Origin of the sequence: Paraburkholderia panacisoli, assembly GCF_008369935.1 — a bacterium.
GTDB classification, from domain to species: Bacteria; Pseudomonadota; Gammaproteobacteria; order Burkholderiales; family Burkholderiaceae; genus Paraburkholderia; species Paraburkholderia panacisoli.
The window spans coordinates 1-57671 of the sequence record NZ_VTUZ01000037.1; the positions used below are offsets into that span (position 1 = coordinate 1).

A 57671-nucleotide genomic window follows, 5' to 3' on the forward strand; every position below is an offset into this window, starting at 1 on the left:
CCGAAGGTGCACAGCTGAAGCCGGCGTAAGCCCCTAAAGGTTTGGCAGGAAGGAGGAACGGTCAGTCAGGCAACTACGCAAGCACAAACGGTTTGGAGTGGACACGCCCGTGGAAAGTCCTGGTTGCTTGTGCAACCGATTTTAAGATGGGGCGTGTTCCCGGACACAACTCCGGCGCAATGCGCATGCAGAATAAGGCTGGCTACCACGCCAGCGGATAGAAGGTGAGTAAGACGTTGGAGTCTTACGCGCGCGATGATCGGCTTCAGACACGAAACAGACTTGGACCATAGTAACAGTTACCAGGAGGGACCTGCCTCATGATGATCCGGAGTTATCCACCGCCGGCCGGCGTCGTGGTCTAGATGCGACCCGCCGGCCGGCCGTGGATAACTCCTGCACAGCAGTTCACGACGGCGTGACTTCTTGCTTCTCACAGGCTGTGCCTGCCCCTCAGCCAGCTGCGACTCTAGCGTATGCAGGCCCCGGGGCAGTCTTGCCAACGCCAGCCACACACGTCCTCAAAACAATTCCTTGACAATTTGATGCACATAGAAGGACTTTCCCGATCTCGTGGCATAGCGAGATGCGAGGATGGTTGGTGCTGGGCAACCCATCTGAGAAGGGGAAAGTCATGGACAAGATTACTCGTATCGGCGTGGATCTGGCCAAGAACATCATCCAGGTACACGGCGTGGCCAGCATGGAACGCGTGGTGGTCACGAAGGCAATCTCGCGGCAGAAGTTTCTCGAATGGTTTGCGAACCTCGAGCCGTGCCTGGTCGCGATGGAAGCGTGCAGCGCAGCCCACTACTGGGGGCGCAAGCTGCGCGCGCTCGGCCATGAAGTCCGGCTGATTGCGCCGCAGTTCGCCGCGTCGTATCGCAAAGGCGGCAAGCACGTGAAGAACGACAGGCTTGATGCCGAGGCCATCTGCGAGGCCGCAGGCCGACCGCATATGCGCTTCGTGGCCGTCAAAACGACGGACCAGCAAAACGTGCTGTTGCTGCACCGCATGCGGGACGGTTTCGTTGAGGAGCGTACCGCGCTCGTCAACCGGCTTCGCGGTGAGCTGGTCGAGTTCGGCGTGTTCCTGCCGCAAGGCATCGACGCATTTCGTGCCCACTTCGTCGAGGCACTGGAGGACGGGGCCACTGAACTGAACGGTGTCGCGCGCACTGCGTTGGCGCGAGGCTGGGAGCACCTGCAGGCCCTCGACCAGCAAATCGCCTGGTGCGACGCGCAAGTCGCCGCGCATGTGAAGCACGACAGCAACGCGCAGCGCGTGATGGCGGTCATCGGCATCGGGCCGCTCACCGCGTCTGCCACGGTGGCCACCGTCGGCGACGCTCGCCTGTTCAAAAACGGCCGCCAATTTGCCGCCTGGCTCGGCACGGTGCCCAAACAGGCAAGCAGCGGCGGCAAGACCCGGCTGGGACGCATCACCAAACAGGGCAACACGTATCTGCGCACGCTGCTGTTCCAGGGTGCGCGCTCGGCCGTAACGAGCGTCCATCGACGAACCGACCGACTCTCGCGCTGGATCGTTCAACTCCAGGCACGCGTGGGTTGGTATCGAACGCTGGTGGCCGTCGCCAACAAGCACGCGCGCATCCTGTGTGCGATTCTGGTCAAGGGCGAGCGCTTCGATCCCTCCTATGTCTCCACTCCCTCAACACTGGGCCGGCCACGGCAGGACAACAGCACGAACAGGTAAATTCGCTGCGTCACCTAAAAGCGTGACTTCGTAATACAGGACGCAAAGGCAAGGATAGCGACCGGTCAGACCGGCAGCGGGCGAACTCGAACAACCTGCAGGCGCTACATCGCATGTATTCGCCGTCATCCGGATGGAGTCCTGCTGCGCGGTTACTATCCAGGCCCGGGCACCCGCAACGATAGTGCTCAATAAGGCCGCTTATAGGTGTGCAGTCTGTCTCGCCGCTGAATGCCGAATGTGTCCCCCGATGACATGGGAATCGAATGGATGAATGGATAAATCAACCCCAGCTTGCAAAAAGGGAAAGTCCTTCTATGAGCAGGAAGTTGTCAAGACCTTTCGCGAACTGGGAGCGATAGCCGTTTTGTGGGACGCCATGAACTGATGTCCAGGAGTTATCCACGGCCGGTCGGCGGGTCGCCCTGTCACGACCACGACGACCGGCCGTGGATAACTCGGACTCCTTATAATTGGTTCCTCCTTGCGTTGATTGCGGCTCGCCAGCATACAAGTGCATTTGGGCCGCGTATTCCGGCGGATTTCCACCGCCCGTCATCCATTGCTGCGATCCAGTCTACGTCCCTAGTCTGAAGCCGATCATCGCGCGCGTAAGACCAACGTCTTACCCACCTTCTATCCGCTGGCGCCTGGCGCCAGCCGCATCCTGTATGCGCGTCGCGCTGGAATTTTTCCAGGAGGCATGCCCCATCTATAAAATCGGTTACGTGAGTAACCTAGGTAGTCTACGGGCATGTTCACTTCAAACGAGTCCGTACGTCGGGTCTGACGCCTTGCGTGATTACGTTGATTGCAATAACCCCTTGCCGACTCAAGCCGACTTCAGTTGCGCCCCTTCGGGGATTACGCCGTCCTTCAGATAGCGCCACAGCGCGATCGCGAGGCGCCGCGCGACTGCGACGATCGCGATACGCCGCGCCCGGCGGTTCGGTCCCGTGCTCTGCGTGCGCTGGTTGAACCACTGCGTGAGCGCACTGCCGGGCTGGTGGCGCAGCCAGCACCACGCCATCTCGATCAGCAACGCGCGCACCCGTCCGTTGCCCTGCTTACTGATCCCCTGGTCGACCTGGCTCTGGCCGCTGTCGTACGGCTGCGGCACCAGCCCGACGCAGGCACCCACCTGGCGCCGGTTGCTGAACTCCCTCCAGAACAGCTCCAGCGCGAGGCGCGACGCGCCCACTTCGCCAATCCCCTTCAGGCGCGCCAGGTCATCGCTTCGCTTGCGCGCGGGTGCCGGCAGGCTCGCCTGGCGCGTCTTCTCGAGTGCCGCGAGTTGCTGCTCCGCGAGCGCCAGCCGTTCGCACTCGCGCAGCAGCCGCTCCCGCAGCTCGGGTGGCAGCGGCGTGCCGTCGTGGCACCGCACCTCGTCACGGGCGAGCCGGCCGGCGAAGGCCTTGTGGTCGACCTCATCCCAGCAGCCGAGCGTGGCCAGCAGCTTACGCATCCGGTCGCGGTGCTGCAGCACTTCCTTCTGCAGTTCCCCGCGATCGCGCATCAGCTGGCGCGACGCCTCGTCCTGCGGTGACGGCACGTGAACCACGTGCATGCGGTCTTGCTCGCCACGCAGCCAGGCGCGCAGGTTGATCACCAGGCTGATGACATCGAGCCGATCAGTCTTCGCGCGCCGCCTGTGGCGCTCGACCGGAATGCTCGCGGGGTCGACGACGTAGCACTTAATGCCGCGCGCCTGCAGCGCGCGACAGATCCAGAACGCGTCCTGGCCGGCTTCGTAGCTCACGACGATGCGTACGCCCGCCGGTAGCAACCACTTTCCCCTGTGCGCCTCGATCAGGTCCAGCACCGCCTGCAGGCGCGCCGCGGCCTGGGGCTGCGCAACCGTGTGCACGGCCGGCTTCTCGCGCCGGCCGTCGTGCAGCGCGACCTTCCACTTCGCCGCGGCAAGCTCGAGTGACACCGCGAGCACCGGTTCTTCACCACCCGGCGTGAACGTCTGATCAGTGCGCATGATCCTCTCCTTGTAGCAAGGGTTCGACCGACTAATTTTATCGAGCAGTCCGTCGGCAGATGTCCTGCGCATAGGATCTTATAGGAGGTTGTGGCCGGCGCCGCACAGCACCGCGTGCATCGCGTCGCCCAGCGCACCTTTGAGCCAGTTCCTGTCGAGTTTCCCGTCTGTCTTCATGTGACCGATGGCTGGCTCGATTGCGCTGCGCCGCCTGATCATTGCGCGTAGTCCGCGTGTGATGCCCCGCCGCAAGCCCAGGTGGTAGATCTTCACGCCGTCGACGGCGACATCCTTGTATCCACGGTCGACGATGGCGACTTCCGGCGTGGCGTCACACAGGATTGCCGCCTGTTCCAGCGCTTCAGCCAGCGTATGACCGTCATACGGATTGCCCGTCATCGAGCGCATGCCAACTACCAGTCCTTCCTTGTGAGTCGTTGTGAATCGACACTTTCACACCGAGTTCGTATGGCTTGCGCGCCTTGCCTTTGGCCAGACACTCGACTTCCGGCGCGTGTAGCGCGTAGAGCTCGTTCTTGTCCGTCGGCTTCTGCGCCAGGATGCGCTTCGTGCGGCCAATCAGCTCCAGGAGGGCAGCGCGGCCTGAGTCTGCTACCTGTGCGACCTGTCGCTCCACATCGCGCATCACCCGTCCAACGCGTGAACGCGGCGTGCGCAGTGCTTTCCTCATGGAGCGGCCCCTTGAATCACCGGACACAGTCTCCCACCTAAAATAGCGGATCATACGACTGTGTTTTTGACCAACAACAAGCAAGAAGTGATGGAAGTATTGACGGGGCCGGAGCGCCGGCGGCGATGGTCAGCGGAAGAGAAGCTGGCGATGGTGAGCGAGAGTTTCGAGCCGGGCAAGTCGGTCTCGATGGTTGCACGCCAGCACGGCGTGAATCCGAATCAGCTGTTTCACTGGCGCAAGCTGTATCAGGACGGCAGCCTGTCGGCCGTCAGTGCCGGCGAGGGAGTCGTGCCGGCGTCGGCGCTGAGCGACGCACTCAAACAAATCAGGGTGCAGTTGACCCGGGAAAACGGACACCTATTCTTTTGATCAGAAGGCTTCAACGCTTCAACCAGGTAGAGCTTTATTATCTTGAGCTTTAACTGCTCACTGCACTTGGTCATGAAACAAGTCCCAAAGGTTGGATCGGTGTCCAACTTTTGGGGTGAAGTTCAGCCAGCGCCCATCGCCTTCCGCGCTACGACGCCCGCGTCGCCGGGCTCACGCTGCGCAGCGCCGCGGCGGTGGTCGGCTGATATTCGGGCACCCAGCGGCGCAGGTCGCGGCGCACTTCGTCGTCGGATGGCACGCGATGCTGCATCAGCCACGGCAGCAGATTGTCGATCAGGCTGTCCGGCACTTCACGTGCACGCGCGATGCGCAACTTCGGATGCGGAGTGCGGGTAGTCGTTTCATCGTCCGCCAGCAATTCTTCATAGAGCTTCTCGCCGGGACGCAGACCGGTGAACACCACGCGAATCTGCTCCTCGGTAAAGCCATACAGCCGGATCAGGTCATGCGCGAGATCGGCGATGCGCACCGGCTTGCCCATGTCGAGAATGAAGATCTCGCCGCCGTGCCCCATGCTCGACGCCTGCAACACCAGTTGCGACGCTTCCGGAATCGTCATGAAAAAACGCGTGATCTCCGGGTGCGTGACCGTGACGGGACCGCCGCGCGCAATCTGCTCCTGGAACTTCGGAATCACGCTGCCGGCGCTGCCCAGCACATTGCCGAAGCGCACCGTTTCGAACTGCGTGCGCCGCGCGCCCTGCGCCTGCAATGCCGAGCAGGCCATCTCCGCGAGACGCTTGCTCGCGCCCATCACGTTGGTCGGGTTGACGGCCTTGTCGGTGGAGATCAGCACGAAACGAGCGACGTCGTGCCGGATCGCCGCGCGCCCCACGCGATACGTGCCAAGCACGTTGTTGCGCACGGCCTGCCAAGTGTTGATTTCTTCCATCAGCGGCACGTGCTTGTAGGCGGCTGCATGAAACACGATGTGCGGACAGTAGCGCACCATCGCCTGATCGAGCAGCAGCGAATCCTTCACGTCGCCGATGATCGGCACCACCGACACTTCCGGATACTTGTCGCGCAGCTCTTCGTTCAGCCGATAGATGGAGAACTCAGAGATATCGAACGCGACCAGTTGCACCGGGCCGAAGCGCAGGATCTGTCTGCACAGCTCCGAGCCGATCGAGCCGCCCGCACCCGTCACCATCACGACGCGATTCTTCAACAACGCTTCGACGTGATCCGTGTCGATCATCACTGGGTCGCGGCCCAGCAGGTCTTCGAGATCGATCTGACGCACTCGCGACAGGAACGCCTGGCCCTGGGTCAACGGCGTGAGCGCAGGCAGCGTCATCGCCCGCACGCCCGCACGCACGCACAGCGTGGCGATGCGCCGGTGCGCTTCCACCGACGCCGACGGCACGGCGATGATCACGTGCTCGACTTTCAGTTCGGCGGAGATTTTTTGCAGATCGCTGATCGTGCCGAGCACCCGGTAGCCGTAGATTTCGCGGCCCTGTTTGACCGGATCGTCGTCGAGCAGGCCCGCGAGGCGCCATTCGCCCGAGCGCTTCAGCTCGCGCACGAGGTTCGCGCCGGCATTGCCCGCGCCGAGGACCAGCACCGGCTTACCCTGCCCGACCAGACCGCCGTAGCGATAGAACTCCTTGGCCGCGCGATAGAGCGCGCGCGAGCCGCCCATCGCGAGGAACAGCAGCATCGGCGAAACGATCAGCACGGAGCGCGGCACCACTGGCGCCGGTTGCAACAGCGCGGAGCCGATCACGATGACCAGCGCGCCGACGCCGATCGCCTTCGCGATGCGCAGGAGGTCGGGCAAGCTCGCAAATACCCACATGCCGCGATAGAGCCCGTAGCTGCGAAACATCACGGCGTAGACCAGCAGCACCCACACGAGTGCATGCAGGCCGCTCGCCCAGAACACAGCAGGCACCGGACCGTTGAATCGGATCACGTATGCCAGCATCCAGGCCAGAGCCACCGCGCACAGATCGAACGCAAACGCACTGAACGAAAGCCATCGGGCTTTGAATCTTTTCATTGCGCAGAACCTCAGGATTGCCCGGAACGGGACGCATGGCGTCGCCAGCGGCGATCTATGCACAGCCCGGCGACCGCCAGTACGGCAGACCAAACGACCACAACTAGCCATTGAATCAGGACGGCGAACTGTAGTGCCAATATAGCAAGCATTATGCCCGCCACCATGAACAAATACCAAACCCATGCCGTCGACGCGTGTCCCACGCCCGACTGCACCATCCTCTGATAGTAGTGTTCGCGGTGCGCTTGCCAAAATTTTTCGCCGCGCAGCAGGCGTTTGAGCAGCGTCACCGAGGCGTCGCCGATAAACGGCGCGAAGCACAGCGCCGGAAACCACACCGGCCACACGCCTTCGCGCCAGCCCCAATAGCCGAGCGCGCCCGCGAGGAAGCCGAGCGGGATCGAACCGGCGTCGCCGAGAAAAATCCGCGCGGGGTGGAAGTTGAACAACAGGAAGCCTGCCGCCGTCCCCGCCACGACGACCGCGGCCAGCGCGAGCGCGGGGTCCGCGTGGGCCGCATCGCCCGCCGGCAGCGACGCGGCGATCGCATAGCCGCCGAAGCCGAACAGCGCCATGCCGCCGGCGAGACCGTCCGAGCCGTCCATGAAATTGTACAAATTGACCAGCCAGACGAGCAGAACCGCCATCGCCGCCAGCGCCCACCAAGGCACCTCGGCCGGATACACGGCGACCAGCGCCCCCACCGCCGCCGCGTGGCCGCCAAAGCGCACGCGCGCCGGCAGGCCGCGGCGGTCGTCGATTTGCGAGAGCGCGGCGAGCAGCGCCGCCGCGAGCGCGGGCAGCCAGAGCGACGGCGCGATCAGCCAGATCAGCACGACGACCACCGGCACGATGCCCCAGCCGCCGACGCGCGGTGTCGGCCGGGTGTGCAGCGAGCGGTCGTTGGGGATATCGGTGGCAAGACGCCATGCAAGGCCGCTTCCGAGCAGCGCCCACAGAATCGCCGCGCACGCGGCCAACGCAGCGACACCCCACAGGAGCAGATGGAGAAGCGGATAGGCGGACAGTGAAGCGATCGACATCGGCGGCAAGTTCAATATGGGTTCGGGGCGCGTAGCGCGCCTGGTGTTTTCAATGCGTGGCGCGATACCAGGCGGCCGTCTCCAGCAAGCCATGCTCGACGGTATGCGGCGGGTACCAGCCAAGACATTCGCAGATGTGCGAACTGTCCAGACGCAACTCGCCGACCAGCCGGTCGACCTGCGCCGTTTTGCCGGTCAAGCGTCCGGCAAGGCGCAGCACGCCGACCGGAACCGGCATGAGACGCTGCGGCGCGTGCAGCTGCACTGCCAGCGCCCGCGCGAGTTCCGACACGCTCAGATCGCGGCCGTCGGTGACGTGGAACGTCTGGCCGGCCGCGCGCGGGTCGGTGGCGCAATGCACGAGCGCGTCCGCGAGGTTGTCGACGAACACGAGGCTGCGGCGCGCCGCAATCGCGCCGAGCGGCAGCGGCACGCCCTTAGCGATCGCGTTCATCAGTTGCAGGAAGTTCGCGCGCACGCCCGGACCGTAGACGAGCGGCGGCCGGACGATCACGATCTCGAGTCCCGACTCGCGGCCGTAGTCGAGCAATGCGCGCTCGGCTTCGAGCTTGGAGATGCCATAGGCATCGGACGGCGCGGGCTCGTCCGTCTCCTTGATGGGCGGGCCCACACTGCTTTGCGCCACCGCCTTGATGCTGCTCGCGAACACGAAGCGACGCGCGCCCGCGCGACGGGCGGCGGCGGCGACCCGCAACGTGCCTTCGACGTTGGTCGCGCGATACTCGGCGAGCAGATCGGTCGCCGTCTCGTGCATCATGTGGACGCGCGATGCGAGATGGATAACCGCGTCGCAACGCAGCGCCACGGGCCAGCGTTGCTCGATACCCTGGAAGTCGTCCGCGTCGAGCAGCCATTCGCGCACGCCGTCGGCGACCGTCTGCGCATGGCGCACCACGCCGACCACCCGGTCTCCGCGCTGTAGCAGCGCTCGCGACACCGCTTTGCCGACGAAGCCGTTGGCGCCCGTGAGCAACACAGAATGTGTCATCGGCAAGCTCCGGCTGACCTGCTCGTGCGGTTCATCGGTGCGTCCGTAAAGGCACGGACCGTTGTGCCGCATGCAACCCGTGCACGCATCTTATCGCCGTTGCCGGACATCGCCCGCGCGAGACACACCTCAGGCGCAGCCGCCCGGCAACACAAGCGCGCGCTGGCAGCGCGTGCCCTAGCCCGATATGGCAGGAAAGGCTGATGAGACGCAATACAATCTGGCATCGGCGACGCTTCTTCGGAAGTCTGACTGGGAACGTATTGTATGCGGGCGACTTCCGCTGCGGCCGGCTCCTCACGATGGTTAGGCGCTAAAATGTGTCGGCAGCTAACGGATTGAAGTCCCGGCCGCGATGATAAATCGGAAGGGCTGCTCCGCACGCGCAGTCCACCCACTTCGTAACATCTCAAACATATTCGGGGATGTGGAATTCGTGGTTTCGATCCGACGTGCTCGACGACAGCACAATCAGGCTCGCCCCAGAGCGACATGAGCGGCGCGAGCAGAGTGCGCGGAGCGGTGCGCGCCCCGGCGAGCCAGCGCCTGATTGCCGCGACGTCGCGCGGCACGCTCCTGCGAAGAGATTCCCGCACATGGTGGTCCAAATGCGCCCGCGTGTCTCGCGGATTGTCGTTTCACACCGTTTAGCCTCGCAGTGTCCGATACCATCGGCGTCATCGACACGCGGCGCACTGCTCTGACGAAAAGAAGACTTTCGGGCAAATAGAGTCCCACCTATGAAAGTGCTGTTCGCCACTTACCCCATGGCTTTCCACACCCCGGATGCAGAAAAATCAGCTGCTTGCGTATCACAAGTACAATGCCCTCGCATGGCGTGGATGTCTCGTTGTTCGATCCGTCGAAGCCGCGCTTCCTCGAACACGACGTGGTTCATTTCTTTTCGTGTGTCGGCAGCTCGGTCCGTCTCCGTAACTTTGTTAAACAACTTGGCTCGCCGCTGGTGGTTTCGTCTAGTCTCCGGGTCACGGAGGAAACGAAGCACCTCTGTCCGATCGGCGAGACGTGTACGGCTTGCCGAAGAGCTCGCCGGTCGACGGCGGATACCTGACCGCGCTCGATGCGCTCTTAGGCGCGATGCTAGTTTCGTGGTGAACCTCGGCACCGGGGCAGGGCTACAGCGTGATCGATGTGGTCAAGGCGTTCGAGAAGGCCGCCGGCCGGCGCCTTATGAGATTGTGGCGCGGCGGCCGGGTGACGTGGCGTCGTGTTTTGCGGATCCGGCGGCGGCTGAGAGGACCATTGGATGGCGCGCGCAGTATCATTTTGAGCGAATGTGCGCGGATCATTGGCGGTGGCAGTCGGGGAATCCGCAGGGGTTCAAGTGATTTGCATCAAGACTGAAGGTTGATCGTCCACGGCGCAATCAGGGAATCGCCGGGCACGGACTCCGCCGCCGTCGATTGGGGATTGCGATTCGTCAAGCGTGGCGTGTCGCGCAGTAAGTCCCAGATATTATGACCTGCCGACGAGCTCGCCAGCCGATCAGTCGCTTCTGCTGTCCCCGACCAGTCCGTCGCAATCGAAGCTGATCGCCGTGGAGGCGAGATTGTCAACGTAACACAGACTTCTTCGCGCCGTGACCGAGCCGATCGGCAGCGGAATACCTTTCGCGATCGCGTTCATCAGGCTCAGGAAGTTCGCGCGCACCTCCGGCCCGTAGACGAGCGGCGGGTGGGCGCATGATCACGATCTCGAGGCCCGTACGGGCGCCGAATTCCAGGAACCTGACTTCCGCTTCGGCCTTCGAGACGGCGTACGGGTCCGGCGGATTGCGGGCGTCGGTTTCCCTCAGCGGGCGGCCCGCGTCCAGTTCGCAAGCGCCTTAATGCCGCTCACGAAGACGAAGCGCGTGGCGCCTGCTTTCCGGGCGGCGTCGGCGGAGGCCAGCGCGCCGTCCACGTTCGTGGCGCGAAAAGCCGCGAGCGGGTCCCTGCTGCCCGCGAAGGTTTCGGGCGTGATGGAGTCGAGTGAGTCGATGCAGGTGGCATGCACGCCCGGCTCGCACCTTGCGTCCGGCCGGACGACACCCGTCACCTGCGTGCCTTGCGCCAACAACAGCCGGCTCGGCGCCCGGCCGACGAACCATTCGCCCCGGTCACGGCGACGCGCTCCGTCATATCCACTTCCAGCCGAAGCGGTTGAAGAACTTGACCGCCGACGTCACGAAGAGCCGGATGTGCGTCGAACCCTTGCGCGCGGCGCCGCCGCCGTGATGCAGGACGCGCACCGAGGGAACGTACGCGACACGGGCGATCTTGTGCGTGCGCAAGCTCAAGTCGTAGTCCTCGAAGTAGAGGAAATAGCGCGGGTCGAAGCCACCGAGCTTTTTTAGTACCTCGGTGCGAAACAGCATGAAGCAGCCGCTGACGATCGGCGGGTCCCAGACCACGTTCTTGTCGTCGATCACGTCGCGCATTTCGTAACGGGCAAGACGGCTCTTGAATGGGGCGCGCAGACGCGAAGGAAGGAAGCCGCGGGCGAAGAGGTCGAAGACGGTGGGGTAGCGGCGGCAGAGGAATTGTTGGTCGCCATCTTCTTCCAGGATCAGTGGCGAAAGGAGACCGACCTCCGGATGAGCTTCCATGAATGTGAGCGCGTGGCTAAGTGCGTCGCCGCCAAGTTCGATGTCGGGGTTTAAGATCAGGTGGTAACGGCTCGATGTGTGCTCGATGGCGAGATTGTGGCCACGGCCGTAGCCGACATTGCCCTGGCCTTCGATGACAGTCGTCATCAACCGGGCTTCACCAACGAGCTCGGACCAGTCCATCCGTTCATTCCTGCCGTTGTTGACAAGATATAGCGGCGCGGACACCACGTGATCTGTGATTCGCAAGCGATCCAGGGCGACATCGAGTGTACTGAGCGTACGTTCGAGAAGTTGACGGTCCGGCCGATAAACGACGACGGACACGCTTATCAATTCAGCCGAGCTTGCGTTATCGGGATGGAAGTTCAACTGCATCCTTGTATCGGGAAATCGAGACTTGCGGCGGCCGCTGACGGACGACGGGACCGACATTTTCGCCGAAATGAACTGAAAGTAGGAAGTCATTTGGGAACATCTGCTGGCAACATCGACGCCTCACCAGCAAAAACGGCCAACGAGCATCCGTTCAAGTCACGGTGAGGCGCTGCCTCGATAATCCAGAGAGATGCTATGGGAGGGCGGCGAGAGTAGGTCCCGTGGAGTAAGACGGGATTTGCAACCCCGCTTTCTTCCAAAGGAGCACGCAAAATGGACGCGCCAAACGGAACTCTCCAAGGGCAGGATACGACGGTATGTGGTCGGCTGTATGTGGCGTTTGAACTGAGCGAGAAGAGTTGGAAGCTTTCGCTGGGTGATGGCCAGCGTGCGCCGAGCCGGTGTACCGTTGCGACAGGTGACATCAAGGCGGTCCTCACCGCCATAGCAAACGCCAGGGCGCGCTGCCACCTCAGCGTCGACGCACCCGTCTACAGTTGTTACGAGGCTGGCCGCGACGGCTTCTGGCTGCACCGCTGGCTGACTGAACAGGGCATTGCCAATCTCGTGGTGGACTCCGCCAGTATTGAGGTGAACCGGCGCGCCCGTCGCGCGAAGACGGACCGGCTTGACAGCGACAAGTTGCTGTCGATGCTCATGCGCTATCACGCGGGCGAACGACGGCTGTGGGCGGTGGCGCGCGTACCCACGCCCGAGCAGGAAGACGACAGGCGCCTGCACCGCGAGCTCGAACGCCTGCGGCAGGAGCGCACCGCGCACACCAACCGAATCCGCTCCCTGCTCGTGCTACACACCCTTCGGGTTAAGTATGTCGGGGGCCGGACCTGGGCTCACTGGTGGGCCGGGCAGCGCGAGCTGTTGCTGCCGGGCCTTCGCGCCGAAATTGACCGAGAGTGTGAGCGGCTCGCGCTGGCGCGCCAACAGATCCGTCTGCTTGAAGCACAGCAGGACCAGCAGGTGCAAAGTGGCTCACACGCCGGCATGGCGCTGCTGGCACAGCTTGCGGGCATCGGAGCAGGCAGCGCGTGGACTCTGGTCAGGGAACTGTTTGGCTGGCGGCATTTCCGCAACCGCCGTGAAGTCGCCGGCTGCCTGGGCCTGACGCCCACGCCGTATGCAAGCGGTGACAGCGAAGTCGAACAGGGCATCAGCAAATGCGGCAACAAACGAGTGCGATGGCTATGGTCGAGCTCGCATGGAGCTGGCTGCGCTTCCAGTCTGACAGCCAGCTTAGCCACTGGTTCACCCAGCGCTTCGGGGGCGCCGGCAAGCGACTGCGGCGCATCGGTATCGTAGCGCTCGCGCGGCGTCTCGCGATCGCGCTGTGGCGCCATCTCGAACACGGCGAGGTTCCTGCCGGTGCGATACTCAAATCACGAGACATCAACATGGCGAGGATCTGACAACAATTGAAGCACGACGGCTGTAAAGGTCAGCGCGCCCGGTAAAAATTCGGGCTACCCATGCAGGTAGCCGTTCTCAGAGATGGGGCGCGTCGGTAACAGAGTGGCTCCAGCGCTTTGCGCATGCGGCATAAGGTAACCGGTCTGGTTGGGCCGGAACGGATAGAAGGTTGACCAGGCTCCATTGCCGGTCCCATCAAACACTCTGACCTGAATAACGTTGACATGCGAGCCGTGCGAGAGCAGGTCATTGCGGCACAGCCAAGGTTTGTCCACGGCCAGCCTGCGTCGGGTGGTAGCACGCGACCGCGGCCGCTGGTCTGGCAAAATAGGCAGATCAAGGAGATACACTTTGTTGTACTGAAACTTAAACATGCGACAGGGACTTGACTTCTAATGCCCCATAGAAGGATTTTTAGCAGGGCGGAAACGGGGCAATGAGCGGGACAAGGGCGTGACGAACGAGCCGTTTCTGCCCTGATAAAAATTCTTTGAGCTAAGCCGCTCCGCTGCCGGTGGCTATGGGAATTGAATCGGTGCCGTGGCGGTTGTGACCGCGGGATGCGGGAAGGAAAGCGACGGCTGGAAAAGATCTGGGTCCACGGTATGGCAGCCGCGCCCGGCCATGACGAAGAGCAACCGGCTTCGATCGCGTGGGCAAGCCCCGCCCAGAGCGCATTGGACATACGTGCCTCGCGGACGCGCAGAATGTGCTTGGTTCGGTGCCGAGGAGTACATGCGTTCGTGCCTCATTGCTGGGATGGTGGTGCCCGCGGCGCGCAAGGCAAGAGGTATTCGACGCAGACCATGTGACCGTGTTTGCAGACGGGACTATCGCGCAGTGACCCGCCCGTCAGGTGTGCATAGCGGTCGCGGTAGTCAGGCCTGGATGTCTCAGGGGTTTCGTTGGACGGGGCACCAAGCAGTCGGCGACATGCGACGAGGCCGGATTCGCGCAGCCGGTTGCTGAGCAGTCCGTAGTGGCGGATCCGTTGCAGTCCGTGCGGCAACACGTGCAGCAGGAAGCGGCGCAGGAACTCGTGGGCGTCGAGACACATCACGCGTGGCCTGCCCGGATGGCGATAGTCCTTCCAGCGAAACGTGACGTGCTGATCGGTCTGACTGATGAGGCGGTTGTTGGAGATCGCGACGCGGTGTGTGTAGCGGCCGAGATAGTCGAGCACTTGTTGGGGGCCACCGAATGGCTCCTTGGCATAGACGACCCACTCGGTTCGACGCAGACCGGACAGATAGCGGGCAAATTGGCCCGGCTCAGACAGGTGAGCCAGTGACGAGAAGAAGCGGAGCGCCCCTATATCGAAGGCCTGCTGCAACCGCTCGAGAAACAGCCGACGGAACAGGCGTGAGAGAACCCGCACCGGCAGGAAGAATTCGGGTCGGCAAGCCACCCAGCGCGCGCCGTCGGCAGCCAGGCCGCCGCCGGGGATGACGCAGTGCAGATGCGGATGGTGGACCAGATTCTGCCCCCTCAAGGCATCCGTCCTGGCGGTTGCGTCCGGCCGGGCAAGGTCGACATCCGATTTACCGCGCTGCGCGTCTCATATCTCGCTCAGCGGAACGGACTCCGTTCCCGTCGCGACAGACCGTGGGATCGTGGAATGTTGACGAAACCGGAGGCTGCTGCACGCCTCGGCATCCACGTTACGACACTCATCAGGTGGGTCGAGTACGGTCTCGTCACCAGACACGCCTACAACGACTACGCGTACCTCTACGAAGTGCCCGATTCGGGCCGCCGGAGAAGCATAGCAGTCGATGGGACCGGCTTACTGACCGCGTAGCAGCGATGCAAGCGGCGCAAGAATCAAAACCCTCACATCCAACTGAAGGAGTTGTAGTATGAAGCCAGATAGTTCGTCAGCAGGCACATACCGTCGCCACTCCACCACAGCAGGATCGGCGTTGCACACGACATCAACTACGCGGGCTTTGCTCCCCGGCTTTGGCAGTGTGCTCACGCGTATCAGGCGCTTGTGGGCCATTTTCGTAAACAGAATTCAATGAGTCATCGGGCAACTGCTTCGATAACGTACCTCTGGGGTGTCCATTTAACCGGAGTTAGCGATCTGCCTCCACGGAACGCTCGGCGAAGTTCGCTCCAAGCTGGGCGGACGTCCGCGTTGCCTCGGCGGCTTTGGAGGAACAGCGGTTGGGCTCTGGTTCACAACAAGGTCTTCGCATTGAACCGGGCCCCGGGGCAACAGCAAGCTCTAGGACCCGGTAGAACAGCATCCCTGGGCTACGTGAGCTGCGGCTTCGTCTGCCCGTTCTGTGGGCATCCAGGATGCTTGGCGACATGGGGACGAGAGGATTATCCCTAAGTTCAACTCCGGTTAAATGGACACCCCAGACGTACCTATTGAATTGTTCTGAGAAACACCGAAAAGTGAACTGGTCTATCTTCGACGATTCAAGACGCGCGAGCAGGCAAAGTGCGCAGTCAGTGAATATATCGAGTTGCTCTACAACCGGCAACGTACGCAGGTCCACCCTCGGTTATCTGTCGCCTGTGGCATTTACGCCGCCATACAATCCAAATCAGCTCGCTGCTTAACCGGCTGGCACCTACGGTTTTCGACCGATCTCAGTCGCTGCTCATTTCCTAATAACGAAAACCTCATTGAACTCTGCGTCGATCCCCTTGCTGTGATCTTTCGTGTGGAATACTTGAACCGGTCTTTGTGACCATTCGCTTAAAAGATCTTCGAAGTCGTAGCCATAGTCGAAGGTCACGAGGGCGCGGCCATCGCCTACAGGATTTCCGTGGTACTCCGGCTTCAAGATGTATTCGACCGTCCCGTCTTCTCTCAGGTGCGCTCGTCTGACAGATTTAAGCATACCTTTATGTTTCGGGGCGGTGAATATATGCGCGCCTCCCGGCTTAAGCACTCGCATTATTTCTCGTACCGCGCGGCCGGGATGAAACACATGCTCGAGCACGTCCTGCGTCACGAATATGTCGATTGATTCGTCTTCGAACGTGAGATCTTCGATGCTTTCGCAGCGAACGCCATCGACGACCGTCCCGAGCGCGACACCCGGAAGGAATTGCGATGACGAGTAGTTCTCGCAGTAGCGAGACAGGATCTGATTGGATGGGGACGATTCGTGGACGGTCTTGCCCTCCCATCCGCGAAAAAAAATATCAAGGATGGATTGTAGGTGGCGTTGTCGTGGCAATGACATGCATTTCCCGCATACATACGAGTCGCGCAGCCATGCAGAGTATGCAACGAATTCCGTGTCCGACCTGCAGCAATGGCAGTAACCGCTATTTCTAAATTGTTCGGCAGGTTCGATTGGTTCGTCTTTCGTAGTAGCCGCCACGTTCCTCCCCGCGAATTCACGCAAGCCCGCATTAAGGAAAAGCCCCATCTCCAATAGGGGAAACGGGGACTACGGTGCCAGATGCCCAGTCGCACAGCCGCAAGGCAACGTCGAGCAGTCTACCAGAACCTGCAACGCATCATGACCGCGCCGGCGCTTTTCCAGATCGCGGGTAATGCCTGCTATCGAGAGGGTAGGCAGAGAGTCATACTAATTGTGGTTCCAGGTACAAACGTCGGCACCGGTATCTCAAAATAGACTCCGCCTATAGCACTCCGTTGACAAAGCGAACAAGGTCATCGATGTCTAGATGAAAGGACATTCCAAGTTCCGGACGCTCTTTCCCCCCAATGACGGGCGGACTCTCCGGGGGCAAACTATGGCAGAAAAACGGCGTCCATTGTAAGCCGACAATCGCGCATATATTGCGTACCCATATTCCTTGCAAGTGAGTGGGCTGAATTTCAACGATCCTGGCAGAGGGATGGCAGTAGAGCACATTAGTAAAGGCTGCTCCAGTGCATCCGACGACAGCGTCTGCCTCCCTGAACATTGCTATCTGATCATCGACTGAATATTGCGCAGGGTCAATGACTTCAAATGACATCGATTTTAGTTCATCCTCCAACAACTGTTCGCCCTCGAATATGCGCTTTTGATCTCCCTTGCGGGAAATGTATATGCGAGACGTCGGAGTTGAAGTCCCCACTTCTCGTTTTCGAGCATTAAGAATCTCAATATCACGGAGTAGCCTCAAGTTACTGTTGGGGGCATGCATGAAATGATCCATGCAGCTCGTGAATATCGCGTCCTTTATGAAGTAAACCTCTCTTGTCAGTTCGCTAATATTGCGGAGCCCCGTAAGATGCAGGTGCCGGCGGTGCCAGGGCTTGAGGACCGGGAACAGGTACTGGTAGCCGGCCAAAGCACTGATCTGGCGCGTCAAAGCGACAGAGGGCAGGCAATCCAACGCAAAGTGACCATAGTTCGAATTTGCGCCCCACGGAAAAGTAATTATTGCCCGATCAATCGTCTCGACATCGCCCCTTATGACGGGGAGCTTTGTCGGGTCAGCAAGAACGAAATTAGCCTCGGCGAAAGTCGAACGCATGACTTGACCATCACTTGTAACTATCGCGCCGAACTCAGGAAAGTAATAGGCATTTTGGACACGAAACAGGGACACGTCTGATGAGTAAATTTCAGGGTCCCTCTTCCACCAGTCCGGTATTGCGGGGCCCGCTGCATCGGATCGATAGTCGGCGGAAATTTCACTTGCTCGTTTCATCCCCCCTGGGATTAACAAGGTTTGACCGCGACTTCCGTTGCCATCAAGTAGTGCGTCTATGTCTAAAAATTTTTCGAACACTTCGCGCTCATCTGCCATCACCAGGCCTTGGCGCGCACGATCCGCTGCACTGACACTTTCAATCATTTCTATTCACTCGGAACGTTTGAACGATGGATAAGTGTACGTTAGACAGCGTCAAGCGGCACGGCCGGTCACCGACAACTATGTTGGCCGCCGGCCAAGATAATTGAGAATCATCTAGCGGGCCTCCCTCCGTCGCCGTGGAGGCGACAGGGCTAAAGTGAGCTTGCGAAGCGCTTTAACCGGAAGGAAGGAGGCTGAGATGAAATATAGCGGAATTGACCTGCATTCGAACAACAGCGTGGTGAGCGTCACAGACGAAGCAGACCGGGTCGTCGCCGAAAAGCGCCTGCCCAACGACCTGCCGAAGATTCTCGCGTTTCTTTCGCCATGGCGAGTCGAACTCGCGGGCGTCGTGGTCGAGTCGACCTACAACTGGTACTGGCTGGTCGATGGTCTGCAGGCGGCCGGATTCACCGTGCATCTCGCGAATACCACGGCCATCAAGAAATATGACGGACTCAAGCATAGCGGCGACGAAACCGACGCGCGCTATCTGGCTCAACTGTTGCGGCTGGGAATCCTGCCGACCGGCACCATCCTGCCGCCCGAACAGCGCGCAATGCGCGATCTGGCCAGGAAACGCATGCAGCTCGTCCGTAGCCGCACCAGCCACATCCTGGCCGTGGAGAACATCACGGGCCGCCAGCAGGGCACACGTCTGAGCTGCAACCAGATCCGGCGCCTTACCACCGACGCCATCGGGCAGATGCCGCTGCCCGCCGACGTAGCTCTCGCGATCCAGGCTAACGTAGCGGTCATCACGACATTGTCCACGCAGATCGACGTACTGGAAAAGCGTCTCCAGCAAATCGTCAAACCGCGAGCCGAATATGCACTTCTCAACACCGTGCCTGGTATCGGCCAGACCCTGGCGACCACAATCCTGCTGGAGACCGGGCCGATCGAGCGGTTTGCCCGTGCTGCCAACTTCGCCTCCTATGCCCGCTGCGTCGACAGCCAGCACACCAGCAACGGCAAAAAGAAAGGTGAAGGCAACACCCGTAACGGCAACAAGTATCTCGCCTGGGCCTTCATTGAAGCTGCCAATCTTGCACTGCGCTACTGCGCTGAAGCGAAGCAGTTTTACGAGCGCAAGAAAGTCCGAACCAACAGCATCGTTGCTACCAAGGCTCTCGCTCATAAACTCGCGCGCGCGTGTTTCCACATCCTGAAGGAGCACAAACCCTTTGACGTGACGCGCTGCTTCTCATGAGGCTTACGACGGCGACCGGCAAACCCATGGCGGCGAATGGTGCTACCAGCCCTGGTAATTGAATGGATGCCGTGCCGCCGTCCCGATGTGCAGCAAAAACGGACCGCCCGCAATGCGAACCCCCGATCGACTGGCGCCGACGTATTGGCAGCCACAAAATTGCGCAACCCTATGGACGCATTGCGGTACCAACGTTCTTCTGGGGTGGCAGAGCCACCAGGGCGAAAGGCAGCTTCACCGCCATTCGCTTGAGCCTGATGGGTGTCTGGCGCGATCCGTCGCAGCCATGAATCGAAGAAACGGGCGCGATCAGTCACTGCAATCGGGCTAGTAATTTGAAAGCCAGCCGCTTTTGCGGTCATGGATTTGCTTGTTCGCTTGACACCGGCCCGCTAATGGGTGTCGCCGCCCAGTACGTCACGATCCTGACGTACAGTTGTAGTCTTCCCCGGAAGGCGGAGCAGCAATCGCGGCGCACGACCTACTTCGGGCGGCACGCCTCTACTAGGGTACTGGTGAATATGCCGCGCGACCCGCCGCCCGAAAGCCGGTTCGCTCTCATCGACCAGCAGGCCCAGATAGCTGGCCTGAGCGACGGCGCTCGGCCACTCATAAGTCGATCGAGAAAATACGACTATGAGGAACGCCGCGCAGTAGTACCCAATATAAATCGTCAGTCAACATCGGATACAAGGGTGCAAGATAAGTTCGCCGAACCCGTTGACTCACGCAATAATTCGCTAAAATATTCGAACAATTCGCTTTTTATTATTGCTCAGGCGAAATATTTCCAACACCAATCCAGGCCGGTTACAATCGCGTTAGCCTTGGTCTCTCGTGGTTCGCTCATGTGAGCAGGGCCGGTCACATAAAATGAGTTTCTGGAACAATATCGATGAAGCCGTCTTATTATGCCGGCAACGTTATCTGGCTTACCGGGCTCTCCGGATCTGGCAAATCCACCATAGCCAAGGCGCTGCTCGACAGTGCGCTGGAACGGAGCGTACGTGCCGTTGTCCTGGATGGGGACGAGTTGCGCAAGGGTCTGAACGCGGATCTAGGGGTACGCTTTGAGGGACCGTACAGAGAATTTGCGTCGCATTGCTCACATCGCCAAGTTGTTCGCCTAGGAGGAGTTTCTGGTCATTGTTGCCACGATCTCGCCGCAGCAGGAACATCGTGAAATGGCTCGCCAAATTATCGGTAAAGGGTTCGTCGAGGTGTTCGTCGAAACGCCGCTTGAACTCTGCGCGCACCGAGACCCCAAAGGCTTGTACGCGTGCATTCCGCGACGAAATTCCGGGCTTTACTGGCGTAACTGCACCTTACGAAATTCCGAGTGACCCCGAACTTTTGTTAAAAACTCAAGACCTTGCAATCGAGCAAAGTGCAAACGCAATCGTGGAGTTTCTCCTCGATCGACCGTTCATAAAGCGCTGATGTCGGGTAAATAGGAACAAACATCTCTAATGCTCGGCGAGCCGCTCGCTGACCGGTGGAAGCCCGAATAACCCCGGACCTATCACCGGGCGCAAACAATTTCGAAGAGGATTAAAAGCTCTTGCGACAGATCTTGGTCCATTGCGGCCTTCATAAGACGGCTACCACCACAATACAGATCGCACTTGCCGAGCAATTCGATCGGCTGCGTTCGCTTGGATTCCTTTATCCCCTTGCTGGTCGCATCGATGAGTTGAGCGGGCACCATAACATCGCATGGCAGATTGCTCGCGATCGCCGCTTCAATCGCGAAAATGGGGACCTCGACGCGCTATTCAAAGAGATTCAAGCGTTCGACGGCCACGTGCTTGTATCGACTGAAGACTTCGAGAATTCCGTAAGTCGAATAAAACGATTTCTTCCACTTCTACAACGCGCACGTTCCATCGGAAGGTCCGTTACATTTATCGTCTACATCCGAAGTCAGGTTTCATACTTGGAGTCCCTCTATCAAGAAATGCTCAAATACGGATTTGGCGACGAGTACGCGGAATTCGCCGACGCTGCGCTCGCCCACGGATCACTCCGGCTGAAGGAATGGCAATTCCAGTTCAACTACTGGAACTTGGCGACCAGTCTAATGCAGCTCCCGGACTGCAAAATCGTCTTCCGCAGTTACGAAAGGATGCTGGAGGAGTCGCCGATCCTGGACTTCTACAACACCGCCGGAATCCCGCTCTCGGCGCTGCCGCCGTCACTTCACTCGAGGGCCAACGTTCGATACCCCAGCAAAGTCTCTCTAACACAATTTTATGGCAACCGAGTCGAGAGAGATCTTGATAGTCATGAAACAGCAGTCATCGACCAGCTTTTCGGGCTTTTCACTGAGCCTATCGCGACGACGGCCGCACTACGTCGGGAACTCGAGCAGAGATTCGCATATTCAAACAAGAGAGTCTGCGATTACTTCGGCATCCCGTCGGCCGGACTCGTTCCCGAGGGCGATGTGTCCGCCTCCGCGCCGATCCGAATCAGCATGCAGAAGATGTTCTCCTTCGAGACGCAGAACGCCATACGCGACATCGCGCTCATGCGGGCCCGCAACCAAGCCGATGCCGCCCGGGCGCTTGCACAACAATGCGTCGACGCTTGGCGCGATTCCGGTCGCTAAATCTCACACCGAGGCCCGGGGACGAAGCCGCTCTCCGGCCAATGATGCCCGGATGCTGAACGATTCGCTACGCTTCTTATCTTGTTTCCTCTATCAACCCCGGTGGGCTTAGCACCGCATGCCCACCGAGGTTCACGGCCGATCAGACCGCCGACGAGCCCGATCGCCTGAGTGGTTGAATGCCCGACGCCGATGCTACGGCCTCGAGCCAACCATGACCGAAGTCGCGGTCCGGTTCGAGATAGGTCCCTTCCGCCCATTCGTTCCACGCGTTGATGAAGATCATGCTTTGCGAGCCGTGCACGCTGCCTTGCTCTTGCACGACGAGATTGCGCAGCCAACGGCGGAACTTGGCCGGCGTCGCCCCGTGGAATGAATGCGACCGATGAAGACGCCGGGCCGTGTTGTCCCAACCCATCATCGCACACGGATGGAGATACTCGCTGCTCGCCTTGAAACTCTCTATGGCGTTCTGCACTGCCGACTCGTAGCTGTAAACCTTCCCGTCGAACTCCGGCACCAGATTGCGGACGACATCGTTGATCTGGGCCGCGGCGGTTCGATGCGGCGCAAATCCGACATAGTGGTCCAGACCGAGCTTATGCGGATTGTCAGGGCACAATTCCTCGTCCGCGAATCCGACCCAGTTCGCGCAGAGATAGATGTCGTCGACGCCGTGCTGCTTAAGCGACTTGCGCAACTGGTCGAACGCCGCTTCGCGGTTAGGTATGTGCATGATGCGATAAATCAACAGCACCGGACGCCCGTTGAACCGGTAATAACGCGGGTCGCGAAGCATCGGCGCGATGTCGGCGGCAAAGCGCTCCACCCAGCCGATTTCATAACTCTGTGGCATCAGCACCTCGCGATTTCCCCCGTCCCAGTTGCGAGACCAAGGCTCGTTGGCCCAACAGATGAGGAACGGAAAATCGGGGCGCCCGCTCGCCAGCATCTCGTCGATTGGGCGGTGCAGCATGCGCCGTCCGTCGAACCAGTAGTAGTAGTAGCAGAACGCGGAAATACCGTACTGGCGCGCAAGCGCGGCCTGACGCTCACGCACTTCGGGGATTCTGAGATCGTAGAAGCCGAGATCGGCCGGCAAGCGTGGCTGACGATGGTGTTGGTAAAGCGGTTTCGAGCGCGTGACGTTGGCCCATTCCGTAAAGCCCGTTCCCCACCACTTGTCGTTCTCATCCGTGGGATGAAATTGCGGCAGATAATACGCGATCATGTCTGGGTTCACGATGTCGGCGCGTGCACTGCTGGTGTCGATCACAGGATAGGAGCCGCCCAAGCTGCTAGCTTCCTCGATGCGCATGCCCGCATCGCGGCACACGAGTCCGATGAGCCGCTCCACCGCGTGACCGGTCGTGCCGTCGATGCCGAGCGGTTCAGGCTCGAAATCGTTCGGGGTCAGCGCGAGACCGGCGATCGATCGAAGCAGGAATGGCCTGATCCAGAACATCGAGCCTCCCGGGAACGTCGTTCCCGATGCGACTTCGTCTAGGCCAATGCGGCCGCCCAGTTCGATGACGCGCGACCGGTTGTCGACCCAATGCTCTTGACGGCTGCCATAGATCTGGCCCTGAGCCACGACGACACCGAGGTCCGGATCGGTATCGAAGGCGCGCGCGATACGCTCCGCGTGCGCGTTGCTGCCCAGGACGCCAACCAACAGACTGTTGCGCCATTGATCGCCGTCTTCGCGATGCAGGCTTCGCTTCGTATGCACCTTGCAAACGAGTTCATAATTGAATAGCACACCGGAATTGATCAGCGCCACGAACGGAAGGACGTCACGACCGCGATTCTCAAAGCGCAGCACCTTGGCGAGCGGATAGAAGGACTTGATGTCGTTCACGATGCGCTCGGACGCAGCCGACTGGACGCTGACGAAGAGGTCGAAGGATTCTTCGATGGCACCTAGCGCCGCGCAAATCTCCGGCCACAAATCTTCGTAATAGAGGTGCACGACGACCGCTATCCGGCCCGAGCGAGGCATAGTTTTGATTTCGAAGAAATCCGGCAGCGGCGCCGCCGCGATGCAGGGCGCGGCGAGCGCGGCAGGCAGGGGCGCCTCCGCCACCGCACCTGTCGCGAGTGCCCGCTGCACCGCTCTCCACTCGCTGAGCTTGCTCGGCAGCTTCAGAGTAATCGTCCACCACGCCAGTCTCAACAGCCTGCGAGCACGACGGCGGGCCGCGGGCGATTGAGACGCCAGCGCACGACGCAACGGAAACGACGCCTTCCAAAACGTGCTGTTCTCAATTTGACGCAACAACTCGGTGGCCTCTGTCGCACGGCGCTGAGCGCTCGCACCCTCCTCCACAACCTTAACCATATCCTGCTCGAGGTTGTGAGCCTTCGCTTCCGCGACCCGGAAGGATTCCCTCGCCTCGTTGATCTCTCGAATTGCGGCAAACGACCTGCGCTGCACTTCGAGGAACTTGCGGTGCATCTCCTCGAGTTGGACATTCTTCTCGTGCAACGCACGTTCCACGCTGTCCTTCTGGAGCCGCGCCGATTCTGCGGCCGCTCTGAGCTGTGCGTTGTCGCTTGCAAACCTTGCTTCGAGGTCACGCTTTCCGGCGTTGATTTCGCTTTGAAGCGCCTGGAGCTGCGCCGCGTTCTGATCCCGGAGAGCCTGCTTTTGCACTTCCTGATCATTGACCGCGGAACGGAGCGCGCACGCCTCCGAGCGAAGCGCACCCGCCTCTTTTTCGAACGCTTCGGAACGCAACCCAGCGGTCAGACGTTCTCCGAGCACCGAGAAAAGATTGCGGACGGTGGCAGCCAACTCGCTATTCGATTCGAACAGCGTGGCAACACGAGGTGGCAGGTTCTTGCCGACGCCGAGCACACCGAGCCCATAGCTGTGAAGGAAGTCAAAGCTCGGATACGCTTCCTTCAATTCTTCCCACAACCGCCAGACCCCGTAGTTTTCCCGATGGACATTGATGTCATGGAACAGCACAACCGCACGGCTGGACAGCAGCGGGAGCCAAGATTCGAAATCGTGCTTGACCGACTCGTAAGTATGCGTGCCGTCGATGTGGAGCAGATCGATGGTTCCCGGCTGAAATCGCGCCAGAGCCTCGTCGAAGGTCATCTGCAGCAGTGACGAGAACGCGCCGTAGCGATCATCGTGATGGGCCCGCAACTCCTCCAGCAATCCTTCCTGAAAACCCATGTGCATATCACCTTGCCATGTATCGACGGCATAGGTGCGGCAATCGAAGTCGAATCGCGAGATCGCCTGACAAAACGCACAGTATGAGTTACCGCGATGCGTGCCGAGTTCCACGAGCGTGCGAGGACGCGCCGCCCCGATCAGCCAGAACGCGAAAGGAATATGACCAACCCAATGCTCGAACTGCACCAACCGTTCCGGCCTCCAGAACATCTCCGGACCGATTCCCAACAATTCGCAAGCATCGATCAAATGCGCCGAATCCGCTGACACAGGCGGATTGAGCAAACCTCTCGCGTGTGTGTCCTCGGCCGTATTCGGACGAAGCTTACTGTCAACAGCCAAATTTGCTCGATTACTGTTCACGTTTAATTCCTTGAAAACCCAAATCCGCGGTGTCGAAAACGCTTCACAAAGCTTGTCGTCCGTACTGACGCGGCAGGAGCATATACTGCGCCGTCACATATCGAAAGATTGTGCGGGGATGATTGCTCGCCTAGTGACTAGCGCGATTCACTACAAATTGAACGAAGGCCGGAGTTTAGAGCTCTGACAAATTAGGAATAATCCTATTTCAGCAACCTGACACTATATGCCAATTTATCCAGGCACTATCTCGTGTTTACGCCCGCTTGACAGCAGCGCGTCAATCGCGGGCCAAGGTTAGCTTCCACACTCCGAATCACGATCGGCCGTAATGATCGTCAAACCTGACGATGTCGTCCTCGCCCAAATAAGTGCCAGACTGCACCTCGATCATCTCGAGCGGCAACTTGCCCGGATTCTCGAGTCGGTGCGTCTGACCAAGAGCGATATAAGTCGATTCGTTCTCGGACAACAGGAAGCTCTCGTCCCCGCGGGTGACGCGCGCGGTCCCCCGAACTACGATCCAGTGCTCCGACCGATGATGATGCATCTGGAGAGACAACCGCGCCCCCGGATTAACCACTATGCGCTTAACGTGAAAGCCCTTCCCTTCATCGATCGAATCGTAGTAGCCCCATGGCCGATACACCTTGCGGTGAAAATTCGCCTCGGTCCCCTTCTCGTTCTTGATACGTGCCACGATCGCCTTGACGTTCTGCACGGAGGAATGCTTCGCGACGAGGATCGCGTCGGGCGTTTCGACGACGATCAGGTCTTCCGTACCCACGCACGCGATCAGGCGCCCTTCCGAATACGCGAGCGTATTCAACGCGCCGTCGAGCATGACGCGACCGCGCGTCACATTTCCGGCGGCGTCTTTCGGCAGCACGTCCCAGACGGCGTCCCATGCGCCGACATCCGACCAGCCAGCGTCTAGCGGCACTACGGCCACCTGATAGCCCGAACCCGGATCGGTGATGCGCTCCATCACGGCAAAGTCGATGGACTGGGACGGGCACGAGACGAACAACGCGGCATCGACACGCAGGAAATCGACATCGCGCGACTTCGCGTTGTACGCGTCGACGCACGCGGCGTGAATCAACGGCTCGAACTGCGCAATCGCGCGCAGCCAGACCGACGCTTGCAGCACGAACAGGCCACTGTTCCAGAGATACTCGCCCGAGTCGAGGTACCTCTGTGCCAGTTCGCGAGACGGTTTTTCAACGAATCGGTCGAGGCGATGTGTGTTGCGCTCGCCGAGCTCCTCGCCGACGCGCAGGTAACCGTAGCCCGTTTCCGCACGGGACGGCACGATGCCGAGTGTGACGATGTTCCCGTCCCCCGCGCACCGGACAGCATCCGCGACGCGGGCACGAAAGACGGCCTCGTCCGTCACCGCATGGTCGGACGGCATGACGACCATGATGGCGTCATGCCCGCCCTCGACCAGCGAAAGCGCGGCGAGTGTCAGTGCAGGCGCCGTGTTTCGCCCAGCCGGCTCGAGGATGATCCGGGCGCGAACGCCGCTCTGCCGCAATTGCTCAGCCACGTTGAAGCGATGTTCTTCCCCGCAAACGACGATGGTGTGCGGCGAAACCGGATGGTGCGACGCCAGGCCATCGAGACGCCGAGCCGTCGATTGCAGCAGCGAATCGTCGCCGAGCAGGCCGATTAGCTGCTTCGGATACTGCTCGCGCGACAGGGGCCAAAGGCGCGTTCCCGCGCCTCCCGCGAGAATGACGGCCTGAACGGGGAGATGGTCGGCGCCAGCCCTTGCGGTGCCAGCGTCCGTGGAAGACGGATTGCTCATGCTGTTACTCTGAATGGATGCACGACGACGAACGACGCGGGCCGCACGATCGTCAGGCCGGTGAAACGATTCGGCGAAACGCCTCGTTGAGCTTCGGGCCCGTGGCGTAATCGTAGAACGCGGTGCGCGTCGCGAATGCAGGGCGAACCGCCTGGAAAAAACACAGCATGTCGCTCACGTTCTTGTTGCGCAACACTTCGGTGAATGCCTCCAGGTCGAGTTCGCCGAACGCGGGCGACAACAGGCGAGGACCGGACTGATGCAGGGCCTCGGCGATCACGGCGGCAATCTCGACACGTACGCGCGACAGATCTTCCTTGATCGTATTGCCCTGATGCACGCGATAAACGATGTGCTCCTCGTCGAGATCGAGGATCACCGAGCCGAACTCGAAGGCAAACATCAGGAAGTCGAGGTCATGACAGTATCGAAGCGGCTGAAAACCGCCCGATAAATCCCACAGCCGACGCGAAAATACCATGTTCGACGTAGTCGCGACGTAGTTCTCGTTCACGAGCGATAGTTGCGGAAGGCCATATTTTTCGAGGAACTTGCGCGAGCGTGCGAGCCAGTCGATTGCGACGCCGCCGCGCTGCCGGGCGCCATCGTCGTCCATAATGCCGACGCCGCCGACGATCAGGTCGGCTGTGCCGCGCTGGGCGATCAATTCGCGGCAGCGCTCCAGCTTCTTCGGTGCGAACAGGTCGTCCGAGTTGAGCACCGCGATGTATTGCGAACGGCTGATGCCGATGGCGCGATTGATGGTGTTGTGTGCGCCCGCGTTTTCCTGCCTGAATAGACGCGCGCGTGGCGTGCGCTCCAGCAGGCGCTCGGCGGTACCGAAGCCGTTATCGGTCGAACCGTCGTCGATCAGGATGATCTCGTCTGCCGCGGAGGTCTGTTCGAGAACGCTTTCGAGCGTCGACTTGATGTACCGGCCATGATTGTAGAGCGGCACTACAACTGAAATCGAAGGCCCTGCATCCTTTTTGAGGAACTTGAACATGGAGGTCTCGGATCGAGCCGCACCGGGCCCGGCGTCACTGAAAAATTATTGGATGTCGGTATCGAAGAACGGGAAATATCTCGAGCGGTAGCGCAAATCGCGCGTGCGGTCCCTGATGTAACGCGCGGGATTTCCGCCCACGATCGTATAAGGCGCTACGTCGCGCGTGACGACCGCGCCCGCGCCCACGACCGCACCTTCGCCGATCGTCACGCCCGGGCAGATGATGGCGCGCGCGCCGATCCACGCGTGATCGCCGATCACCACGGGCTTGCACAGGCAGACGAAATCCGGATTCTGCGGATCGTGCGTCAAGGTCTGGATTAGCGTGTAGTGCGAGACGTTCACGTTGTTGCCGATCTTGAGCGGCACGCGTCCGTCGAGATAGGTGTAGCGGTTGATCACGGTGTTCGAGCCGATCTCGATGTGATAGCCGGTCACGAAGCAACCCATCGCGATGCTTGAATCCACACCCATGCGCACCATGCAAAAACGCCGCAGGAACCAGTGCCGGATGCCGTACGGCATGTAGTTCATGAAAAGATGGTTGCCGAGGTAGAAGCACACGGCGGGTTTGTAGCGCCAGCGAAAAAAGCGCCATACGCGACGCAGGTGTTCCACGACTCTTCCCACAAGCGACCGGTTAGCGACGTTGCTCACGCACGACCTCCTCGATGACCTCTTCGTAACGCCGCACAATGTCATTGAAATCATACGACGAATAAATCTTCGCGCGCCCGCGCTCGCCACGCGCTGCCCATTCCTCCCTATGATCTGCCAACGTCTCCATCGCTTCGACGAGACGCGACGTGATGGTGTAAGCACGCGGCGCATAGGCCAGTTGATCGAGTGTAACCGAGTCGAGTTCGGTGGTGTCGCCGTACTCGTTGGGAATCAGGATGCCGATGTCGTCGTTTTCAATGACCTCGGCAGAGGCGCCCGTGTCGGTCAGGACCATGGGCTTGCCGTAGAACATCGCCTCGTTCATCGCGATGCTCCAGCCTTCAATGAAGGAAGGCAGCAGGAACGCATCGGCGATGCGGTGCACCTCCGCGACGTCGGCGACGTAGCCGGGCATCAGGATGTGCCGCTCCAGACCGTCGCGCTTGATCTGTTGCTTCAGGGCCTCGACGTGCGGCGCAAACACGGGATTGCCCACGCACAGGATCTTGATGTCCGAGCGCTTCGCGAGGATGCGCTTCATCGCGTCGACCATCACATAGTGACCCTTGTGCAGGTTATACGACGCGACGTTGGCGAACACGTAGTCCGTCTCGGCGATGCCAAGGTCTGAGCGGCGCAACGTTCCCGGCTTCTTCTCTCGCGCCTCGTGCTCGCTGATGATGAGCCCGTTCGGCACGGTAATCACCTTTTCCGCCTCGACGCCGAGCCTCGCGGCCGCATAGCGCGTCGCGTTCTTCGATACCGAGATATAGCGATCCACGTATCGGTCATTGTCGGCGAAGGCGCGCGCCTGCTCGGCCGAGAAGAACGCATAGACGTTGTGTATGAACGTGATGTTCCTGATGCCGAACTCCGCAAACAGCGGATAGCCGACATACGAGAAATGAGACATCGCGAGATGAGGCTCGAGTTTCGACAGCAGCTGGCCATACGCTGCGAGCGTGTCGTGCTCCGGCAGGCCGATGACGCGCAACCCCGCCTCGCGCGCCACCGCGCCGAGATGTCCGACCTTGCCCGCTGTGACGATAGTCACGTCGAAGCGGTTGCGATTGAAGGCGATGGCCGAGTCGAGCACGACTTTCTCCAGGCCGCCCTTGTCGAACGACGCGAGTTCGATCAGCAATCGGAGCTTGTTGGGATCGATGTCGGGCCGCTCGAAAGTTACGGGTTTTGTCTTCGGCGCGAACAGGCGCTTCACGAGATTGAGTACCGTCATGGCTCGAGATTCAGATTCTTATTGAGGAAGGAAGCGCAGCCCGGTTTCGTCGACCGTCTTGCCCAGCCCGATCGACTCCAGCATGGTCCTAAAGCACTCCGCCACCGTGCGGACTGAGAACTCCGACAGCGCGGCTTGGAAACCAGCATCGGCGAGACGCTGCCAGAGTTCGGCGTCCTCGTGCAGGCGCACGATCTCGTCGGCCAGTTGTTGCGGCGTGTCGCCCTCGAGGATGTGTTCGCCCGTGACAAGACCCATGCCCTCGCTCGCCACCTTGCTAAGCACGCACGGCACGCCGTGAAGCAGACTGGATACGACTTTACCCTTCACGCCGGCGCCGAAGCGCAAGGGCGCAACCGACAGGCGCACGTGATCCAGGATGGACGACAGATCCTCCACGAATCCCACGATGCGCACGCCGTCTTGCGGCGCGTCGAGCGCCGCGATATCGGGCGTCACGTTGCTGCCGACCACTTGCAGTTCGATATCCGGTAAGCGGCGGCGCACGAGCGGCCAGATTTCGCCGACGAGATACTTCACCGCGTCGATGTTCGGCTGGTGCGCGAAACCGCCGATAAACACAACGCCACGTCGCGCTTCAAAGCTCGTCGGAGCGCGCGTCGGAATACGCGGAATAGGGATGCGGTGGACATTGGCCGCCGGCATGAGCCGCTTCACGATATCCCGCTCGACGTGACTCACGACGGTCGTCGCGTCCGCCACGCCGATCGCATGCAATTCCGCGCGGCGCACTTCGAGCGCATGACTCAGTGCGGACGCCGAACGCTCGACGATCGCCGCCCGCTCTTCACGCAGGTAATGCAGATCGACGGTGCTGAACACGAGTTTGGCGCGTGGCGCGGTGCGGCGCACAGTATCGACCAGATGACTCGCGACGCTGATCCGTTGCAGCATCACGAGATTAGCCGTCACTGCTTCGCGCGTGGTGATCTCCTGCAGCGAAATCATGCCGTTAGCGATCAGCACACGGAATCCCCAGCCACGCAGCAAGTCCGCATAGGGCTGTGGCTCGACTTGCTCGAACGCCGCGATGAAGCACACCTCGTAGCCGAACGCCTGGAAGATACGCATGTACCAGAACAGGTCGGCCGATCCCGAATCCTGATCGGGCTTCGGAACGAATGCATCGACGATCACGATCTTCGGTCTCGTCGCCAGCGGCAGCACGTCCGTGGTGCCCGCGTAATTGGCGAACACGGTTTCGAAACGGTCGCGCAACTGCCAACCTTGATACGCGTTGTCCCACGCGTCGCGACTCGGTGCGGGAATGCGTGCGGCGTCGCTGACGAACGAGAACCGCGCGAAGGGCTGACAGTAGGTATGAATGGCTTCGCTTGCCAGCAACAGCGCAAGCGAAGCGATGCCCGCCTCGAACGGCGCGCCTGCAATCAATTGCGGGGACAACTGCCGCCACAGGCTCGCGCGGACCATCAATATGCCCGGCGATGCCGCCGATACTCGCGCGACGGAGGCCACACGCGAATCGTCGGCAGCGCTACCGCTCGCGTTGGCAACCAGGCGCCCGTCCGATGAGACGCCCGATCCCGCGGCGATGACATCGCCTTTCTCATCGAGAAGCAGCCCAGTGACTGCGCCCGCGTCAGGGAATCGATCGAACAGTTCCAGCATCGCGTCGAGCCAGCCCGGATGTGCGGCGAGCCGGTCCGACATGAGAACCAGATACTCGCCTTCCACTTCGCCGATACGGTCGCGAACGCCGGTGATGTGCATCGTCGCGTCCGGAGCGTGACGCACCTGCACGCCTCTTTGCGCCGCGACCGGCGACTCCGCGTCCGAAATCACAATCACTTCCGTATCGGCGCTCTTGAGTGTCGCGCTGAGCATGCGCAGGCTCGCGTCGAGCGTCGTCGCCTCGCGCGAAGCGATCATTGCGATGGTTACCCGCGTACGAAGAGGCTTTTCGAAAGGCACGAACGGGACATCGCGCCAATTCGCGGGAAGCGCCATCGCGATACGCGCCGAGCGGTTAGCCGCGGCCGGTTGTCGCGGCGCGCGACCGAGCAGCACGCTGGCACGTGCCTTCGCCGGACGCAGCAAGCGCGTGCTGATGAGACGCACCGGTCTCGTCACGCGCCACGAGAAGGACGCGCGAAGGGATTCGATCTCGGCGTGCAAGGCGCGGTTCTGCGTGCGCAGCGCGTGAACCGTGTCAGCTTCGAGCGGATCGTCGAGATCCGGCCCTGCTCCCGTCGCCTCGGTCGCTGGCGAGCTCATCGTCTTCAGCCTGGCGGAAAACGTCTCCATCTGTTGCGTCAAGGTTTCGACGAGATGCCTGGGCGTCTGCGCATCGGCCAGCGTCGCCAGCGCCTGTTGCTGACAAGCGAGCTCCGCGTCCCGCTGCCGTTGCTCCGCCGCTACGCGTTCGAGTTCCTGGTTGCGCTCGACGATCACTGCGTTCAAACGGACCGTTTCACTTGTCAACTGGCCGATATCCGCATCGCGCTTCACAACGGCTTCGGTCAATCGTACGGTTTCCGCGGTCAGGCGGCCGATCTCGTCCGCGCGCTGCATTGTTTCGAAGGTCAGCCGGGCGATATCACCGGCTTGCTGTCCGACCTGCTCGTTGCGCACCCGGTCGTACTCCTGGAACGAGTGGGAACAATCGAGAATGGTTCCTTCGATGGCCGGAAGTTCGCCGTTCGTGGCAAGCGCAACGAAATAGACAGCGCCGGGAATTGTGCTGGTGCGCTCATAAGTGCCGGCATCGACTTCCGTCCACAACGACACGTCGCGCGCAGCACCGTGTTCTTCATGGAAAATGATCGACCCGGCGCTGGCCTTTTGCACATAGAGATTGATGTTCGTAAACCCAACGCCCAGAAATTGCACGAACTCGGCGCGATCGAGTTCACGGACATGATATTCGTTTGGCATCGCACCGGGGGGCGAATAGACAGGCCGGTTCGGGGTGGAAACGATCAATAGTCCGTTCGGACGTAACACGCGACACACCTCGCGCATGAATTGCTCATGCTCGCGAAAATGCTCCAGCGTTTCAAATGACGTGACGACGTCGACCGACGCGTCAGGCAGCGGTATCAGCGTAGCGCTGCCTTGCTCGAAGCGAAGATTGTCCCGGACATAGCGATTACGGGCTGCGCCGACTGCTTCGGCATCGACATCCACACCCACCACCGTGCGCGCCACCTGAGCAAGCACGTCAGCGCCGTATCCTTCGCCAGACGCGATATCGAGAATGTCCTTTCCCTCGCATATCGGCGCAGCGAACAGATAGCGGTGATAGTGCTCGTACTGGATAGCGCCGGAAACGGCCGGAATATACCGTTCGCCCGTAAATTGCTGCACGCCGCTGGATTGACGCCCGAAGCGCAGGCGCCTGATTTGACTCGTCATAACGAATGCCTTGACTGCGGCGGGTACCGCCAACGATGGAAAGTACCGGCTATTGCCCGACAGGTGGACGTACGCACTAGGCGAACTGTTCGACCCGTGGTGGGAAAGCCAATGAAAACACTGGGCGGCCACTTACCGCCAGATTCGGATTGTAAAAGGGGTCTTTGCCAACCTCTGAACCCCACCGCTCTCGCATCCATCCGATCTCTCGTCCGAATCGCGTTGCGTTCAACGAAGTTGTGTCGCTGCCCCGCGACGCCGACTCATGATGATAAAGCTCGGCAAACGGCACATATACGTTCTGATATCCAGCCGCACCGAGTTTCAGGCAGAAGTCGACGTCATTGAATGCCACAGGCAGGTGTTCAGCGTCGAGTCCGCCTACGTCTTCGTACAATGCCTTCTTAACGACCAAACATGCAGCCGACACGGCCGACATCTGCTGTGCGAGTACCGCGCGGCCGAAGTAACCGCGTGCTCCGCGCGGGGCCATATGATGCATGTGCCCTGCCAGATCTCCGATACCCAACAGCACTCCTCCATGCTGCAACCGGTCGTTTGGATACCAAAGCGCAGCGCCCACCGCGCCACTCAGGGGCAACGCCGCGTAGCCGACTAGCACGTCGAGCCAATCTGACGATATCACTTCGATGTCGTTGTTGAGCAGACACAGCATCGATCCATGCGCACGGGCAGCCGCCTCATTGTTCAACGCCGCATAGTTGAACGGCGCATCGATACGCAGCACTGTCACGTTGGGTTGCAGTTCGTATCGCGCCAGCAATTCGACAGCGCGAGTGTCGCGTGACCCGTTGTCCACGATCAGGATTTCATAGTTCGGGTAGAGCGTGCGCGCCTTCACGCTTTCGATGCAGCGCTCCAGCAGGTCGGGCTTGTCGCGCGTTGGAATGATGATCGATACCATCGGCACCGGCTCAGGAACGGCAAATGTCACGCGCAACATTGTCGAGTCGACGGACAATGGCTCGACCGACGCGTCGAGACCGCGCCGCGACAGATGCTCCCGAACCGCGCGCAACGACGCATCTCGCGCGTAAGGCTTGGCGGCCACATCCCGCGCTGTGCTCTCGGCCGTCACGCGCCAATGATAGAGAATATGAGGAACGTGAACCACGGCCGCATCCCCGGCAAGCTCGACGCAGCGCAGCACCAGATCATGATCCTGGCTTCCCTCGAGACCGGGCCGAAACCCTCCTGCCCGCCTCACCAGGTTCGTCTCGAACACACCAAGGTGCGAGAACATGTTCTGCCCGAGGATCAGCGCGGGGTTCCAGTCGGACTTGAAGTAAGGCTGCACGCGCCGGCCATCGGGGGAAAGCTTGTCCTCGTCGCTATATAGCATGAGGCCGGACGGAAAGCGGTCCAAGTACACCGCGGCCATGCAGAGGGCATGCTCAGACAACAAATCGTCGTGATCCAGGAGCGCGATGAACTCGCCGGCCGCCAGGCCGAGCGCGTCGTTGCTGGCGGCGCAGATGTGGCCGTTCGTCGGTCGGCGCAATGCCTTGATGCGCGTATCGCGCCCCGCGTATTCCTGCAGGACTGCGGAGACGTGGGGCGCGGTTGACGCATCGTCGACAATGCACAGTTCCCAATACGGATAGATCTGCGCGCGCACCGAATCGATCATGTCACGAAGATATGGCTCCGGTGTGTTGTACACCGGCACTATCACGGAGATCAAAGGGCGTTTGCGCAGCGCACCGATCATGGCCGCGAGCGCCCCGCGCTTTGCGTCGTCGATCGTATCGTACTGCTCGATCCACGTTTGGTATTCGACCACACTGTCGCGCGTCACCCGGCTGAGCAGTCCCGCCATGCCCTCGCGGCGCAGCACGGTCAGACCCGCGCGAATCGCTGTAACCACGCCACCGCGGAGTTGTACAGCTTGATGGAGTGCGCGCAGTGATCGCTGCGACAGGCGCATCAGCGAAGCGACCCGCATGCCGTCACACCTGCGCTTCGTAGGCGGAAAGGACTTCCTCCACGGGACCGAATGCCCGTACCCGGCCGCGCTCCATCCACAGCACCTTATTGCAGACCCGGCGAATTTCAGCGTTCGCATGCATCGCTAACACGACGATTTCAGCTCGGCTGTGAAGGTCCTGCAGGCGATTCTTCGCCTTGTTCATGAACGACGCATCACCGACTCCCATCACTTCGTCGAGCAGCAGTATTTCCGCGTCAACTGCGGTCGACACCGCGAACGCGAGACGCACACGCATACCGCTCGAATACGTACGAAGGGGAAGATCCAGATAGTCGCCCAGTTCGCAAAACTCGGCGATTTCCTCCTGCTTGGCCTGGATTTCGCTATCGCTCATGCCGAGAAGCAGTCCCCGCAGTCGGATGTTTTGCAGACCCGTGGAGTTCTCGTCCATGCCCAAGCTGATGTCCAGCAACGGGACGATCTTCCCGTCGCATGAAACCTCGCCCACCGTTGGCGAATAAATGCCCGCCATAACCCGGAGCAACGTCGACTTGCCTGCACCGTTGTGACCGATCAGGCCGATCCGGTCACCGCTTTCCAGCCGTAGGTCGATGTTGTCGAGCGCACGTACGACTATCACGCCGTGATTGTCCTCCGCAATGGAGTTCCGCCGGCCCATGCGCATCACTTGCTTTTTCAGAGAGCGCCCTTGCACATCGTAGATCGGCAAATCGAGGGTCGCGCCTTTAAGTTCTATAAACGCCATGATGTGCTTCTCAAATCCAATAGGGAATGCGCTTCAGATAGCGGCTCGTCAAGCTCAACGCAAGCAGCCAGCCGACCAGGGTTATACAGATGCACACACTCCAGGTCAATACGCTTGGCATTTGACCGATCAGTGGAGCGCGCACCAGATCGATCAGATATGCAAGCGGATTCCATTCGACGATGAACGCGAAGCGGTTGAGCGCTTCCGGCCGGTACATGATCGGGGTAACGTAAAAAGCGATCTGGATCAACGCGCCGATAATCTGCGGCAGGTCGCGAAATCGCGCCGACAACAACGCTGCCACCATCGCGATCCACATCCCGTTCAGAATGTACACGAGCAGCGCCGGAATAAAAACGGGCAGCGTCTCCCAACTCTTCACACCAAAGATCGCCAGCAACAGGATGACGATAAGGAAGTTGTGCGCAAGGATCACCAAGTTGCGCCAGACAACCTGGAAGATGTAGATCAGCTTCGGTGTCGACGCCTGACGTATGTAGGTGCCACTATTGATATATGCCGTGCTGCCTTCGCTCACGGTCGATGCAAACGCCATCCACATCACAAGGCTGACCGACAGGAACGGAAGGTAGTCGCTCATTTTTTGGCCGAACAGCGTGCCGTAGACGACGCCGATAGACCCGATCATGACTCCCATGCTAATGGTTAGCCAGAACGGTCCGAGCCTAGAGCGCGCATAGCGCTGCCTTACCTCCAGCCATCCCAGCAGAGTCCAGAGCCGCCACGACGCGACGCTTTGCTTTAGATCGACGAGTATGAGATTAAACATTGTGTATTCAAAGGATTACTGTGGATGTGCTATTTGACGGACATGGACCGCGTGGTCTGGCAGCGACGAAAGTCATCGCTCGCGCAATGCGCCCATCTGGCTGGTGAGGCCATGCCAGATACCTAGCATGGCCATACCAAAGTGACGCGCACGGGGATGCATGAACAGCCCATAAATCGCGAGCCGAACGGGAAGCTTCACGAGCTCCGTGGACTTCCAGCTCCATGGAATATAGCTGCGTTTGATGAGCGCGATGGCATTGCGAAACATGTAATAGTGACGTACCGGACTATGACTCGGATAGGTTCGGCCAAAAATAACCACTGGTTCGCCGCCCAGTGAATGTGCGAGACGCAGCCCCGGAGCACCGAGCACCGCGTACCCCTTCGAACGTGCTCGAATGCACCATTCGAGATCGACAAAGTCGATGAAAAGTTCATCCTCCATCGGCCCGATGTCGCTCCATGCGGCAAGATTGATACAAGAGCCCGAACTGATCAGAAAGTCCACGTCGATGGGTCGGGTCCCGACAGGCGCCACACGTTGCAGCTTCAGATAGCCGAAGCGGACGAACGGCGCAACGCCGCCCAGTCGCGCATCCTCGTACGCGGGTCCGACCAGCGCAACGCGAGTTCGGTGCCTTAGTTCCACGTCGAGAGTGCGTGGCAGCGCTTCGATCAACTGTGCCGAAGGCTCGCTGTCCTGGTCGAAAATGAGCGCGCTTACACAGCCTGCATCGATCAGGCGAGTCACCCCCTGGTTGATCGCCGTAGCAATGCCGAGATTAGCTCCGTTCGCGATATAGATAATCCGATCGTCCAGACCGAGCGCCGTCGCGCAATCAACACGCTCCGTGTTGTCGACAACGACACATCGGGCAAATTCGACGAACCGATTCGCACGCTTTACACAGTCGTCATCGGGTCGATAAAACACGACTACGATGCCGGTTTGGTCGGACCGATTAGCCACGTTGATTCAGCAACCTGTGCGCGTGCGCGACGTCGGTGCATGTCCATACCCTCGACGATCGACGCTTTTCTTGGCCGGCAAGATCCCCTGCACCGGCCGCAAATGCGCACGTAAGCATCGTTACGCGTGGGGATGTTCCCGCGTCATCGCAAGCCGAGACGGATCCGCTACGAATGCGGTAAAGCGGCTTCATGTCAACGTAGCATCGGTTTGGCGCGCCCCCGACGCCATGTCGCCCATGCACAGGCGCAAAGCGTCGTCCCATGAGGGCAAGCACAGCCCGAAGCGCTCGGCGAGCTTTTCTTGCGACATCCGCGAGTTCCCCGGACGCTTCGCGGGCACCGGATATTCGCTCGCGGAGATCGGCAGAACCTTTGGCGCCAATTCACCCATCGCAATATCAAAAATCGCTTGAGCGAATCCGTGCCATGAGGTCGCGCCCGCGGCGGTCAGATGATAAATTCCCGACCGCTCCCGCCACCATTTCGCATCTTCGGACGCCAAGCCCTGCGCAAGCACGTGCGCGGTCGCCGTCGCAATCGTATTCGACCAGGTCGGCGCACCGATCTGGTCCGCAACCACGCGCAATTCCGGACGTTCGGCTCCAAGCCTCAGCATCGTCAGCAGAAAGTTCTTCCCGCGGCGCCCGTATACCCAACTGGTTCGAAAAACCAAATACGCACATCCGCTTTCCGCGATCGCCCGTTCGCCGGCGAGCTTGCTGGCGCCATAAACGTTTTGCGGGTTCGTGCGGTCGTCCTCGGCATAGGGCGTGCTTTTGGTGCCGTCGAAGACATAGTCCGTTGAATAGTGAACAAGCACGGCACCGCTATCGGCGGCCTCCTGGGCCAGTGTCCTCGGCACATCCGCGTTGAGTCGCATTGCCGCATCGATATCGCTCTCGGCAGCGTCGACTGCGGTGTACGCAGCCGGATTGACGATGATCGCAGGCTTGATCTCCCGCACGACCGCACGCACGCGATCGAGATCGGAAAGATCCAGTGCTTTACGATCAAGCGCAACAACCCGCCCCAAACCTTGCAGCGTGCGCATCAATTCGAAGCCGACTTGGCCGTTGACACCGGTCACGAGTATCGCGCGTTCCTGGTTCATTGTGACCTCACGCAAAAACTTCGGCATCGCTCAAACGCTTGCCCGCGGCATCTTTCGCCGCGAGGAGCGGCTCGAAGTCGATGGGCCATTCGATACCGATTTCAGCATCGTTCCACACGATGCTGCGCTCATGCTCCTGATACCAGTAGTCTGTGGTCTTGTAGAGAAACTGCGCCGTATCCGACAACACGACAAACCCATGCGCAAAACCCGGCGGCACCCAAAGCTGCCGATGATTCTCTTCCGACAGATTCACCCCAACCCACCTGCCAAAATTCCGCGAACTCTTGCGGATATCGACGGCGACATCGAACACCTCGCCTTCCACGACGCGCACGAGCTTGCCCTGCGCATGCTGAATCTGATAATGCAGCCCGCGCAACACGCCTTTCGCCGAACGCGAGTGGTTGTCCTGCACGAACTCGACGCCAACTTCCACCTGCTCCTCGAACTCGCGAGCGCTGAAGCTTTCGTAGAAGAATCCGCGCGCATCGCCGAACACCTTTGGCTCGATGATCTTGACTTCGGGCAGCGCCGTAGCGGTTAGTTGGATGGCCATGCGACTTGGTCCTTCGGAAGATTGAGCAGATATTGACCGTAGGCGTTCTTGGCGAGCGGCTTCGCGAGCGCGAGCAACTGCTCGTCGTCAATCCACTCACGGCGATAGGCGATCTCTTCAGGACACGCTACCACGAGTCCCTGGCGCTTTTGCAGCGTCGCAATGAACGTGGCCGCTTCGATCAGCGAATCATGCGTGCCGGTATCGAGCCACGCATAGCCCCGGCCCATGATCTCGACATCGAGCTTTTGATGCTCGAGATACCGAGAGTTCACATCAGTGATCTCAAGCTCGCCCCGCAGCGACGGCTTGATGTCGGCGGCGATGTCGCATACCTCGTTGTCGTAGAAGTAGAGTCCCGTCACCGCATAATGCGAACGCGGATTGGTCGGCTTCTCCTCGATCGATAGCGCACGAAACTTCTCATCGAATTCCACGACGCCATACCGCTCCGGATCGTGCACGTGGTACGCGAACACCGTCGCGCGATCGGTGCGCGAATCGGCGCTCTCAAGCTGCTTCGCGAGATCGTGGCCGTAGAAGATGTTGTCGCCGAGAATCAGCGCCGACGGATCGTTGCCCACGAAATCGCGGCCGATGATGAACGCCTGCGCGAGTCCGTCCGGCGACGGCTGCACCGCGTACTGGATGTTCATCCCCCACTGGCTGCCGTCGCCGAGCATGGCTTCGAAGCGCGGCGTGTCTTGCGGCGTGGAGATGATCAGCACGTCGCGAATGCCCGCAACCATCAGCGTGGACAGCGGGTAGTAGATCATCGGTTTGTCGTAGACCGGTAGAAGCTGCTTGGATACGACATGCGTGATCGGATACAGGCGCGTGCCCGATCCACCCGCGAGAATTATGCCTTTGCGCGCCATTACCGTGCCTTTACGCGCGCTGCGCGTAGTTGGTCTCAACCCACTTCCGATAGTCGCCCGAGGCGACTTCGTCGGACCATGCCTGATTGTCCAGATACCATTGGACCGTCTTCGCGAGACCCGTCTCGAACGTCTCCGCCGGTGTCCAGCCGAGTTCGCGTTCGAGCTTGCGCGCGTCGATCGCATAACGGCGGTCGTGGCCGGGACGATCCCTCACATACGTGATCTGGTCGCGATGGGACGCACCCGCCTTCGGACGCAGTTGGTCGAGCAGGTCGCACAGCGTGTACACGACTTCGAGGTTCTTCTTCTCGTTCCAGCCGCCGACGTTGTATGTCTCGCCGGGTGTGCCGCGCGCGAGCACTTCGCGAATTGCGCTGCAGTGGTCGCCCACGTACAGCCAGTCGCGCACGTTCTGGCCGTCGCCGTACACCGGCAGCGGCTTGCCGGCGAGCGCGTTGGCGATCATCAGCGGAATCAGCTTTTCGGGGAACTGGTACGGGCCGTAGTTGTTCGAGCAGTTGGTTGTCAGGACCGGCAGGCCATACGTGTGATGGTAGGCGCGCACCAGATGATCGGAGCCCGCCTTGGTCGCCGAGTAAGGACTGTTCGGCGCGTAAGGCGTGGTTTCGGAGAACTGCGGATCGGTGGCGGACAGCGAGCCGAACACTTCGTCGGTCGACACGTGCAGGAAACGGAACGCGGCACGTTCGACGTCGCCGAGCGTGTTCCAGTAACTGCGGGTGGCTTCCAGCAACGTGAAGGTGCCGACCACGTTGGTTTGCACGAAATCGGCCGGGCCGTGGATCGAGCGGTCGACGTGGCTCTCGGCGGCAAAGTGCAGAACGGCACGCGGCTTGTGCTCGGCGAACAGCGCGTCGAGCGCGGCGCGATCGCAGATATCCGCGCGCACGAATACGTGTTTGGGATTGCCCTGTTGCGACTTCAGCGTGCCAAGATTGCCTGCGTAGGTCAGCTTGTCTACATTGAGCACCGCTTCATCGGAGGCATTGAGCCAGTCGAGCACGAAGTTGGCGCCGATAAAACCGGCGCCGCCCGTTACCAGAATCATGAAATTCCCTTCTAGATGTTAGTGGCAGCCGGAACCGGTTCGCCGAATTGCTCACCCCGCGGTCGTTCCCCGATTCTGCCGCAGTCCGTCGCCTTCGCTTGTGGTACAAGCAAACGCTCGGACGCTGATCTTATGACGCCCCGATTATAAAGCGACCCAGAGCAAAAACTAGAACCCTAACAACTTGAAACAGCTTGACAAGTTTGGTTTCTGATGATCACCACAGGCCAGCAATTATGCAAGCGGTGCGTGGCGCAAAAAAAAAGCGAGCGACGGATAATCGCACATGCCGCGCGCCTCAGGCTGTGAGCATCCAGCGCAGCGTATCAATGAAAGGAATCGACTCAACGCCCGGCACCAGCGAGCGCAGCTTGGCCGGCGAGCCGGCCAGCATTTTCACGTCGGTTTGGCGGACGAACGCGGGATTGACCCGGATTTCGAGTTCGTGCCCGGTCAGATCGCTGGCCGCCGACAGAATGTTACGCAACGTGTACGGCGTTCCCGTGCAGACGTTGACGATCTCACCCGCGACATCGGAGTCGAGCAGCGCGTCGTAAGCGTTCGCGACATAGCGCACGTCGGAGAAGTCGCGCGCTACGTCGATGTTGCCGAGTTCGATCGACGGTTCACGCCGCGCGAAATGCTCGACGATCTTCGGCACGAGGAAGTTCGACGCCTGGCCGCGGCCGGTGTAGTTGAACGGCCGCACGATCAGGATCGGCAACTGGTCGAACCAGGCGCGCACGAGCGCTTCCATTGCTGCCTTGCTGGACGCGTAGTGATTGACCGGCGTGAGCGGAAAGCTCTCGTCGATCGCGTCGCTCGTCACGTTGCCGTAGACGTTCGCGCTGCTCGCGATCAACAGCTTGCGCGGCGTATGGGCAACGGCCGCGCAGGCCTCCAGCAGATTCAGCGTGCCGATCACGTTGACGCGATAGAAGTCGAGCGGATCGTTATGGCCCACGAAGCTGATCGCGGCGAGGTGCACAATGTAGTCGGGCCGCGTGAGTTCGAGTGCGCGCCGGCACGCGGCCGGCGACGTAATGTCGAGCCTGATGCGCGTCGGCGTTTCAACGTCGTTGCGGCCAGCAGTCGTTTCGATCACGGTATGGCCGCGACCGAGCAGCTTTTCGACCAGATAGCGGCCAGTAAAACCGTTCGCACCAGTGACGAGCGTGCGGAAAGGTTGCTTTGCCTGAAAAGACGACATGCGTACTCCGTTCTCGAGGGCCATTATGTTGTGTTGCAATATCGCGCGACGCCCAACTGTTGCGGTTCGCTCGCAGCGCCCGACGGCGCACCGCGCGATGTCACATCTTCAAACCAGCTATTATGTCACGGTAGCATGCTGCACCGCTCCAACGCGGCACGCCTCGTGCGTCACCGCGAGTATCGAACCGCACCGACCCCTTGATGACACCCTCGACTCCTTCCAGCGACTCCTCCGCCTTGGCCCCGCTTGCGTTCGGCGATCTGCAAGGCTGCCGCAAACCGTTCCAGCAACTTCTCGCCAAGGCCGCGCCGCCGGCCGGCACGCCGCTGTGGTTCGCGGGCGATCTGATCAACCGGGGCACCGAATCGCTCGACACGTTGCGCGACGTGATCGCGTTCGGCGAGCGTGCGGTGCCGGTGCTGGGCAATCATGACCTGCATCTGCTGTCGGTGTCGGCGGGAATTCGCAAATCGAAGAAAGGCGACACGATCGAGGACATCCTCGCCGCGCCCGACGCCGCCGACCTGCTCGAATGGATCCGCCACCGTCCGCTCGCGCACTTCGACAACGGCATGCTGATGGTGCACGCGGGGGTGCTGCCGCAATGGGACGTGAATCTGACGCTGGAACTCGCCGACGAATTGCAGCGCGCCCTGCGCGCGCCGAACTGGAAGGAGACGCTCGCCGGGTTGTACGGCAATGAGCCCAATCGATGGAAGCCGAATCTGAAAGGCATCGACCGCCTGCGTCTGACGTGCAGCGCGTTGACGCGCATCCGTTTCTGCAATGCCGACGGCGCGATGGATTTCAGCAGCAGCGGCACGCTGAACTCCGCGCCGCCGGGCTGCATACCGTGGTTCGACGTGCCGTCGCGCAAGACCGCGGACGTGACCGTGGTGTTCGGCCATTGGGCCGCACTCGGTTTGATGATGCGCGACAACCTGATCGGACTCGACTCGGGCTGCGTGTGGGGTGAGCAACTATCGGCCGTGCGGCTCGCGCAAAATCCCGCGGAACGCACGCTGACGCAGGTCGATTGCGAGTCCTGCCGCGTTTCGGGTGGCGGCAACTAAAGAAGATTCAGCAAGCGTGCCGCGTGAGCATCAGGCCGATCGGCCAGAGTGGTCGACCGGCTCGATCAGCGTTGCGCTCGCGGCGAGCGTGGCGGCCTCTTCGGCCACCAGCGCACCCGCTTTCGCGGTGCCGGCCTGCATCTGCCGCAACGCAGCGGCAATCACCTCTTGTGCTTGTGCGGCCAGCCCGCGCCGGTCCGCGCCCGGCGCGAGCGGTTCACCCACATACACGTGCGCGGTCAGCGGACCGCCGCGCAGCAGCAGATTCAGCGATTCGGCGAGCGACAGATCGTCGATATACGCGGGCGCCGTGGATTGCCCGCCCTGCGCGTCTTCATACATGATGCACAGCGGCTGCACGTGCGCCGCCGCCGATACAGCCGCCTGGAACATGTTCGCGTGAAACGGCAGCAACGCGAGTCCATTGGAGGTGGTGCCTTCGGGAAACACGCACATCAGCTCGCCCGCGCCCAGACGATCGGACAGCTCGTGCATGATCCGCTTCGCGTCGCTGCGCTTTTCGCGCTGGATGAACACCGTGTCCAGTTGCCGCGCAAGCCAGCCGACCAGCGGCCACTGCCGGATCTCGGCCTTCGAGACGAACGGCGTGGGCCGCCACGCATTGATCACGTAGATGTCGATCCACGAGATGTGGTTGGCGACCACCAGCGCGCCGCGGTCTAGCCGCGCACTGTCGTTATGCACGACGAGGCGCATCCCGCACAGGCGCAGCATTTTCAGCGACCACGCGCGATTGAGTGCGTGGCGCCGTTCGGCGCTGGCGCCGGGAAAGCGCGTCGCCACGATCCACATGCCGTGCAGCAGATGCGCGATCAGACGGGCCTTGCGTAACGCGAGCTTCATAGTCGGAGCTTTCCGTTTTAACCTGGCAATCAGCGCTGCAATGCGCGCGCAAGGAACGAGATTACGCGCGCTGCTCGAACGCGACAGAACCGGACACGATGGTCGCCCGCACGCGCGCCGGCAGTTCGTACCCGAGGAACGGCGTGTTGTGGCCCTGGCTCTTCAATGCGCGCGGCTCGACGCGCCAATGCGCGTGACGGTCGAACACGCAGAGATCGGCCACCGCGCCCACCGCGAGGCGGCCAGCCGCGTTCAGACCGAGTACGTCGGCCGGCGCCGCCGTGATGCGGTTCAGCGCCTGCGCGAGCGGTACGCCGGCTTCGTCGGCCCATTTCACCGTCAGCGACAGGAACAGCTCCAGCCCGGTTGCGCCCGGCGTGGCTTCGCCGAACGGCAACAGCTTTTCGTCGTCGTCGACCGGCGTGTGGTCGGAGCAGATCGCGTCGATCGTGCCGTCGACCAGACCCGCGCGGATCGCTTCGCGATCGCGCTGCTGACGCAGCGGCGGATCGAGCCGGAACTGCGCGTCGAAGTAGCCGATGTCGAGGTCGATCAGATGCACGTGATTCACGGTGACGTCGCACGACACCGGCAGTCCCTCGGCCTTGGCCGCGCGCATCAGCGCGATGCCCGCCGCCGAAGACACATGCGACAGATGCACGCGCGCCCCGGTCACGCGCACCAGTTCGAAGATGGTGTGCAGCGCGATCGTTTCAGCCGATACCGGCACGCCCGACAACCCGAGCCGCGACGCCAGCGCGCCGCTCGCGGCCACGCCGCCCTTGCCGAGATAGGCGTCGACCGGACGCAGCCACACGGTGTAGCCGTAGGTCTTCGCGTATTGCAGCGCGCGCATCAGCACCTGGGTGTCGACCACCGGCACGTCGGCCTGCGAGAAACCGATGCAGCCCGCTTCGGTCAACTCGACCATCTCGGTGATGACCTGTCCCTTGAGGCCGACCGTCAACGCGCCGAGCGGATACACGTGCGCCTGGTTCAGGTTGCGGGCGCGGAACTTGAGCATCTCGACGAGGCCCGGTTCATCGAGCGTCGGGTCGGTGTCCGGCGGACACACGAGGCTCGTCACGCCGCCTGCGAGCGCCGCGGCCATTTCCGATTCGAGCGTCGCCTTGTGCTCGTAGCCCGGCTCGCGCAAACGCGCGGACAGGTCGACGAGACCCGGCGCGATATGCAAGCCCTTGGCGTCGATCGTCTTCGCCGCGTGAAAGTCGGCCGGCGCGTTGCCGATTGCGACGATCTTGCCCGCCGCGATAAAAATTTCCTGCTGTTGTTCGGTGCCCGCTGCCGGATCGATCAGCGTGCCGCCTTGAATATGAATCTGCATGCGCTGCCTTTAAGTTCAACCTGGGTTCAGCTTGATGTTTAGCTCAGTCTCGCGCTACTCGAAGCGCGTTGGCGCTGTGCTGGAATGTTTGAAGCAGTGGCTCGACGGCGCCACGCCCATTGCGGCGCGGCACCCTGACCGCCGGGCTCAATCGTGATTGCCCGCGACGATTCCCATCACCGCCATGCGCACCGCGATACCGAACGTCACCTGGTTCAGGATCACCGATTGTGGACCGTCGGCCACCTGTGAATCGATTTCGACGCCGCGGTTCATCGGACCGGGGTGCATCACGATCGCGTCGGGCGCGGCGAGCGCGAGGCGCTCCGGCGTCAGGCCCCAACTCTTGAAGTACTCCTGCGCCGACGGCAGCAACGCGCCGCTCATCCGCTCGTTCTGCAAGCGCAGCATGATGATCACGTCGACGCCCTTCAAGCCTTCGTCGAGATTGTGAAAGACCCGCACGCCCATCTGTTCGAGGCCGCCTGGCAACAGCGTGCGCGGACCGATCGCGCGCACTTCCGGCACGCCGAGCGTGGTCAGCGCATGGATGTCCGAGCGCGCGACCCGCGAATGCAGAATGTCGCCGACGATCGCCACGCGCAGCTGCGTGAAGTCCTTCTTGTAGTGGCGGATCGTGTACATGTCGAGCAGCCCTTGGGTCGGGTGTGCGTGACGGCCGTCGCCGGCATTGATCACGTGCACGTGCGGCGCGCAGTGCTGGGCGATCAGGTAAGGCGCGCCGCTCGAAGCATGGCGCACGACGAACATGTCAGCATGCATCGCCGACAGGTTGTTGATCGTGTCGAGCAGCGACTCGCCCTTGCTGGTCGACGACGCGTTGATGTTCAGATTCAGCACGTCCGCCGACAGGCGCGTCGCGGCGATTTCGAAGGTGGTGCGGGTGCGCGTCGAGTTTTCGAAGAACAGGTTGAACACCGACTTGCCGCGCAGCAGCGGCACCTTCTTCACTTCACGATCGGTCACGCTGACGAACTGGTCCGCGGTGTCGAGAATGTGATTGACGATTGCCTTCGGCAAGCCCTCGATCGACAACAGATGTTTGAGCTCGCCGTTTTTCGTGAGCTGCGGATTGCCCTTCAGAAAGCCATAACGGAAGCGCTCGGTGGCGCTATCAGCTGGATCCTGCGAGGCCTGGGAGGCGGTGTTCATGGTGTACCTGCTTTCTTGCTCAATGCGCAAAGCCGCGTTCAATCGACGCGTACTTCAGTGTGAAAGGTGAAACGCGGGGAGCCGTCGGCGCCGCCTTCTTCGCGGGCGAGCACGAGCGTCGCATCGGCCGGCACGTGCACCTCACCGCCGACAAAACGCGCCGCCACCGGTAATTCGCGTCCGCCGCGGTCGGCGAGCACGGCCAGTTCGACCGCGGCCGGACGGCCATAGTCGTATAGCTCATTCAACGCCGCACGAATCGTGCGGCCGGTGTACAACACGTCGTCCACTAGCACGATGCGGCGATTGTCCACGGAGAACGGCAGCGAGGTTGGGCTCGCCTGCGAGTGCAGGCCTTTCTTCGCGTAGTCGTCGCGATGCAGCGCGACGTTCATCACGCCGAAGCTCGGCACCCTCAGGTCGCGCGCAAGGCGCTCAGCGAGCCATGCGCCGCCACTGTAGATGCCGGCCAGCACGACAGCGCCATCCGGGCTGGCCAGTTCAGCGCCATAAGTCGCGCGAATCTGATCGAGGACGGCGCGATACAGCGCCTCGGCGTCAATGGAATTCATCAATTGCTGCGAGAATAATCAGCCTTCAGGCTGGGAGGGATAGCGCACGACGCGTTGCGTCGCCCCAGTTCTCGCTCTCCTTTGGAAATTGCGCTACGAACGAATATCCATACCCGTCACCGCGCTGCATCACTGTGCAGTATCGATGTGAGATTCCTTGCATTACTTGCGCGGCGCATTGGATATTAAACGATCCACTCGCGCGAATCGCAACGCGGCCGACATATGTGCCGGTCTTTTTGCCGCGCGGCACCTTGGCGCGCACGAGGTCACCGGTCTGAAACCCGCATGCACGCTTTTGGCGCATCAGGTAGCCGCGAGGGAAACCGGATGCAGTAAGCCGCGTGCGCCGGTACGCGCCTCTTCCCGTGCATCGAATCGCCAACGTTGGACGTCGCCAATACCGTAGCATGTCGACTTCGCCTACACACGCTGCATCTAGCGCGTGCGTTTTCGGTACAGAGAGATGAGCGCGATTAAACTTGGTACGACCGCCCGTGGACGGCTCGACCTGCAGCCCTGTAGCTTTGAGCGCGCCAAACAACGCCCAACGTGTCATGTTAACGGCCGCCGCGTCGCGCAGTGGTGCACGCGCATGCGCAAGAATTTGCGCCGCGCGCCTCGAGTCGTGGCGTAGGAACGTCGTTAATGGCAGACTGTCCTTCTGCTGGTTGCAGCTTTTGCAGGCGAGAGTGAGATTGGAAACTCGGTTCGAGCCACCCAACGCGCGTGCCTTGATGTGATCAATCTGCAGTGGCCGGCCCGTCGCGTCGCAGTAAGCGCACTGACGTCCCCATTTCTCAAGCAGATATTCACGCAGTTCGTAGCCCGCCAAAGTGCCTTGCTGATACTCAACACCTCGGATATCGGGGTTCTCCATCGCCTGCATGTCAAAGCGGACGAGTTCAGTGCTGATCGCGACGACGGGCGCGAACCTCCGTAGGCGGTGGACCCACGCTGTCGTAGTCTCGAGTCGGTGACGTAGACTGGGCGCCAGCCATCCTGTCGAGCGACGGCGGTTGTTGAGACGCGCGGCGCGGTAGCGTGTCTTTCTATATCTGCGTGCGCGACGCATCGCCCGCCGCACAGTGAGCATTTTTGATATCTGCGCGCCCCGATGAATCAGATCAAAAAGATTGAGTACGGCCGCACCGCGCAGACCGTCGGAACAAGCGAAGTCACGCACCAGCGCCATGCCGGTCACCCTACTACCCGGGTCGAGCTTTATGCGTAGCGGCTGCACATCGCTCGTACGAATGTCGCGATCGATTATCCGAATGGTAAACGGTACGACCCGATGCACGCGAGCGCGACGGCGCACGAGCAATAAGCGAGCGCGCTTTTCTGTACACGGCATCAGTGGTTTGCCGTTTCGGTCCAGTACAAAGGCAGCCAACGTATGAATCCCATAAACGTCGCCCTTACGGGCCTAGTAACGCATCCATCGCTGGATGTCTCCCCTCGGCAATGTTGCGCACCGGCTATCTGCCCCGATCCGTTTCGTGCTTACCCTGTCGCGTGTCTGCAACCGTGGCTTCGAGAGGTTGGGACTGAGGAAGCATCCCAACGTCGGTCTTTAACCTATGCGCAACGTAGCGGGCTGGTTACCGCTTTGCCTGGTCAACCCGAACTCGTGTCTTTGCCTCCACAAGTTCCACCGTTATGGTGGGGCGATTGACGATCGTCGGAAAGTCCGTCTAGATATTGCTGAAGGATGATGCTGGCGGCTTCGGCGTCGAGCAGATCGGCGCGGCCTTTGCCGGCGCGGATTTCCGCTTTCGCCTCGACCGACGAGTAGCGCTCGTCGATCCACGTGACCGGCAGATTGAAGCGGCCATTCAGCTGATTGCCAAAGCGCTTCGCGAGTTGCGTCATTTCGTGCGGCGTGCCGTCCGGGTGCATCGGCAAGCCAACCACCAGCGCATCCGGCTTCCACTCGGCGATCAGCTTGCCGACCGCCTCGAACCGGTATTCGCGGCTGTGATTCGGCACGATAACGAGCGGCCGCGCACTGCGTGTCAGCGAATTGCCGACCGCCACGCCGATGCGCTTTTCACCATAGTCGAACGCAAGCAGCGTCGCCTCACGTCCGGCCGTGACGCTCATGCGTGACCTGCTTCGCCCGACAGCATCGACAGCGAAATGCCGAGCAGCGCGAGGGCGGCTTCGAGACGCTCTTCGGCAGGCACGTCGAAGACGATTTTCGGGTCGGCTTCGACCGTCAGCCAGCCGTTCTTCGAGATTTCTTCTTCGAGCTGACCGGCGCCCCACCCGGCGTGGCCGAGCGTGAGCAGGAAACGTTCCGGACCGGTACCGCTGGCGACCGCTTCGAGCACGTCTTTCGAGGTGGTCATTTCCAGACCGCCGGGCACGGACATGGACGACGTGTACGGGCTGCCGCCCTTCGGGTCGTGCAGCACGAAGCCGCGCTCGGTTTGCACCGGGCCGCCGAAATACACGGGCACATGCAGCAGGGGTTCGATTTCGAGCTTGAGGTCGATGCGACTGAAGAGCGCTTCCAGATCGATGTCGGTCGGCCGGTTGATCACGAGGCCGAGCGCACCGCGCTCACTGTGATCGCAAAGGTAGACCACCGTTCCTGAAAACGTCGGATCGGCCATGTTCGGCATGGCGATCAGGAACTGGTTGGTCAGATTGATGCGATCGTTACTCTTAGACATAGTTCGGATTTTAGCAAAGACGATGCGGGATGGCGGGGCTTTGAGTGTGGAACCGCGATGCGTGTCATGCCGCAATGCCGCGAGCCATCGACGACGAATCAAGTTGCACTCTATCACGCACGGGGGCTGGGGCCATGGTGTTGGGCGGGGGTGCAGACGGGGAGTGGGCGGTGTGCGGCGGGGTTTTGGCGTGGTAGGGCGTTGCGGCGGGTTCGAACTGGGCAGATTGGCGTCAGTTGTGCCGCTCCGTGCCAATTGGCGTATGTCCATGCTGCCCGGTGCCGGCCGGGGTCGGCCCCGCGTGCCGCCGGTGCGTGCCGCTTACCGCGGGCTCCATTCCACTCAGCCCGCCGGCCCACCAGCCAGCGCCACGGCGATTCACGCCCCGCCTTGCTCGATCGCGCGCGTCAGCGCCGCGAATGTCGCCTGCGTAACGCCACCGCCGGGTGGCGCGACGCCTGCGGCGACCTTGTGCAGCGTCGCGCGTAGCGCTTCGGCGGCCTGCTCGAGCGTTCTCGCCGCCGGCGCGCCGACGATTACGTGCGCGCGCACCGCCGGCGTCGAGACACCCGCATGCGCGCGACGACGCCAGGCGAGCCCCAGCGCGTCCGCCAGCAGCGCCACGTGGCCGAGGCCCAGCGCGCACGCGGCGGAGCCCAGCCGGTAGGCGGCATCGCCGGCTTGCAACGCCTCACTGGGATCGGCCTTCTCCGGCTGGTCGGCCGCGCGGGCGTGCTCGGTCAACGCGGAGATCGACGCATCCGCCGTCTGCAGGAAATCCTCGTAGGCGTTCGCATTGACCGTCAGCACGCCCAGATCGCGGGTCAACGAGACGCGGGTGGCGCTGAGCGCCTGCGCCTCGAGCGCGCCCGCCTCCCACAGCATTTCCGACGACTGCGTGCCGGCGACGTGCCAATCGACGGTCAAGCCGTAATCGTGCAGCACGGCGACCTGATCGGCGTCTTCCGCAGCGGCGCCGAACAGCGCGTAGTCGCGCCACAGCAGCGCCAGCGTCGCGCGCGCCAGCGAGCGCGGCGCGCGCTCGATGCCTCGCGCGTGATCCGCCAGCGCCAGATTGCAGCGGGCGTAGAAGCGCCGCGCATCGGTTTCGCCGGTAGCGTGGCCGCCGACTCGCAACGCCTTCGCGCACGCCTTGGCCAGACGCCAGAAGTCGTAAGGGTCCGGGCCGGCGAGTTCGGTGAAAACAGCGTCCAGTTCGTCGAGCGCCGCGTTGGTCACGGCAAGCGCGGCCGCGCTGCCCGTGCCGGCCTGCGAGCGCAGCACCGGCAGCAGCGCGCGCTCGTAGCGCGCTCGCAGATGAACCAGCCGGTCGGAGGACCGTGCGTGCAGCGACACCGGCGGCACCGGGCGCGCGGTCAGCGCGAGATCTTCGAAAGCGACGGTCGAGCCGGGCGTGTGCTCGGACAGATGCGCACAGAGCGCCCGATAGTGATTGAACAGCGAGGGCGAGCAGGACAGCTCGCGCAGATTGTGACGCTCGAGCGCCGCGCGGAAATCGCGCAACGCCGCGCCGAACGCCGGTCGCGCGCTTTCCGCGCCGGACGGATCGGCCGCCGCGAGCGGCGAGAGCCGCACCAGCGCGTCCGCAAAACGCTGCCCGCTCAGCCAGCCGGCCTCGCGCAACGCATGCGACGCACGCAGCAGCGCCGAGGTGCTCTCGTGGTTCTGTTCGAAGGCCAGCAACGCCTCCGCCAGCGCCAGCTCCGCGGGGCGGACGGCGCCGCCGCGGGGATTCGGCAAAGCGTCGAATGAAACGGGTGCAGCGGATCGAAGAGTCATAGGCACGCGACACGAAGCTGACGGGCCATCGCTTCGGGCAGCGCGCAGACTGATCGGCTAACGCACGAACCGGCGACAGGACAATGACAGACTACCGTTTGACAGGCTACCGTTGCGACACGGCGTAGTCGACGATGTTCCGCGCCGACGCGGTAAGGCGGTGAGATGTATTGGGGGCGCCGGCGGCGCACCGGACACGATGGCGGACGCGGCCCGCCTGCACTACGGCCCGAGGCCTCAGCCGGCCGACTCCGGCTGCCCCGCCGATTTCAGATCTGGACCATCTCGAAGTCTTCCTTGCGCGCTCCGCACTCCGGGCAGGTCCAGTTAATGGGAACGTCCTCCCAGCGCGTGCCCGGCGCAATGCCTTCGTCCGGCAAGCCGGCTTCTTCGTCGTAAATCCAGCCGCAAATCAGGCACATCCAGCTTTGATATTCCATTCTTGTGTCGCGTCGTAGAGTCCGTGGAAACGGGAGCCATGATGGTACCGTGTTGCCGCCCCACTGCCTAGCAATCCGAAAAGCCGCGGCCATACCGCACAGGTGCCTGTGGCCGGGCGGTTCGAGCCGGTTGGACCAGCCGGCGCGGCGGCGTGCCGGGCATCGACCGCCGCCGGTTCGCGGCAACCCGCCGAAGTGTTGCGAAAAAACGCCCCCGCAACGGTTTAGGCCGCATAATTGAGCCGATTGCGCACTCCCTGCGCCAAAATCCAGCTCCTTTTTGTCAATCTTCATGCCCAGCGACACGCCCCCGATCGTCCTCACCTTCGGCCTTTCCGATCCCACCGGCGGCTCCGGCCTGCAAGCCGACCTGATGACTCTTGCCAGCATGGGCTGTCATGGCGTCTCCGTGCTCACGGGCTACACCGTGCGCGACTCGGCAAGTTGCGACGAAGTCACCGGCCTCGATCCCGAGATCGTCGCGACCCAGGCGCGCATGCTGCTCGAAGACATGCCGATCTCCGCGTTCAAGGTCGGCGCCTGCACGCGCGCGGAAGTGGTCAGCGCGATCGCCGAAGTGGTCGCCGATTACGACGACATTCCGCTGATTCTCGCCCCCGACTTCACGCTCGACGACGAGCACGTGCTCGCCGCCGACGAACTGCGCGAAGCGATCGCCGATCTGCTCGCTCCGCAAACCACCCTGCTGGTCGCCGATTCGGCGACACTCCTCGCGCTCGCCCAGCCGGATGGCGACGCCGAAGCGCCGAGCCTCGACGCGGCGATCTCGCATCTGCTATCGCAAGGCTGCGAATACATTCTGTCGATGGAAACCGGCACGCACCGGCTCGTCAATACGCTGTTCAGCGAAGACGGGCAGCTGCGTCAGGACATGTGGGACCGCGGCAGCCATCGGCTGATGGGCCTGACGGACACGCTAGGGGCCGCGATCGCCGCATTGCTCGCCAATGGCCAGGAACCCGCCGAAGCGGTGCGCGAGGCGCAGGAGTATCTGTACCAGGCGGTGCGCAACGCGTTCCGGCCTGGCATGGGCGCGTATATACCGGACCGGTTCTTCTGGGCGCGCAGCAGCGACGACGAAACGCCGCCCACCGCGGGCAAGGACACCGCGCCGGGTGAAGCGCGGCACTGAGCCTCGGCAGCACTGGCCGTACGCATGAAAAAACCCGCATGAATGCGGGTTTTTTCTCATTTGCGAACACGCTTTGCATTGATCTAGCATAAATTCCGCTCCCGCTCCATTAACATTCGCTTCATCACGTAATTAAACTTTACAGCGCGCGCGTTGCCGCCACGCTAGACTTTACAAGTCGTGAACTTGTCATATGCTCTCATATGCCTTTTCCAACCTTTTTCATCCATCCTCCAAAAAGCGGTGGCTCTACCGTCATTTCGTTTTTTGACTTGAATGAAGTTAAAGACCAGTTCGCCGTTTTCGCATGGGATCGAGAGGGGGGTTGGGGAAGCTATCGCGACAAACTGTTGACCACCGGGATCGGCGGCGGCCATCACCCGTGTGGCATGCACCGAATCATTAAGCAGCCGGCCCGGTACTGCACCATTCTGCGTGATCCTCTCGCGCGCCAGATATCGCATTACTGGTACGCGGCGAGCGGCAAGAACGGCGACGTTATGCGAGATGTCCACGTATCGGCGTCCCAGGCTCTCGTGCAGCAAGGCACGCTCTCCCTCGACGAATGGGTTGGTGAATCCCTGGATGGAAAAAATCTGTTCGTCCAGATGCTGAGCGGTCATTCCGATCTGAATGAAACCAGGCTTGAGGTCGCGCAAAGCCATCTTCGCCAACACATCGTCACAGTCGGTGTCCGTGAGAACATGAGCGAATTTCTACTCCGGCTCGCTGGCATGAGCGGACTGAAATTGCCATTTTATTTTGAAGCAAACAAGACGGCAGGTTCACCGAAAGGCGGATGCCATTTAAGCGAAGCAGCCAGACAAAAATTTCTCGAAGACAATAGCCTCGATTACGAACTCTTTCGCGACGCCAAACGGATGATCGAAAGACAGGTGGATGAATCGGGCCGTATCTTTTCGAATGCGCTGGAGCTAGTCCAGATCATTCAGGCGGAAATAGATCAGCTTGAAAATCCACACATCCACAGTTCGTGGGTATCCGGCTTCGACGAAACGTTCCTCTCAAAAGTTACGAGCGTAGTCCGTCGATTCGGCCTCGCACCTATCGACGAATATCTGCAGTTAACGCAAAAAGCCGGCAAGCCGCTCCCGCCGACATGTTCGACGGCTTCGTCGACGCGGTCCACGACGGCGTGGTGGCGGGCTGGGCCGTCAATCTCAGCCGGCCCGAGCAAAGCGTGCCGCTCGAAGTCCGTGTGGGTCCAAAGATCGTCGCGAGCGGCTGGAGCGGCGAGCTCCGCCCCGACGTGGCTAACACGGGATACCCAAGCTCGCACACTGGCTTTTCAATTCCTCTGCCTGCCGGCATTTCGGACGGTTTTTGAGTCACAATCGCCAACTCGCCCGAGAGCCTGCACAACGCAGGAGTCTGGCGGCAAGGCTGGTATTGCGCCTGAGCACCAAGGGAACTCACAATGAACCAGACTCACACTTTCCTGCAGCGTTGTCACGGCGCGATCAGCAGTCAGCAGAGGAAGCGGATCTTCCGCCAACAGCCAGTCACGATCTGGCTGACCGGCCTGTCCGGCGCGGGCAAATCGACCATCGCATTCGAGCTCGAAGCGCAGTTGGTCTCGTTAGGCCATGCCTGCTACGTGCTCGACGGGGACAATATCCGTCACGGCCTGGCTTGCGATCTCGGTTTCGAGCAGAAAGATCGCCGCGAAAATATCCGTAGAGTCGCGCATGTCGCGCAATTGATGAACGACGCGGGCCTGATTGTCATCACTGCGCTGATTTCCCCGATGCGCGAAGACCGGGCGATGGCACGCGACATCATCGGGCGCGACAAATTTATCGAGACCTATCTGTTCGCGCCTGTCGAAACATGCGCCCGGCGTGATCCGAAAGGCCTCTACGCGAAAGCTCGCTCCGGAGAGATTGCATCGTTTACCGGCGTGTCGGCGCCTTATGAAGCGCCGCTTGATCCCGAACTCCGCATCGACACGGCCACGCTGTCGTCGGCGGAAAGCGTGGCGCGGGTATTCGCCCACCTGCGCGAGACGTCGCTGACGACCAGCGGTCAAGAAGCCGGAGCGTAGTCTCGGAGCGCTTTTGCAGCTGTTCGCCCCAAAAGAAAGAACCCGCATCTCTGCGGGTTCTTTCTTTTGGGAAGCACGCCTCGCGGCGCACTTCCCCATGTGTTCCCAACTGAGCCTCGTACGAGGCCCAAGCGGAATTACATGTCCATGCCCATGCCGCCCATGCCGCCGGGCATGCCGCCACCCATCGGTGCGTCTTCCTTCGGCACTTCGCAAACAGCTGCGTCGGTCGTCAGCAGGAGACCAGCAACCGATGCTGCGTTTTGCAGCGCCGTGCGCGTCACCTTCGTCGGATCCACGACACCTGCGTCAACCAGGTCGACGTACTCGCCGGTCGCTGCGTTGTAGCCGTAGTTGCCTTGGCCAGCAGCAACAGCCGCCACCACGACGCTGGCTTCTTCGCCGCCGTTCGTGACGATCTGGCGCAGCGGCTCTTCCATTGCGCGCAGCACGATCTTGATACCTGCGTCCTGATCGGCGTTAATGCCCTTCAGGCCGGCGATTGCCGTACGTGCGCGGATCAGCGCGACGCCGCCGCCAGCAACGATGCCTTCTTCCACAGCTGCGCGCGTTGCGTGCAGTGCGTCTTCGACACGTGCCTTCTTTTCCTTCATTTCGACTTCGGTCGCAGCGCCGACCTTGATCACTGCAACACCGCCTGCCAGCTTGGCAACGCGCTCTTGCAGCTTTTCACGGTCGTAGTCCGACGTTGCTTCTTCGATTTGCGTGCGAACTTGCTTCACACGTGCTTCGATGTTTGCACCTTCGCCAGCGCCGTCGATGATCGTCGTGTTTTCCTTGCCCACTTCGATGCGCTTCGCTTGACCCAGTTCAGCCAGCGTTGCCTTTTCGAGCGTCAGGCCGGTTTCTTCAGCGATGACTTGACCACCGGTCAGGATCGCGATGTCTTCCAGCATGGCCTTACGACGATCGCCGAAGCCCGGAGCCTTCACAGCAACGGTCTTCAGGATGCCGCGGATGTTGTTCACAACCAGCGTAGCCAGCGCTTCGCCTTCGACGTCTTCTGCGATGATCAGCAGCGGACGGCCAGCCTTCGCGACTTGTTCCAGCACCGGCAGCAGGTCACGGATGTTCGACACCTTCTTGTCGTGCAGCAGCACGAACGGGTTGTCCAGAACGGCGACTTGCTTGTCCGGGTTGTTGATGAAGTACGGCGACAGGTAGCCGCGGTCGAATTGCATACCTTCGACAACGTCCAGCTCGTCTTGCAGCGACTTGCCGTCTTCGACGGTGATGACGCCTTCCTTGCCGACCTTGTCCATCGCTTCAGCGATACGGTCGCCGATCGACGAATCGCTGTTCGCCGAGATCGCGCCGACTTGAGCGATTTCCTTGTTGGTCGTGCAAGGCTTGCTGATCTTGCGCAGTTCTTCGATCGCAGCCGTCACAGCCTTGTCGATGCCGCGCTTCAGGTCCATCGGGTTCATGCCCGATGCGACGTACTTCATGCCTTCGCGGACGATGGATTGTGCGAGAACCGTTGCGGTCGTCGTACCGTCGCCTGCGTTGTCGCTGGTCTTGGAAGCCACTTCCTTGACCATTTGCGCGCCCATGTTCTGGAGCTTGTCTTTCAGTTCGATCTCTTTCGCGACCGACACACCGTCCTTGGTGACCGTCGGGCCGCCGAA

Annotated in this window: 41 protein-coding genes and 7 pseudogenes (1 of these 48 running past the window's edge); 13 read left to right on the plus strand and 35 right to left on the minus strand. The window is 61.2% G+C overall.

Annotated elements, in window-relative coordinates; all coding sequences use genetic code 11:
* The first annotated feature begins 634 nt into the window (after positions 1-634).
* On the plus strand, positions 635-1717 hold the full coding sequence (locus FVF58_RS37075; RefSeq protein ID WP_149674678.1) for an IS110 family RNA-guided transposase: 1083 nt from the start codon (positions 635-637) through the stop codon (positions 1715-1717).
* Between the two features lie 832 nt (positions 1718-2549).
* Here FVF58_RS37075 and FVF58_RS37080 read toward each other — a convergent pair.
* The gene (locus FVF58_RS37080; protein ID WP_149674679.1) at positions 2550-3704 is read right to left on the minus strand and encodes an IS110 family RNA-guided transposase; all 1155 of its coding nucleotides are present in this window, start codon (positions 3702-3704) and stop codon (positions 2550-2552) included.
* Between the two features lie 78 nt (positions 3705-3782).
* Positions 3783-4401 (minus strand): annotated as a pseudogene (locus FVF58_RS37085) (transposase); the annotation flags it as partial.
* 84 nt (positions 4402-4485) lie between these two features.
* Here FVF58_RS37085 and FVF58_RS37090 point away from each other — a divergent pair.
* Positions 4486-4728 (plus strand): annotated as a pseudogene (locus tag FVF58_RS37090) (transposase); the annotation flags it as partial.
* 187 nt (positions 4729-4915) lie between these two features.
* Here FVF58_RS37090 and FVF58_RS37095 read toward each other — a convergent pair.
* Genes FVF58_RS37095 through FVF58_RS37105 form a run of 3 tightly spaced genes read right to left on the minus strand, consistent with a single transcriptional unit; the run spans position 4916 to position 8851 of the window.
* On the minus strand, positions 4916-6796 hold the full coding sequence (locus FVF58_RS37095) for a polysaccharide biosynthesis protein (RefSeq protein WP_149674680.1): 1881 nt from the start codon (positions 6794-6796) through the stop codon (positions 4916-4918).
* 11 nt (positions 6797-6807) lie between these two features.
* On the minus strand, positions 6808-7842 hold the full coding sequence (locus tag FVF58_RS37100) for an MraY family glycosyltransferase (RefSeq protein WP_149674681.1): 1035 nt from the start codon (positions 7840-7842) through the stop codon (positions 6808-6810).
* A 49-nt stretch (positions 7843-7891) separates the two neighbouring features.
* On the minus strand, positions 7892-8851 hold the full coding sequence (locus tag FVF58_RS37105; protein ID WP_149674682.1) for a UDP-glucose 4-epimerase family protein: 960 nt from the start codon (positions 8849-8851) through the stop codon (positions 7892-7894).
* Between the two features lie 1062 nt (positions 8852-9913).
* Between FVF58_RS37105 and FVF58_RS53320 the strand changes: the two are divergent.
* A pseudogene (locus FVF58_RS53320) lies at positions 9914-10200 on the plus strand (UDP-glucose 4-epimerase); the annotation flags it as partial.
* 202 nt (positions 10201-10402) lie between these two features.
* Here FVF58_RS53320 and FVF58_RS54930 read toward each other — a convergent pair.
* Together FVF58_RS54930 and FVF58_RS37125 are read right to left on the minus strand one after the other, a co-directional pair.
* Positions 10403-10992, minus strand: a pseudogene (locus FVF58_RS54930) (NAD-dependent epimerase/dehydratase family protein); the annotation flags it as partial.
* Complete coding sequence (locus FVF58_RS37125) at positions 10989-11837, minus strand: glycosyltransferase family 2 protein (protein ID WP_149674735.1); 849 nt, start codon at positions 11835-11837, stop codon at positions 10989-10991. The gene FVF58_RS37125 and the pseudogene FVF58_RS54930, both read right to left, overlap by 4 nt.
* Positions 11838-12110: 273 nt before the next feature.
* On the opposite strand from FVF58_RS37125, the pseudogene FVF58_RS37130 reads away from it, so the two are divergent.
* A pseudogene (locus tag FVF58_RS37130) lies at positions 12111-13261 on the plus strand (IS110 family RNA-guided transposase).
* Between the two features lie 749 nt (positions 13262-14010).
* Here FVF58_RS37130 and FVF58_RS37135 read toward each other — a convergent pair.
* Positions 14011-14748 (minus strand): annotated as a pseudogene (locus FVF58_RS37135) (IS91 family transposase); the annotation flags it as partial.
* A 910-nt stretch (positions 14749-15658) separates the two neighbouring features.
* On the opposite strand from FVF58_RS37135, the pseudogene FVF58_RS53325 reads away from it, so the two are divergent.
* A pseudogene (locus tag FVF58_RS53325) lies at positions 15659-15836 on the plus strand (IS3 family transposase); the annotation flags it as partial.
* 41 nt (positions 15837-15877) lie between these two features.
* On the opposite strand, the gene FVF58_RS37145 reads toward FVF58_RS53325, so the two are convergent.
* Positions 15878-16468 (minus strand): class I SAM-dependent methyltransferase, encoded by a 591-nt coding sequence (locus tag FVF58_RS37145; RefSeq protein WP_188131049.1) that lies wholly within the window; start codon positions 16466-16468, stop codon positions 15878-15880.
* 406 nt (positions 16469-16874) lie between these two features.
* Positions 16875-18044, minus strand: coding sequence for a glycosyltransferase family 61 protein (locus FVF58_RS37150; protein ID WP_149674684.1), 1170 nt, complete (start codon positions 18042-18044; stop codon positions 16875-16877).
* A 199-nt stretch (positions 18045-18243) separates the two neighbouring features.
* On the opposite strand from FVF58_RS37150, the gene FVF58_RS37155 reads away from it, so the two are divergent.
* The 4 genes from FVF58_RS37155 to FVF58_RS37165 all read left to right on the plus strand — a co-directional run bounded on the left by FVF58_RS37155 (position 18244) and on the right by FVF58_RS37165 (position 21868).
* Positions 18244-19257: an IS110 family RNA-guided transposase gene (locus tag FVF58_RS37155; protein WP_149674737.1), complete on the plus strand. Its 1014-nt coding sequence runs from the start codon at positions 18244-18246 to the stop codon at positions 19255-19257.
* Between the two features lie 895 nt (positions 19258-20152).
* Positions 20153-20440, plus strand: a complete 288-nt coding sequence (locus tag FVF58_RS54315) for an adenylyl-sulfate kinase (protein WP_281291331.1) — start codon at positions 20153-20155, stop codon at positions 20438-20440.
* Position 20441: 1 nt separating this feature from the next.
* Complete coding sequence (locus FVF58_RS54515) at positions 20442-20600, plus strand: adenylyl-sulfate kinase (RefSeq protein WP_342802428.1); 159 nt, start codon at positions 20442-20444, stop codon at positions 20598-20600.
* Between the two features lie 218 nt (positions 20601-20818).
* Complete coding sequence (locus FVF58_RS37165) at positions 20819-21868, plus strand: hypothetical protein (RefSeq protein ID WP_149674685.1); 1050 nt, start codon at positions 20819-20821, stop codon at positions 21866-21868.
* Positions 21869-22010: 142 nt separating this feature from the next.
* Here the strand turns inward: FVF58_RS37165 and FVF58_RS37170 are convergent, their stop codons facing one another.
* The 15 genes from FVF58_RS37170 to FVF58_RS37240 all read right to left on the minus strand — a co-directional run bounded on the left by FVF58_RS37170 (position 22011) and on the right by FVF58_RS37240 (position 42853).
* Complete coding sequence (locus tag FVF58_RS37170) at positions 22011-25172, minus strand: glycoside hydrolase family 99-like domain-containing protein (RefSeq protein WP_188131050.1); 3162 nt, start codon at positions 25170-25172, stop codon at positions 22011-22013.
* Between the two features lie 568 nt (positions 25173-25740).
* Entirely contained in the window at positions 25741-27237 is a 1497-nt protein-coding gene (locus FVF58_RS37175) for a mannose-1-phosphate guanylyltransferase/mannose-6-phosphate isomerase (protein WP_149674687.1), read from the minus strand.
* 52 nt (positions 27238-27289) lie between these two features.
* Positions 27290-28243, minus strand: coding sequence for a glycosyltransferase family 2 protein (locus FVF58_RS37180; RefSeq protein ID WP_149674688.1), 954 nt, complete (start codon positions 28241-28243; stop codon positions 27290-27292).
* A 45-nt stretch (positions 28244-28288) separates the two neighbouring features.
* Positions 28289-28780, minus strand: a complete 492-nt coding sequence (locus FVF58_RS37185; protein WP_425469004.1) for an acyltransferase — start codon at positions 28778-28780, stop codon at positions 28289-28291.
* Positions 28781-28886: 106 nt separating this feature from the next.
* Positions 28887-30143 carry a glycosyltransferase family 4 protein gene (locus tag FVF58_RS37190; protein WP_149674689.1) on the minus strand — a complete coding sequence of 419 codons (1257 nt, stop codon included), beginning with the start codon at positions 30141-30143 and terminating at the stop codon, positions 28887-28889.
* A gap of 18 nt (positions 30144-30161) precedes the next feature.
* The gene (locus FVF58_RS37195; protein ID WP_149674690.1) at positions 30162-33539 is read right to left on the minus strand and encodes a methyltransferase domain-containing protein; all 3378 of its coding nucleotides are present in this window, start codon (positions 33537-33539) and stop codon (positions 30162-30164) included.
* A gap of 76 nt (positions 33540-33615) precedes the next feature.
* Positions 33616-35505, minus strand: a complete 1890-nt coding sequence (locus tag FVF58_RS37200; protein ID WP_149674691.1) for a glycosyltransferase family 2 protein — start codon at positions 35503-35505, stop codon at positions 33616-33618.
* 4 nt (positions 35506-35509) lie between these two features.
* Positions 35510-36256: an ABC transporter ATP-binding protein gene (locus FVF58_RS37205; RefSeq protein ID WP_149674692.1), complete on the minus strand. Its 747-nt coding sequence runs from the start codon at positions 36254-36256 to the stop codon at positions 35510-35512.
* Positions 36257-36266: 10 nt separating this feature from the next.
* Entirely contained in the window at positions 36267-37049 is a 783-nt protein-coding gene (locus FVF58_RS37210; protein ID WP_149674693.1) for an ABC transporter permease, read from the minus strand.
* 72 nt (positions 37050-37121) lie between these two features.
* On the minus strand, positions 37122-37985 hold the full coding sequence (locus FVF58_RS37215) for a glycosyltransferase family 2 protein (RefSeq protein ID WP_246217355.1): 864 nt from the start codon (positions 37983-37985) through the stop codon (positions 37122-37124).
* Between the two features lie 225 nt (positions 37986-38210).
* Positions 38211-39134 carry a dTDP-4-dehydrorhamnose reductase gene (gene rfbD / locus FVF58_RS37220; RefSeq protein ID WP_188131051.1) on the minus strand — a complete coding sequence of 308 codons (924 nt, stop codon included), beginning with the start codon at positions 39132-39134 and terminating at the stop codon, positions 38211-38213.
* Positions 39135-39141: 7 nt separating this feature from the next.
* Positions 39142-39693, minus strand: a complete 552-nt coding sequence (gene rfbC, locus FVF58_RS37225) for a dTDP-4-dehydrorhamnose 3,5-epimerase (RefSeq protein ID WP_149674695.1) — start codon at positions 39691-39693, stop codon at positions 39142-39144.
* Positions 39678-40571, minus strand: coding sequence for a glucose-1-phosphate thymidylyltransferase RfbA (rfbA, locus tag FVF58_RS37230; protein ID WP_149674696.1), 894 nt, complete (start codon positions 40569-40571; stop codon positions 39678-39680). Before rfbA ends, rfbC begins: the two co-directional genes overlap by 16 nt.
* Before the next feature lie 10 nt (positions 40572-40581).
* On the minus strand, positions 40582-41643 hold the full coding sequence (gene rfbB / locus FVF58_RS37235; RefSeq protein WP_149674697.1) for a dTDP-glucose 4,6-dehydratase: 1062 nt from the start codon (positions 41641-41643) through the stop codon (positions 40582-40584).
* Positions 41644-41941: 298 nt separating this feature from the next.
* The gene (locus FVF58_RS37240) at positions 41942-42853 is read right to left on the minus strand and encodes an NAD-dependent epimerase/dehydratase family protein (protein ID WP_149674698.1); all 912 of its coding nucleotides are present in this window, start codon (positions 42851-42853) and stop codon (positions 41942-41944) included.
* 203 nt (positions 42854-43056) lie between these two features.
* On the opposite strand from FVF58_RS37240, the gene FVF58_RS37245 reads away from it, so the two are divergent.
* Positions 43057-43929 (plus strand): symmetrical bis(5'-nucleosyl)-tetraphosphatase, encoded by an 873-nt coding sequence (locus tag FVF58_RS37245; RefSeq protein ID WP_149674699.1) that lies wholly within the window; start codon positions 43057-43059, stop codon positions 43927-43929.
* A gap of 30 nt (positions 43930-43959) precedes the next feature.
* Here FVF58_RS37245 and FVF58_RS37250 read toward each other — a convergent pair whose 3' ends face one another.
* The 9 genes from FVF58_RS37250 to FVF58_RS37290 form a co-directional block, all read right to left on the minus strand.
* On the minus strand, positions 43960-44793 hold the full coding sequence (locus tag FVF58_RS37250; RefSeq protein ID WP_149674700.1) for a lysophospholipid acyltransferase family protein: 834 nt from the start codon (positions 44791-44793) through the stop codon (positions 43960-43962).
* 61 nt (positions 44794-44854) lie between these two features.
* Complete coding sequence (locus FVF58_RS37255) at positions 44855-46138, minus strand: dihydroorotase (protein WP_149674701.1); 1284 nt, start codon at positions 46136-46138, stop codon at positions 44855-44857.
* 147 nt (positions 46139-46285) lie between these two features.
* Entirely contained in the window at positions 46286-47311 is a 1026-nt protein-coding gene (locus FVF58_RS37260) for an aspartate carbamoyltransferase catalytic subunit (RefSeq protein ID WP_149674702.1), read from the minus strand.
* 38 nt (positions 47312-47349) lie between these two features.
* A complete protein-coding gene (pyrR, locus tag FVF58_RS37265; RefSeq protein ID WP_149674703.1) occupies positions 47350-47883 on the minus strand; it encodes a bifunctional pyr operon transcriptional regulator/uracil phosphoribosyltransferase PyrR in 534 nt (177 codons plus the stop codon).
* 25 nt (positions 47884-47908) lie between these two features.
* On the minus strand, positions 47909-49279 hold the full coding sequence (gene iscB, locus FVF58_RS37270) for an RNA-guided endonuclease IscB (protein WP_149674704.1): 1371 nt from the start codon (positions 49277-49279) through the stop codon (positions 47909-47911).
* Positions 49280-49503: 224 nt separating this feature from the next.
* Complete coding sequence (ruvX, locus tag FVF58_RS37275; protein ID WP_149674705.1) at positions 49504-49989, minus strand: Holliday junction resolvase RuvX; 486 nt, start codon at positions 49987-49989, stop codon at positions 49504-49506.
* The gene (locus FVF58_RS37280) at positions 49986-50564 is read right to left on the minus strand and encodes a YqgE/AlgH family protein (protein WP_149674706.1); all 579 of its coding nucleotides are present in this window, start codon (positions 50562-50564) and stop codon (positions 49986-49988) included. The genes ruvX and FVF58_RS37280 overlap by 4 nt, the downstream gene beginning before the upstream one ends.
* A 378-nt stretch (positions 50565-50942) precedes the next feature.
* Positions 50943-52364, minus strand: a complete 1422-nt coding sequence (locus FVF58_RS37285) for a FimL-related protein (protein WP_149674707.1) — start codon at positions 52362-52364, stop codon at positions 50943-50945.
* Positions 52365-52633: 269 nt separating this feature from the next.
* On the minus strand, positions 52634-52804 hold the full coding sequence (locus FVF58_RS37290; protein WP_006047743.1) for a rubredoxin: 171 nt from the start codon (positions 52802-52804) through the stop codon (positions 52634-52636).
* A gap of 292 nt (positions 52805-53096) precedes the next feature.
* Between FVF58_RS37290 and FVF58_RS37295 the strand changes: the two genes are divergently transcribed.
* From FVF58_RS37295 to cysC, 3 genes are all read left to right on the plus strand, one after another.
* Positions 53097-53957, plus strand: coding sequence for a hydroxymethylpyrimidine/phosphomethylpyrimidine kinase (locus tag FVF58_RS37295; RefSeq protein WP_149674708.1), 861 nt, complete (start codon positions 53097-53099; stop codon positions 53955-53957).
* Between the two features lie 203 nt (positions 53958-54160).
* Positions 54161-55399 (plus strand): chondroitin 4-O-sulfotransferase, encoded by a 1239-nt coding sequence (locus FVF58_RS37300; RefSeq protein ID WP_246217356.1) that lies wholly within the window; start codon positions 54161-54163, stop codon positions 55397-55399.
* The gene (gene cysC, locus FVF58_RS37305; protein ID WP_149674709.1) at positions 55396-56022 is read left to right on the plus strand and encodes an adenylyl-sulfate kinase; all 627 of its coding nucleotides are present in this window, start codon (positions 55396-55398) and stop codon (positions 56020-56022) included. Before FVF58_RS37300 ends, cysC begins: the two co-directional genes overlap by 4 nt.
* A 137-nt stretch (positions 56023-56159) precedes the next feature.
* Here cysC and groL read toward each other — a convergent pair whose 3' ends face one another.
* Positions 56160-57671 carry the 3' portion of a chaperonin GroEL gene (gene groL, locus FVF58_RS37310; RefSeq protein WP_149674710.1) on the minus strand. 129 nt of this gene lie beyond the right edge of the window, so 1512 of the gene's 1641 nt are visible here — the last part of the coding sequence; the start codon falls outside the window, past its right edge; it ends in the stop codon at positions 56160-56162.

Bases quoted from the DNA above. Each gene is read 5' to 3' on its own strand.
- FVF58_RS37075 (WP_149674678.1), top strand. From the start codon at position 635: ATGGACAAGATTACTCGTATCGGCGTGGATCTGGCCAAGAACATCATC.
- FVF58_RS37080 (WP_149674679.1), bottom strand. From the start codon at position 3,704: ATGCGCACTGATCAGACGTTCACGCCGGGTGGTGAAGAACCGGTGCTC.
- FVF58_RS37095 (WP_149674680.1), bottom strand. From the start codon at position 6,796: ATGAAAAGATTCAAAGCCCGATGGCTTTCGTTCAGTGCGTTTGCGTTC.
- FVF58_RS37100 (WP_149674681.1), bottom strand. From the start codon at position 7,842: ATGTCGATCGCTTCACTGTCCGCCTATCCGCTTCTCCATCTGCTCCTG.
- FVF58_RS37105 (WP_149674682.1), bottom strand. From the start codon at position 8,851: ATGACACATTCTGTGTTGCTCACGGGCGCCAACGGCTTCGTCGGCAAA.
- FVF58_RS37125 (WP_149674735.1), bottom strand. From the start codon at position 11,837: ATGCAGTTGAACTTCCATCCCGATAACGCAAGCTCGGCTGAATTGATA.
- FVF58_RS37145 (WP_188131049.1), bottom strand. From the start codon at position 16,468: ATGTCATTGCCACGACAACGCCACCTACAATCCATCCTTGATATTTTT.
- FVF58_RS37150 (WP_149674684.1), bottom strand. From the start codon at position 18,044: ATGATTGAAAGTGTCAGTGCAGCGGATCGTGCGCGCCAAGGCCTGGTG.
- FVF58_RS37155 (WP_149674737.1), top strand. From the start codon at position 18,244: ATGAAATATAGCGGAATTGACCTGCATTCGAACAACAGCGTGGTGAGC.
- FVF58_RS54315 (WP_281291331.1), top strand. From the start codon at position 20,153: ATGAAGCCGTCTTATTATGCCGGCAACGTTATCTGGCTTACCGGGCTC.
- FVF58_RS54515 (WP_342802428.1), top strand. From the start codon at position 20,442: ATGGCTCGCCAAATTATCGGTAAAGGGTTCGTCGAGGTGTTCGTCGAA.
- FVF58_RS37175 (WP_149674687.1), bottom strand. From the start codon at position 27,237: ATGAGCAATCCGTCTTCCACGGACGCTGGCACCGCAAGGGCTGGCGCC.
- FVF58_RS37180 (WP_149674688.1), bottom strand. From the start codon at position 28,243: ATGTTCAAGTTCCTCAAAAAGGATGCAGGGCCTTCGATTTCAGTTGTA.
- FVF58_RS37185 (WP_425469004.1), bottom strand. From the start codon at position 28,780: ATGAACTACATGCCGTACGGCATCCGGCACTGGTTCCTGCGGCGTTTT.
- FVF58_RS37190 (WP_149674689.1), bottom strand. From the start codon at position 30,143: ATGACGGTACTCAATCTCGTGAAGCGCCTGTTCGCGCCGAAGACAAAA.
- FVF58_RS37195 (WP_149674690.1), bottom strand. From the start codon at position 33,539: ATGACGAGTCAAATCAGGCGCCTGCGCTTCGGGCGTCAATCCAGCGGC.
- FVF58_RS37200 (WP_149674691.1), bottom strand. From the start codon at position 35,505: ATGCGGGTCGCTTCGCTGATGCGCCTGTCGCAGCGATCACTGCGCGCA.
- FVF58_RS37205 (WP_149674692.1), bottom strand. From the start codon at position 36,256: ATGGCGTTTATAGAACTTAAAGGCGCGACCCTCGATTTGCCGATCTAC.
- FVF58_RS37210 (WP_149674693.1), bottom strand. From the start codon at position 37,049: ATGTTTAATCTCATACTCGTCGATCTAAAGCAAAGCGTCGCGTCGTGG.
- rfbD (WP_188131051.1), bottom strand. From the start codon at position 39,134: ATGAACCAGGAACGCGCGATACTCGTGACCGGTGTCAACGGCCAAGTC.
- rfbC (WP_149674695.1), bottom strand. From the start codon at position 39,693: ATGGCCATCCAACTAACCGCTACGGCGCTGCCCGAAGTCAAGATCATC.
- rfbA (WP_149674696.1), bottom strand. From the start codon at position 40,571: ATGGCGCGCAAAGGCATAATTCTCGCGGGTGGATCGGGCACGCGCCTG.
- rfbB (WP_149674697.1), bottom strand. From the start codon at position 41,643: ATGATTCTGGTAACGGGCGGCGCCGGTTTTATCGGCGCCAACTTCGTG.
- FVF58_RS37240 (WP_149674698.1), bottom strand. From the start codon at position 42,853: ATGTCGTCTTTTCAGGCAAAGCAACCTTTCCGCACGCTCGTCACTGGT.
- FVF58_RS37245 (WP_149674699.1), top strand. From the start codon at position 43,057: ATGACACCCTCGACTCCTTCCAGCGACTCCTCCGCCTTGGCCCCGCTT.
- FVF58_RS37250 (WP_149674700.1), bottom strand. From the start codon at position 44,793: ATGAAGCTCGCGTTACGCAAGGCCCGTCTGATCGCGCATCTGCTGCAC.
- FVF58_RS37255 (WP_149674701.1), bottom strand. From the start codon at position 46,138: ATGCAGATTCATATTCAAGGCGGCACGCTGATCGATCCGGCAGCGGGC.
- FVF58_RS37260 (WP_149674702.1), bottom strand. From the start codon at position 47,311: ATGAACACCGCCTCCCAGGCCTCGCAGGATCCAGCTGATAGCGCCACC.
- pyrR (WP_149674703.1), bottom strand. From the start codon at position 47,883: ATGAATTCCATTGACGCCGAGGCGCTGTATCGCGCCGTCCTCGATCAG.
- ruvX (WP_149674705.1), bottom strand. From the start codon at position 49,989: ATGAGCGTCACGGCCGGACGTGAGGCGACGCTGCTTGCGTTCGACTAT.
- FVF58_RS37280 (WP_149674706.1), bottom strand. From the start codon at position 50,564: ATGTCTAAGAGTAACGATCGCATCAATCTGACCAACCAGTTCCTGATC.
- FVF58_RS37285 (WP_149674707.1), bottom strand. From the start codon at position 52,364: ATGACTCTTCGATCCGCTGCACCCGTTTCATTCGACGCTTTGCCGAAT.
- FVF58_RS37290 (WP_006047743.1), bottom strand. From the start codon at position 52,804: ATGGAATATCAAAGCTGGATGTGCCTGATTTGCGGCTGGATTTACGAC.
- FVF58_RS37295 (WP_149674708.1), top strand. From the start codon at position 53,097: ATGCCCAGCGACACGCCCCCGATCGTCCTCACCTTCGGCCTTTCCGAT.
- FVF58_RS37300 (WP_246217356.1), top strand. From the start codon at position 54,161: ATGCCTTTTCCAACCTTTTTCATCCATCCTCCAAAAAGCGGTGGCTCT.
- cysC (WP_149674709.1), top strand. From the start codon at position 55,396: ATGAACCAGACTCACACTTTCCTGCAGCGTTGTCACGGCGCGATCAGC.